This window comes from Microbacterium testaceum, from assembly GCF_029761935.1.
Lineage (GTDB): Bacteria > Actinomycetota > Actinomycetes > Actinomycetales > Microbacteriaceae > Microbacterium > Microbacterium testaceum_A.
This window is the reverse complement of record NZ_CP121699.1, coordinates 399,798-456,097: the sequence shown is the minus strand read 5'-3', so window position 1 is coordinate 456,097 and position 56,300 is coordinate 399,798. Positions and strand designations below refer to the sequence as shown.

At 69.5% G+C, this 56,300-nt stretch carries 57 protein-coding genes, 1 tRNA gene and 1 pseudogene (2 of these 59 cut by a window edge); 21 read left to right on the top strand and 38 right to left on the bottom strand.

What is annotated here, in order from left to right; all coding sequences use genetic code 11:
* The 16 genes from QBE02_RS02185 to lepA form a co-directional block, all read right to left on the bottom strand.
* Positions 1-274: the beginning of an MOSC domain-containing protein gene (locus tag QBE02_RS02185; protein WP_279366954.1), read on the bottom strand. 509 nt of this gene lie to the left of the window's left edge; the window shows 274 of its 783 coding nt (coding positions 1-274); the start codon lies at positions 272-274; its stop codon lies beyond the left edge, outside the window.
* 32 nt (positions 275-306) lie between these two features.
* Complete coding sequence (locus QBE02_RS02180; RefSeq protein ID WP_279366953.1) at positions 307-1,095, bottom strand: methyltransferase domain-containing protein; 789 nt, start codon at positions 1,093-1,095, stop codon at positions 307-309.
* A gap of 23 nt (positions 1,096-1,118) precedes the next feature.
* The gene (gene leuA, locus QBE02_RS02175) at positions 1,119-2,879 is read right to left on the bottom strand and encodes a 2-isopropylmalate synthase (protein ID WP_279366952.1); all 1,761 of its coding nucleotides are present in this window, start codon (positions 2,877-2,879) and stop codon (positions 1,119-1,121) included.
* A 138-nt stretch (positions 2,880-3,017) separates the two neighbouring features.
* Positions 3,018-3,611: a GNAT family N-acetyltransferase gene (locus QBE02_RS02170; RefSeq protein WP_279366951.1), complete on the bottom strand. Its 594-nt coding sequence runs from the start codon at positions 3,609-3,611 to the stop codon at positions 3,018-3,020.
* Positions 3,608-4,555 carry a quinone oxidoreductase family protein gene (locus QBE02_RS02165; RefSeq protein WP_279366950.1) on the bottom strand — a complete coding sequence of 316 codons (948 nt, stop codon included), beginning with the start codon at positions 4,553-4,555 and terminating at the stop codon, positions 3,608-3,610. Before QBE02_RS02165 ends, QBE02_RS02170 begins: the two co-directional genes overlap by 4 nt.
* 71 nt (positions 4,556-4,626) lie before the next feature.
* The gene (gene era / locus QBE02_RS02160; RefSeq protein WP_279366949.1) at positions 4,627-5,520 is read right to left on the bottom strand and encodes a GTPase Era; all 894 of its coding nucleotides are present in this window, start codon (positions 5,518-5,520) and stop codon (positions 4,627-4,629) included.
* Positions 5,517-6,827, bottom strand: coding sequence for a hemolysin family protein (locus tag QBE02_RS02155; RefSeq protein ID WP_279366948.1), 1,311 nt, complete (start codon positions 6,825-6,827; stop codon positions 5,517-5,519). The genes era and QBE02_RS02155 overlap by 4 nt, the downstream gene beginning before the upstream one ends.
* Entirely contained in the window at positions 6,824-7,291 is a 468-nt protein-coding gene (gene ybeY / locus QBE02_RS02150; RefSeq protein ID WP_074695013.1) for an rRNA maturation RNase YbeY, read from the bottom strand. The genes QBE02_RS02155 and ybeY overlap by 4 nt, the downstream gene beginning before the upstream one ends.
* Complete coding sequence (locus QBE02_RS02145) at positions 7,288-8,313, bottom strand: PhoH family protein (RefSeq protein ID WP_235557024.1); 1,026 nt, start codon at positions 8,311-8,313, stop codon at positions 7,288-7,290. Before QBE02_RS02145 ends, ybeY begins: the two co-directional genes overlap by 4 nt.
* Before the next feature lie 49 nt (positions 8,314-8,362).
* Complete coding sequence (locus QBE02_RS02140) at positions 8,363-8,710, bottom strand: HIT domain-containing protein (RefSeq protein ID WP_056232343.1); 348 nt, start codon at positions 8,708-8,710, stop codon at positions 8,363-8,365.
* Between the two features lie 65 nt (positions 8,711-8,775).
* Complete coding sequence (locus QBE02_RS02135; protein WP_279366947.1) at positions 8,776-9,510, bottom strand: 16S rRNA (uracil(1498)-N(3))-methyltransferase; 735 nt, start codon at positions 9,508-9,510, stop codon at positions 8,776-8,778.
* Between the two features lie 2 nt (positions 9,511-9,512).
* A complete protein-coding gene (gene dnaJ, locus QBE02_RS02130) occupies positions 9,513-10,637 on the bottom strand; it encodes a molecular chaperone DnaJ (RefSeq protein ID WP_279366946.1) in 1,125 nt (374 codons plus the stop codon).
* A 62-nt stretch (positions 10,638-10,699) separates the two neighbouring features.
* Entirely contained in the window at positions 10,700-11,740 is a 1,041-nt protein-coding gene (gene hrcA, locus QBE02_RS02125; RefSeq protein WP_279366945.1) for a heat-inducible transcriptional repressor HrcA, read from the bottom strand.
* A 181-nt stretch (positions 11,741-11,921) separates the two neighbouring features.
* Positions 11,922-13,139, bottom strand: coding sequence for a radical SAM family heme chaperone HemW (hemW, locus tag QBE02_RS02120; RefSeq protein ID WP_279366944.1), 1,218 nt, complete (start codon positions 13,137-13,139; stop codon positions 11,922-11,924).
* Positions 13,139-13,783, bottom strand: a complete 645-nt coding sequence (locus tag QBE02_RS02115) for a DUF1990 family protein (RefSeq protein WP_279366943.1) — start codon at positions 13,781-13,783, stop codon at positions 13,139-13,141. Before QBE02_RS02115 ends, hemW begins: the two co-directional genes overlap by 1 nt.
* 25 nt (positions 13,784-13,808) lie before the next feature.
* Complete coding sequence (gene lepA / locus QBE02_RS02110) at positions 13,809-15,653, bottom strand: translation elongation factor 4 (protein ID WP_279366942.1); 1,845 nt, start codon at positions 15,651-15,653, stop codon at positions 13,809-13,811.
* Between the two features lie 86 nt (positions 15,654-15,739).
* On the opposite strand from lepA, the pseudogene QBE02_RS02105 reads away from it, so the two are divergent.
* Both QBE02_RS02105 and rpsT read left to right on the top strand, forming a co-directional pair.
* Positions 15,740-16,126, top strand: a pseudogene (locus tag QBE02_RS02105) (alpha/beta hydrolase); the annotation flags it as partial.
* Between the two features lie 129 nt (positions 16,127-16,255).
* Positions 16,256-16,516 carry a 30S ribosomal protein S20 gene (gene rpsT, locus QBE02_RS02100; protein WP_056231218.1) on the top strand — a complete coding sequence of 87 codons (261 nt, stop codon included), beginning with the start codon at positions 16,256-16,258 and terminating at the stop codon, positions 16,514-16,516.
* A gap of 97 nt (positions 16,517-16,613) precedes the next feature.
* Here rpsT and QBE02_RS02095 read toward each other — a convergent pair whose 3' ends face one another.
* Positions 16,614-17,063 (bottom strand): MarR family winged helix-turn-helix transcriptional regulator, encoded by a 450-nt coding sequence (locus QBE02_RS02095; RefSeq protein WP_279366941.1) that lies wholly within the window; start codon positions 17,061-17,063, stop codon positions 16,614-16,616.
* A gap of 60 nt (positions 17,064-17,123) precedes the next feature.
* Here QBE02_RS02095 and QBE02_RS02090 point away from each other — a divergent pair, with 60 nt between their 5' ends.
* Together QBE02_RS02090 and QBE02_RS02085 are read left to right on the top strand one after the other, a co-directional pair.
* Entirely contained in the window at positions 17,124-17,651 is a 528-nt protein-coding gene (locus QBE02_RS02090; RefSeq protein ID WP_279366940.1) for a phenolic acid decarboxylase, read from the top strand.
* Complete coding sequence (locus QBE02_RS02085) at positions 17,651-18,427, top strand: alpha/beta fold hydrolase (protein WP_279366939.1); 777 nt, start codon at positions 17,651-17,653, stop codon at positions 18,425-18,427. The genes QBE02_RS02090 and QBE02_RS02085 overlap by 1 nt, the downstream gene beginning before the upstream one ends.
* Positions 18,428-18,475: 48 nt before the next feature.
* Here QBE02_RS02085 and holA read toward each other — a convergent pair whose 3' ends face one another.
* Genes holA through QBE02_RS02070 form a run of 3 tightly spaced genes read right to left on the bottom strand, consistent with a single transcriptional unit; the run spans position 18,476 to position 22,605 of the window.
* Positions 18,476-19,513 carry a DNA polymerase III subunit delta gene (holA, locus tag QBE02_RS02080; protein WP_268104052.1) on the bottom strand — a complete coding sequence of 346 codons (1,038 nt, stop codon included), beginning with the start codon at positions 19,511-19,513 and terminating at the stop codon, positions 18,476-18,478.
* A gap of 9 nt (positions 19,514-19,522) precedes the next feature.
* Complete coding sequence (locus QBE02_RS02075; RefSeq protein WP_279366938.1) at positions 19,523-21,874, bottom strand: ComEC/Rec2 family competence protein; 2,352 nt, start codon at positions 21,872-21,874, stop codon at positions 19,523-19,525.
* Positions 21,871-22,605 (bottom strand): ComEA family DNA-binding protein, encoded by a 735-nt coding sequence (locus QBE02_RS02070; RefSeq protein WP_347710271.1) that lies wholly within the window; start codon positions 22,603-22,605, stop codon positions 21,871-21,873. The genes QBE02_RS02075 and QBE02_RS02070 overlap by 4 nt, the downstream gene beginning before the upstream one ends.
* 108 nt (positions 22,606-22,713) lie before the next feature.
* Here QBE02_RS02070 and QBE02_RS02065 point away from each other — a divergent pair, with 108 nt between their 5' ends.
* Complete coding sequence (locus QBE02_RS02065; RefSeq protein WP_279366937.1) at positions 22,714-23,211, top strand: DUF2087 domain-containing protein; 498 nt, start codon at positions 22,714-22,716, stop codon at positions 23,209-23,211.
* A 145-nt stretch (positions 23,212-23,356) separates the two neighbouring features.
* Here the strand turns inward: QBE02_RS02065 and leuS are convergent, their stop codons facing one another.
* Together leuS and QBE02_RS02055 are read right to left on the bottom strand one after the other, a co-directional pair.
* Entirely contained in the window at positions 23,357-25,930 is a 2,574-nt protein-coding gene (leuS, locus tag QBE02_RS02060) for a leucine--tRNA ligase (RefSeq protein ID WP_279366936.1), read from the bottom strand.
* Between the two features lie 66 nt (positions 25,931-25,996).
* Positions 25,997-27,235, bottom strand: a complete 1,239-nt coding sequence (locus tag QBE02_RS02055; RefSeq protein ID WP_279366935.1) for an anthranilate synthase component I family protein — start codon at positions 27,233-27,235, stop codon at positions 25,997-25,999.
* Positions 27,236-27,277: 42 nt separating this feature from the next.
* Between QBE02_RS02055 and QBE02_RS02050 the strand changes: the two genes are divergently transcribed.
* The 5 genes from QBE02_RS02050 (at position 27,278) to QBE02_RS02030 (ending at position 30,865) form a co-directional block, all read left to right on the top strand.
* The gene (locus QBE02_RS02050; RefSeq protein WP_279366934.1) at positions 27,278-27,958 is read left to right on the top strand and encodes a DedA family protein; all 681 of its coding nucleotides are present in this window, start codon (positions 27,278-27,280) and stop codon (positions 27,956-27,958) included.
* A gap of 5 nt (positions 27,959-27,963) precedes the next feature.
* Positions 27,964-28,995 carry an App1 family protein gene (locus QBE02_RS02045; protein WP_279366933.1) on the top strand — a complete coding sequence of 344 codons (1,032 nt, stop codon included), beginning with the start codon at positions 27,964-27,966 and terminating at the stop codon, positions 28,993-28,995.
* A 138-nt stretch (positions 28,996-29,133) separates the two neighbouring features.
* Entirely contained in the window at positions 29,134-29,844 is a 711-nt protein-coding gene (locus QBE02_RS02040) for an SOS response-associated peptidase (RefSeq protein WP_279366932.1), read from the top strand.
* Between the two features lie 2 nt (positions 29,845-29,846).
* A complete protein-coding gene (locus QBE02_RS02035; RefSeq protein ID WP_431844587.1) occupies positions 29,847-30,749 on the top strand; it encodes a 3-methyladenine DNA glycosylase in 903 nt (300 codons plus the stop codon).
* Between the two features lie 40 nt (positions 30,750-30,789).
* Positions 30,790-30,865, top strand: a tRNA-Ala gene (locus tag QBE02_RS02030).
* A gap of 270 nt (positions 30,866-31,135) precedes the next feature.
* On the opposite strand, the gene QBE02_RS02025 is transcribed toward QBE02_RS02030, so the two are convergent.
* Positions 31,136-32,500 carry an MFS transporter gene (locus QBE02_RS02025; protein ID WP_279366931.1) on the bottom strand — a complete coding sequence of 455 codons (1,365 nt, stop codon included), beginning with the start codon at positions 32,498-32,500 and terminating at the stop codon, positions 31,136-31,138.
* 181 nt (positions 32,501-32,681) lie between these two features.
* Between QBE02_RS02025 and QBE02_RS02020 the strand changes: the two genes are divergently transcribed.
* The 6 genes from QBE02_RS02020 (at position 32,682) to QBE02_RS16210 (ending at position 38,005) form a co-directional block, all read left to right on the top strand.
* A complete protein-coding gene (locus QBE02_RS02020; protein WP_279366930.1) occupies positions 32,682-33,338 on the top strand; it encodes a response regulator transcription factor in 657 nt (218 codons plus the stop codon).
* Complete coding sequence (locus QBE02_RS02015; protein ID WP_279366929.1) at positions 33,335-34,720, top strand: sensor histidine kinase; 1,386 nt, start codon at positions 33,335-33,337, stop codon at positions 34,718-34,720. Before QBE02_RS02020 ends, QBE02_RS02015 begins: the two co-directional genes overlap by 4 nt.
* The gene (locus tag QBE02_RS02010; RefSeq protein ID WP_279366928.1) at positions 34,720-35,652 is read left to right on the top strand and encodes a TAXI family TRAP transporter solute-binding subunit; all 933 of its coding nucleotides are present in this window, start codon (positions 34,720-34,722) and stop codon (positions 35,650-35,652) included. Before QBE02_RS02015 ends, QBE02_RS02010 begins: the two co-directional genes overlap by 1 nt.
* 466 nt (positions 35,653-36,118) lie before the next feature.
* On the top strand, positions 36,119-36,490 hold the full coding sequence (locus QBE02_RS16215) for a putative T7SS-secreted protein (RefSeq protein WP_431844579.1): 372 nt from the start codon (positions 36,119-36,121) through the stop codon (positions 36,488-36,490).
* Positions 36,491-36,903: 413 nt separating this feature from the next.
* On the top strand, positions 36,904-37,281 hold the full coding sequence (locus QBE02_RS02005) for a hypothetical protein (protein ID WP_279366927.1): 378 nt from the start codon (positions 36,904-36,906) through the stop codon (positions 37,279-37,281).
* Between the two features lie 442 nt (positions 37,282-37,723).
* A complete protein-coding gene (locus QBE02_RS16210) occupies positions 37,724-38,005 on the top strand; it encodes a WXG100 family type VII secretion target (protein ID WP_431844578.1) in 282 nt (93 codons plus the stop codon).
* Positions 38,006-38,107: 102 nt separating this feature from the next.
* Here the strand turns inward: QBE02_RS16210 and QBE02_RS02000 are convergent, their stop codons facing one another.
* From QBE02_RS02000 to rplU, 10 genes are all read right to left on the bottom strand, one after another.
* The gene (locus tag QBE02_RS02000; RefSeq protein ID WP_279366926.1) at positions 38,108-39,355 is read right to left on the bottom strand and encodes an LCP family protein; all 1,248 of its coding nucleotides are present in this window, start codon (positions 39,353-39,355) and stop codon (positions 38,108-38,110) included.
* Positions 39,356-39,446: 91 nt separating this feature from the next.
* Positions 39,447-39,827: a ribosome silencing factor gene (gene rsfS, locus QBE02_RS01995; RefSeq protein WP_056231168.1), complete on the bottom strand. Its 381-nt coding sequence runs from the start codon at positions 39,825-39,827 to the stop codon at positions 39,447-39,449.
* Positions 39,824-40,921, bottom strand: a complete 1,098-nt coding sequence (locus tag QBE02_RS01990) for a hypothetical protein (RefSeq protein WP_279366925.1) — start codon at positions 40,919-40,921, stop codon at positions 39,824-39,826. Before QBE02_RS01990 ends, rsfS begins: the two co-directional genes overlap by 4 nt.
* Positions 40,918-41,514, bottom strand: a complete 597-nt coding sequence (nadD, locus tag QBE02_RS01985) for a nicotinate-nucleotide adenylyltransferase (RefSeq protein ID WP_056231161.1) — start codon at positions 41,512-41,514, stop codon at positions 40,918-40,920. The genes QBE02_RS01990 and nadD overlap by 4 nt, the downstream gene beginning before the upstream one ends.
* A gap of 10 nt (positions 41,515-41,524) precedes the next feature.
* Complete coding sequence (locus QBE02_RS01980) at positions 41,525-41,749, bottom strand: hypothetical protein (RefSeq protein ID WP_103209158.1); 225 nt, start codon at positions 41,747-41,749, stop codon at positions 41,525-41,527.
* 50 nt (positions 41,750-41,799) lie between these two features.
* The gene (locus QBE02_RS01975) at positions 41,800-43,059 is read right to left on the bottom strand and encodes a glutamate-5-semialdehyde dehydrogenase (protein WP_279366924.1); all 1,260 of its coding nucleotides are present in this window, start codon (positions 43,057-43,059) and stop codon (positions 41,800-41,802) included.
* The gene (proB, locus tag QBE02_RS01970; RefSeq protein WP_279366923.1) at positions 43,056-43,901 is read right to left on the bottom strand and encodes a glutamate 5-kinase; all 846 of its coding nucleotides are present in this window, start codon (positions 43,899-43,901) and stop codon (positions 43,056-43,058) included. Before proB ends, QBE02_RS01975 begins: the two co-directional genes overlap by 4 nt.
* Positions 43,898-45,442 carry a GTPase ObgE gene (gene obgE / locus QBE02_RS01965; protein ID WP_279366922.1) on the bottom strand — a complete coding sequence of 515 codons (1,545 nt, stop codon included), beginning with the start codon at positions 45,440-45,442 and terminating at the stop codon, positions 43,898-43,900. Before obgE ends, proB begins: the two co-directional genes overlap by 4 nt.
* Before the next feature lie 94 nt (positions 45,443-45,536).
* Entirely contained in the window at positions 45,537-45,797 is a 261-nt protein-coding gene (rpmA, locus tag QBE02_RS01960; protein WP_055836932.1) for a 50S ribosomal protein L27, read from the bottom strand.
* Positions 45,798-45,815: 18 nt separating this feature from the next.
* On the bottom strand, positions 45,816-46,124 hold the full coding sequence (gene rplU / locus QBE02_RS01955; protein WP_055836929.1) for a 50S ribosomal protein L21: 309 nt from the start codon (positions 46,122-46,124) through the stop codon (positions 45,816-45,818).
* A 214-nt stretch (positions 46,125-46,338) separates the two neighbouring features.
* Between rplU and QBE02_RS01950 the strand changes: the two genes are divergently transcribed.
* Positions 46,339-46,614: a DUF4031 domain-containing protein gene (locus QBE02_RS01950; RefSeq protein WP_279366921.1), complete on the top strand. Its 276-nt coding sequence runs from the start codon at positions 46,339-46,341 to the stop codon at positions 46,612-46,614.
* 150 nt (positions 46,615-46,764) lie between these two features.
* Here QBE02_RS01950 and QBE02_RS01945 read toward each other — a convergent pair whose 3' ends face one another.
* The gene (locus QBE02_RS01945; RefSeq protein ID WP_279366920.1) at positions 46,765-49,365 is read right to left on the bottom strand and encodes an Rne/Rng family ribonuclease; all 2,601 of its coding nucleotides are present in this window, start codon (positions 49,363-49,365) and stop codon (positions 46,765-46,767) included.
* 431 nt (positions 49,366-49,796) lie between these two features.
* Between QBE02_RS01945 and QBE02_RS01940 the strand changes: the two genes are divergently transcribed.
* The 4 genes from QBE02_RS01940 (at position 49,797) to QBE02_RS01925 (ending at position 51,618) form a co-directional block, all read left to right on the top strand.
* Positions 49,797-50,108, top strand: coding sequence for a hypothetical protein (locus tag QBE02_RS01940; protein ID WP_279366919.1), 312 nt, complete (start codon positions 49,797-49,799; stop codon positions 50,106-50,108).
* A gap of 14 nt (positions 50,109-50,122) precedes the next feature.
* A complete protein-coding gene (locus QBE02_RS01935; protein WP_279366918.1) occupies positions 50,123-50,551 on the top strand; it encodes a hypothetical protein in 429 nt (142 codons plus the stop codon).
* 201 nt (positions 50,552-50,752) lie between these two features.
* The gene (locus tag QBE02_RS01930) at positions 50,753-51,349 is read left to right on the top strand and encodes a vitamin K epoxide reductase family protein (protein WP_279366917.1); all 597 of its coding nucleotides are present in this window, start codon (positions 50,753-50,755) and stop codon (positions 51,347-51,349) included.
* 38 nt (positions 51,350-51,387) lie between these two features.
* A complete protein-coding gene (locus QBE02_RS01925) occupies positions 51,388-51,618 on the top strand; it encodes a PLD nuclease N-terminal domain-containing protein (RefSeq protein ID WP_279366916.1) in 231 nt (76 codons plus the stop codon).
* A 126-nt stretch (positions 51,619-51,744) separates the two neighbouring features.
* On the opposite strand, the gene ndk is transcribed toward QBE02_RS01925, so the two are convergent.
* The 4 genes in view from ndk to ileS are tightly spaced (at most 3 nt apart) and all read right to left on the bottom strand, a layout consistent with a single transcriptional unit that may run on beyond the window.
* The gene (gene ndk, locus QBE02_RS01920; RefSeq protein WP_013586434.1) at positions 51,745-52,161 is read right to left on the bottom strand and encodes a nucleoside-diphosphate kinase; all 417 of its coding nucleotides are present in this window, start codon (positions 52,159-52,161) and stop codon (positions 51,745-51,747) included.
* Positions 52,162-52,164: 3 nt separating this feature from the next.
* Positions 52,165-52,587 (bottom strand): DUF4233 domain-containing protein, encoded by a 423-nt coding sequence (locus QBE02_RS01915; protein WP_431844577.1) that lies wholly within the window; start codon positions 52,585-52,587, stop codon positions 52,165-52,167.
* A complete protein-coding gene (locus QBE02_RS01910; RefSeq protein WP_279366914.1) occupies positions 52,575-53,927 on the bottom strand; it encodes a bifunctional folylpolyglutamate synthase/dihydrofolate synthase in 1,353 nt (450 codons plus the stop codon). The genes QBE02_RS01915 and QBE02_RS01910 overlap by 13 nt, the downstream gene beginning before the upstream one ends.
* Positions 53,924-56,300, bottom strand: partial view of an isoleucine--tRNA ligase gene (ileS, locus tag QBE02_RS01905; RefSeq protein WP_279366913.1) — the 3' portion only. 1,019 nt of this gene lie beyond the right edge of the window; 2,377 of the gene's 3,396 nt are visible here — the last part of the coding sequence; its start codon lies beyond the right edge, outside the window; the stop codon is at positions 53,924-53,926. The genes QBE02_RS01910 and ileS overlap by 4 nt, the downstream gene beginning before the upstream one ends.

Genomic DNA, 56,300 nt, shown 5'->3' with positions numbered 1-56,300 from the left:
CGGCGGTGACGTCGATGTCGTCGACCCGGAGCCGCAGCGTCAGCGCGTCGTCGTCGAGGGTGAGGTCGACGCGCGCCAACGTCGGGAAGGTCATGAGCGCGAGTCCGCGACTCTTGGGGAACGTGGCATCCGCCGGCTCGAGGGCATCGGCGAAGCGGAACACGAGCGAGCGGTCCCCCTGAACGCGGCCGTCGTCCTGGATGACGAGGCTGTCGCGCTTCTCGGGCGTGAAGCCCTTCACGGGGTAGCGGTAGAGGGCGTCGACGCGGATCACGGTCTCATCCTCGCATCGACGCCCACCCGCGATCACCAGCGGGCGAGAACCTCGCCGTGCGGCAGCAGGATCCACCCGTCGGGGTGCTCGGCCCACTCCCGCCACGCGTCCGAGATGCGCTGCAGCTGCGCGTCGTCGGCCAGGCCGAGGCGCTGCGCGTGTCCGGCGAACGCCGAGGCGAGCACGCGGTCGGCCCACATGTCGCCCCACCACGCGCGCCTGTCGGGCGTGTCGAACACCCACACGCTCGCGCTGGCCTCGATGCGGGTGAACCCCGCCTCGCGCGCCCACGCCTTCAGCCGCCGACCCGCGTCGGGCTCGCCCGACGATCCGCGGTGCACGCCGTGGTAGATCTCGAGCCAGTCGTCGAGAGCGGGGATGAGCGGATGCCAGATCACGCCGCCGTAATCGACGTCGCGCGCCGCGACCAGGCCGTCGGGCCCCGCGACGCGGTGGAACTCCCGCAGGGCGTCGATGGGACGCTCGAGGTGTTGCAGCACCTGGTGGGCGTGGACGATGTCGAACGAGGCGTCGGGCACGTCGAGGGCGTAGGCGTCGCCGGTGCGGAAGGTCACATTCGTGCGCTCCCCCGCGGCGGCTCGAGCCACCTCGACGACGTCCGACGAGGCATCCACCCCGACGACCTCTCCCGGGCAGACCCGGTCGGCGAGGTCGATGGTGATGGAGCCGGGGCCGGCGCCCACATCGAGGATGCGGGTGCCGGCCGACAGCGAAGACACCAGATAGGCCGCCGAGTCGGCGACAGTGCGCACGGCGTGGGAACGCAGCACGCTCTCGTGGTGTCCGTGGACGTAGGCCACGGTCTTCGTCTCTTTCGCGCGGGTCAGACGCCGGCCAGGGCGCCGGAGTCCTGACGGGTGCGGATCGCGCGGTTCACGCCCGACACGATCGCCTTGAGCGACGCGGTCGAGATGTCGCCGTCGATGCCCACGCCCCACAGGCGCTGGTCGTCGACCTGCAGCTCGACGTAGGCCGCGGCCTGCGCGTCGCCGCCCGAGCTGAGGGCGTGCTCGACGTAGTCGTACAGCGTCACATCGAACCCCTGTGCGCGCACGATCTCGAGGAAGGCTGCGACGGGACCGTTGCCCACGGCCGAGGCCGGGTGCGTGGTGTCGCCGTCGCGCAGCGAGACGTCGAGGTGCACGTCGCCCGACATGTCGCTCGACGAGCGCGTCGACAGCAGCTCGAAGCGGCCCCAGCGCTGGTCGTCGACGGTCGAGGGCAGGTACTCGTCGTTGAAGATGTCCCAGATCTGTGCGCTCGAGACCTCGCCGCCCTCGGCGTCGGTGCGCGCCTGCACGACGCCCGAGAACTCGATTTGGAGCTTGCGGGGCAGGTCGATCGCGTGGTCGGCCTTCAGCAGGTACGCGACGCCGCCCTTGCCCGACTGCGAGTTGACGCGGATGACCGCCTCGTACGACCGGCCCAAATCCTTCGGATCGATGGGCAGGTAGGGAACGGCCCACTCGATCTCGTCGACCGTCTTCCCCTCGGCGTCCGCGCGGGCCGCCATCGCCTCGAAGCCCTTCTTGATGGCGTCCTGGTGCGAGCCGCTGAACGCGGTGAAGACGAGGTCGCCGGCCCAGGGGCTGCGCTCGGGAACGGGCAGCTGGTTGCAGTACTCGACGGTGCGCTTGACCTGGTCGATGTCGCTGAAGTCGATCTGCGGGTCGATGCCCTGCGTCAGCAGGTTGACGCCGAGGGCGACCAGGTCGACGTTGCCGGTGCGCTCACCGTTGCCGAACAGGCAGCCCTCGATGCGGTCGGCACCGGCCATGTAGCCGAGCTCCGCGGCGGCCACGGCGGTGCCGCGGTCGTTGTGCGGGTGCAGCGACAGGATGACGTTCTCGCGGTGGTTCAGGTGGCGCGACATCCACTCGATCGAGTCGGCGTAGACGTTGGGGGTGGCCATCTCGACCGTGGCGGGCAGGTTGAGGATGACCTTGCGCTCGGCGGTCGGCTCGAAGACCTCGAGCACCTCGTTGCAGATGCGCAGGGCGAACTCGAGCTCGGTGCCGGTGTAGCTCTCGGGCGAGTACTCGTAGTAGACCTCGGTCTGGGGAATCGTCGCCTCGTACTTCTTGCACAGGCGCGCGCCCTCGAGCGCGATGTCGACGATGCCCTGCTCGTCGGTGCGGAACACGACCTCGCGCTGCAGCACGCTCGTGGAGTTGTACAGGTGCACGATGGCCTGCTTGGCGCCGGCGATCGCCTCGTAGGTGCGGGCGATCAGGTGCTCGCGCGCCTGGGTGAGCACCTGGATGGTGACGTCGTCGGGGATCAGGTTCTCGTCGATGAGCTGACGGACGAAGTCGAAGTCGGTCTGGCTCGCGCTCGGGAACCCGACCTCGATCTCCTTGTAGCCCATCTTCACGAGCAGGTCGAACATGACGCGCTTGCGCTCGGGGCTCATCGGGTCGATCAGCGCCTGATTGCCGTCGCGCAGGTCGACGGCGCACCAGCGGGGTGCGACCTCGATGCGCTTGGAGGGCCACGTGCGATCGGGCAGGTCGACCCGGATCTGCTCGTGGAACGGACGGTACTTGTGCACCGGAGCGGAGGTGGGCTTCTGGGTGTTCTTCATGATGTGTCGCTTCTTTAGATTCGTTCGGTGGGGCCGACGACGATCTCCGCGACGAGGAAGGCCCTTAGATCGAGGACTCGTCGCGGCAACCAAGAAGAAGCTGGCCACCGAAGCGCATGCAGCGATCGTAGCAGTCCCTCACGAGGCGCTCCGTCGGGCGGCCGCCCACTCGTGGTCGAGCACGGCGTAGACGAGCAGGTCGCTCCAGCGGCCCTTGAACCACTCGTTCTCGACGAAGTGCGCTTCGCGTCGCATACCGAGCCGTTCGGCGAGGGCCGCCGAGCGGACGTTGTCGGCGTCGATCTGTGCCGTCAGCCGACGCAACCCGTACACGTCGAATGCGGTGTCGATCAGGGCGCGCACCGCTTCGGTGGCCAGGCCTCGACCGGATGCCGCGGGGCTCAAGACCCACCCGATCTCGGCCGATCCGGCGTCGGCGTCGAGGTGGAAGAGCACGAGGTCGCCGATGACGGTGCCGTCCCTCTCGATGACGAGGACGACGCCGCCACGCTCGCCCTCGAGGGTCGTGCTGCCGAACAGGTGGCCGATGCGGCCCCGGATGTCGTCCGGCGACTGGGGCTCGAACGGGAGGAAGCGGCACACCTCGGCGTCACCGCGGTACGCGGCCATGGCCTCGAGGTCGCGCTCTTCGAACGGGCGCAAACGTACGCGCTCGCGGGTCACCTCGAGGGCGTCCGGCGCGGGCGGCAGGACGAACGGCGACGCGCTCACGGCAGCAGGGCGACCTTGCCGCCGGGGTGGCCGTCCATGACGAAGCGCACCGCGTCGATCGCCTCGGCGAGCGGGTAGGTGCGCGCGACGGGAACCTTGAGAACTCCGGACGCCGCGAGCTCCAGCACCCGCGCACGCGCGATGTCGCGGAAGCGGGCGCTCTCGGGCCGCGCTCCGGCGATCCAGAGGAACCCGTCGGCCTTCGCACGCTCGGGATCGACGATCGTGACGATGCGGTCGCGCTTCGCCACGAGGGCGAGAGAGACGTCGATGGCCTCGTCGGTGCCCACGGCGTCCCACGCGGCGGCGATCGGGGCGCCCTCGGCCGCCTCTTCGACGCGCTCGCGCAGTCCGTCGCCGTAGGCCACCGGGACACCGCCGTAGCGACGGACGCGTTCCGCCGAGTCCTCGGCATCCGGACCCACCGTGCCGATCACGCGGACGCCGAGCTCGCGCGCCTGCTGGAGCAGGCTCACGCCCACTGCGCCGGACGCCGCGTGCAGCAGCACCGTCTCACCCTCGGTCACGCGGGTGACCTGGATCATCTCGGCCGCGGTGGTGCCGGCCAGCAGCAGGTTCGCCGCCTCGGCGTGCGAGAGGGTCGCGGGCTTGGCGAACACGTCGCGGGCCGGAACCGTGATCTTGGTCGCGTAGGCGCCTTGCACGCGGAACGCGACGACCTCGTCGCCGACCGTCAGCTCGCCCGAGCCGCCGACGGCACCGGGACCGACGGCCGTGACCTCGCCCGAGAGTTCGTAGCCGATCGGCACGGGGAACTCCGCGCCGGGACGCGCCGAGGCGACGTGCTTCGCATCGGCCGGGTTCACACCCGCCGCGTGCACGCGGATCGTCACCTCGCCCGAACCGGGGGGTGCGACCTCGACCTCGTCGAAGCTCCACTGATCGATGGGCCCGGGAGCCGGAGCCGTCCACCTCTTCGCCATGGTCACGCCTTTCGTTTCGCGTCGTCGCCGCTGAGCGTAGCCCCCGGCGTGAGGTGTGCTGCCCGGGTCGGTCAGAAGCCCAGGCGGCCGAGCTGCTTCGGGTCGCGCTGCCACTCCTTGGCCACGCGGACGTGAAGCGAGAGGTAGACGCGTCCGCCCACGAGCGGCTCGATGCCGGCGCGGGCGCGTGCGCCGACGTCGGCCAGGCGCGAGCCCTTCTTGCCGATGATGATCGCCTTCTGGCTGTCGCGCTCGACGACGATGTTGGCCCACACGTCGGTGAGATCGCTGTCTTCGCGCTTGGCGACGTCGTCGACGGTCACGGCGATCGAGTGCGGGAGCTCGTCGCGCACGCCGTGGAGGGCGGCCTCGCGGATGATCTCCGCGATGCGGTCGTCGAGGGCCTCGTCGGTGACCACATCGTCGTCGTACAGAGCGGGCCCGACCGGCATGAGCGCCAGCAACTCGTCGCTCAGCACGTCGAGCTGGTCGTTCGTCACGGCCGAGAGCGGGATCACCGCGGCCCAGTCCTCGCGCAGGGCGTCGACCTCGATGAGGCGCTCGGTGATCTGATCCCGCGTCGCGGCGTCGGTCTTGGTCACCAGAGCGACCTTCTTGGCCCGCGGGTAGCCCGAGAGCGACTCGGCGATGCGGCGGTCTCCGGGGCCGACCTTTTCGGTCGCGGGGGCGCAGAACGCGATCACGTCGACGTCGCCGAGCACCTGCTCGACGAGGTCGTTCAGCCGCTGACCGAGCAGGGTGCGGGGGCGGTGGATGCCGGGGGTGTCGACCACTACGAGCTGGCCGGCCGGACGGTTGACGATGCCTCGGATCGCGCGGCGGGTGGTCTGCGGCTTGTCGCTCGTGATGGCGACCTTCTCGCCCACGAGGGCGTTGGTCAGCGTGGACTTGCCGACGTTCGGCCGGCCCACGAAGGTCACGAAACCGGATCGGGTGTCGGTCATCTGTCGTTCCTCTCACGCGACGAGGCGTCGGCCTCGGCGTCTTCATCGTCCATCGTCTCAGCCCGCTCCACGATCACGGTGGCGATTCCGCGGTTGCGGCCGCGAGAGGCCCCGCCGGTCATCACGAGGCCGGAGTGCTCGGCGGTGGCGCCGGGCTGCGGGATACGGCCGAGCGCCTTGCCCAGAAGCCCGCCGATCGAGTCGACGTCTTCGTCGTCGAGCTCGAGACCGAACAGGTCGCCGACCTCGTCGAGGCCCAGCCGCGCGTTGACGCGGTATCGGCCGTCGGGTAGCTCCACGATCTCGGTCGAGGGGGCGTCGTACTCGTCGGCGATCTCGCCCACGAGCTCCTCGATGAGGTCTTCAAGGGTCACGAGACCCGCGACGCCGCCGTACTCGTCGACGACGAGGCACACATGCACGGCGTCTTTCTTCATCTGCTGCAGCAGGGTCTCGGCCTTCATCGACTCGGGGACGAAGACCGCGGGCCGCGCGATGCGGCGGATCGGAGCATCACGCCACCCGGCCTCGTCGCGGAAGCCGAACTGGACGAGGTCCTTCAGGTACAGCACGCCCACGACATCGTCGGCTTCGTCATCGGCGAGGGGGATGCGCGAGACGCCCTTCTCGAGGAAGAGGGCCAGGGCCTCGCGCGAGGTGGCGGCCGCGTCCACGCTCACCATGTCGGTGCGGGGCACCATGACCTCGCGCACATAGCGGTCGGTGAAGTCGAAGACCGAGTGGATGAGTTCGCGGTCGTCCTCTTCGATGAGTTCGTTCTCAGCCGCTTCGTCGATGATGCTGAGCAACTGCTCTTCCGACGCGAACGACGTCGAGTGCGCGACTCCCGGCGTGACGCGGTTCCCCACGGCCACGAGCCCGTGTGCGAGGGGTCCGAGCAGGATTCGCATCCCCCGGATGACGGGCGCGCCGCCTCGCAGGAGCCCCCGAGCGTGCTGGCGTCCGACTGAGCGCGGGCTCGCCCCGACGGCGACGAACGAGATGCCCGTCATCAGCACCGCCGCGGCCAGAACGGCGAGCAGGATGTTGTCGAAGATCAGCATGAACGCGGCCGCGACGAGCACGGCGGCGGTCGTCTCGGCCAGAACGCGGATGAACGAGACGGCGGTGACGTGGGCATTGGTGTCGTCGCCGATGCGGCGTAGTGCCCGAGCGTTACGGCCGCCCGATCCGAGCTCGATCAGATCGACTCTCGAGGTCACGCCCAGGGCCGCCTCGAACGCCGCCATCAGCCCGCCGAAGGCGACGAGCAGGAACGCGGCGACGAGGAGGAGGGCCTCGGTCATGCGCGGCGCTGGCGCTCGACGGCCTGGAAGCCGGCGATGAGCTCGCGCTGCAGACCGAACATCTCGCGCTCCTCATCGGGCTCGGCGTGGTCGAAGCCGAGGAGGTGCAGCAGGCCGTGCGTCGTGAGCAGGATCAGTTCGTCCTGCGTCGAGTGCTTCGCGGCGACCGCCTGGGTCTCGGCGACGGCCGGGCAGAGCACGATGTCGCCCAGCAGGCCCGCGGGGGTCGGGGCGTCTTCGGAGCCCGGACGCAGCTCGTCCATCGGGAAGCTCAGCACGTCGGTGGGGCCGGGCTCGTCCATCCACTGCACGTGCAGGGACTCCATGGCACCCTCGTCGACGAGCACGATGGCCACGTCGGCGTCGGGACTGACGTGCAGCTCCTGGAGGTTGAACTCCATCAGACGCAGCAGGACCTGCTCGTCGATCTGGTGGTCGGACTCGTTGTTGATCTCGATCGTCATGAGCGGTTTCGTCTCGGGAGGTGATCGCGGGGACCGGCGGCACCGGGGCCGCGTCGCTCCGCACGGGTGGCGAATTCGGAGGCCTCGTCGCGTTCACGTCGAGCGGCCAGGCGCTTCTCGTCGTATTCGCTGTACGCATCGACGATGCGGCCGACGAGGTTGTGTCGAACGACGTCGTCGCTGGTCAGGCGCGAGAAGTGGATGTCGTCGATGTCGTCGAGGACCCGCGTGACGAGGCGCAGTCCCGAGGCGCCCTGCGGAAGGTCGACCTGCGTGATGTCGCCGGTGACGACCATGCGCGTGCCGAAGCCCAGGCGCGTGAGGAACATCTTCATCTGCTCGGGCGTGGTGTTCTGCGCCTCGTCGAGCACGACGAACGAGTCGTTGAGCGTGCGACCACGCATGTAGGCCAGTGGGGCGACCTCGATCGTTCCCGTCGCCATGAGCTTGGGGACGATGTCGGGGTCCATCATCTCGTTGAGCGCGTCGTAGAGCGGCCGCAGGTACGGGTCGATCTTGTCAGTGAGCGTGCCGGGGAGAAACCCGAGCCGCTCCCCCGCCTCGACGGCGGGACGCGTGAGGATGATGCGGTTGACCTCTTTGCGCTGCAGCGCCTGCACGGCCTTCGCCATCGCGAGGTAGGTCTTGCCGGTACCGGCGGGGCCGATGCCGAACACGATCGTGTTTTCGTCGATGGCGTCGACGTACTCCTTCTGACCAGCGGTCTTGGGCCGGATGGTCTTGCCGCGCGACGACAGGATCGCCTCGCCCATGACCTCGGACGGACGGGGGCCGCCGTCGGAGCGCAGCATGCGGTTCGAGCTGGTCACGTCGGCCGGGTCGAGTCCGTGACCCGAGCGGGTCATGCTGAGCAGTTCGTCGACGAGGCCGCGGGCCGCGCGCACCGCGTCGGGCGTGCCCGAGAGGGTGATCTCGTTGCCGCGCACGTGCACGTCGACGTCGGGGTGCTCCTTCTCGACGACGCGCAGCAGGCGATCCTGCGGGCCGAGCAGTTGCACCATGGCCACGCCGTCGACCTCGATGCGGTCGGAAACGGTTTCTTCGGGGGAATCAGCCACCCAGGCTCTTTTCGTTCAGGCCGCCCGCGAGGACGTGGGCGTGCACATGGAAGACGGTCTGACCGGCGCCCTCGCCGGTGTTGAAGATCAGACGGAAGTCGCCGTCGGAGTGCTCGGCGGCGACGGAGTTCGCGAGGCCGATAACCTCGGTGAGCAGGTCGGGGTCGCCCGCGGCCAGCTCGACGACGTTGCGGTATTGCTGCGTCTTGGGGATCACCAGCAGGTGCACCGGCGCCTGGGGCGCGATGTCGCGGATCGCGAAGGCGTTCTCGGTCTCGGCGACGATCTCGGCGGGGATCTCGCCCTGCAGGATGCGCGTGAAGATCGACGGCTCGCTCATGGCATCCAGTCTAGTGAGGGCCTCCGACATCGAGGCGGGGCCGTTGCGCCGAGGCGAGGCCCAGATCACCAGCGCCCGTGCGCCGCCGACAGGACCGAGATGGCCGCGGCCCCCGCGGTGGAGGTGCGCAGGACCGTGTCGCCCAGGCGTACGAGTCGGGCGCCGGCATCGGCCAGGGCCGAGAGCTCCTCCGGCGCGATGCCGCCCTCGGGGCCGACCACGAGCACGACGTCGCGCCCGTTGGAGGCTTCTGTCGCGACGGACGTGAGACGGTCGGATGCCGAGGGCTCCAGCACCAGCACGAGCGAGGTCGCGGCGAGACGCACGAGGTCGGCCGTGCGGGCCACGCCCTCGACCTCGGGGATCCAGGCCCGGTGCGCCTGCTTGGCCGCTTCGCGGACGATCGTTCGCCAGCGGGCGAGGCCCTTGTCGGCCTTGGTATCCCAGCGCGAGACGCTGCGCGAGGCCTGCCAGGGCACGATCGCGTCGACGCCGAGCTCGGTCGCCGCCTGAACGGCGAGTTCGTCGCGGTCGCCCTTGGCCAGAGCCTGGACGAGCACGAAGCGCGGCGAGGGTCCGGGGACCACCTCGCGCCCCGTCACCCGTACCTCGACCTGTTTCGGTGACGCCGCGGTCACGACACCCGTGAGCCAGGCTCCGCGACCGTCGCCCAGTGTCACCCCCTCATCGACGCGCACGCGCCGCACGGCGGCGGCGTGGTGCGCCTCGGTGCCGGTCAGCACGACGGTGTCGCTCGCGTGGGCGTTCCCGGCGTCGTCGGTGACGAAGTGCAGCACCACGGTCAGTGCCGGAAGCGGTCGCGGAACTTGCTGAACATCCCCTGCTGGTGCTCGGCCAGCCGCGGCTTGGGGGCCTTCGTGCGCTTGGCGAACTCCTCGATGAGGGCGCGCTCCCTGTGGTCCAGACGCGTGGGGGTCACCACGTGCACTCCGACGCGCAGGTCGCCGCGCTGACTTCCGCGCAGCGGCGTGATCCCGCGGCCCTTGATGGTCAAGACGTCGCCCGACTGGACGCCCGGGCGCACTTCGAGGTCGACGCTGCCGTCGAGGGACTCGATAGACGTGTTCGTGCCGAGAATGGCATCCGGCATCGACACCTCGAGGGTCGCGACGAGGTCGTCTCCCTCGCGACTGAAGGCCTCGTGCGCTTCGACCGTGATCTCGAGGTACAGGTCGCCGTTGGGGCCGCCGGCGGGACCGACCTCGCCCGACCCGGGCAGCTGCAGACGCAGGCCCGACTCGACGCCGGCGGGGATGTCGACCGAGACCGTGCGGCGCGCACGAACGCGGCCCTGACCCTGGCACGTCCCGCACGGGTAGGGGATGGTCGTCCCGTGACCCTGGCAGACGCTGCAGGGGGCACTGGTGACGACGTTCCCGAGCAGGCTGCGAACCGTGCGCTGCACGTGGCCGGAGCCGTGGCAGATGTCGCACGTGACCTCGCTGGTCCCGGGCTGCGTGCACGCGCCCTGGCACGTCTCGCACAGCACGGCTGTGTCGACCTCGAGGTCGCGGTGGGTACCGAAGACGACATCGCCGAGGTCGAGGGTCACGCGGACCAGGGCGTCTTGTCCCCGCTCGCGACGCGACCGCGGACGCGGACCCCGTCCGCCACCACCCTGGCCGCCCCCGCCGAAGAACGTCTCGAAGATGTCGCTGAACCCGCCGAAGCCGGCCGCTCCCCCGCCGCCGAAGGGGTTCTGGTCGCCGCCCATGTCGTACCGGCGGCGCTGTTCGGGGTCGCTCAGCACGTCGTAGGCGTGGGTGACCAGCTTGAAGCGCTCGGAGGCGTCTTCTCCGGGGTTCACGTCGGGGTGCAGCTGGCGTGCCAGTCGGCGGTACGCCTTTTTGATGTCTTCGGGGCTGGCATCGCGTTCGACGCCCAGGACCTCGTAGTGGTCAGCCACAATCGCCTTCCTGTCCGCTTGCGCGGGGTCGTTCTCGGGTGGGGTGCTCGAAGGAGTCGACGTCAGCGAGACGCGTCGTCGTCTTCGAGCATCCGGGTCAGATAGTGCGCGACGGCACGGACCGCCGCGAGGTTGGACGAGTAGTCCATGCGCGTTGGACCGAGCAGCCCGACGCGGGCCCCGCCGGTGGATCCGTCGTACCGGCTGGCGAGCACCGAGGCCTCGATGAGTCCGAACGGCTCGTTCTCACGACCGATGCTCGCCGACAGCCCCTTCTCGTCGGCCACCATCTCGCTCATGAGACGCAGGAGCGTCACCTGCTCTTCGATCGCCTCCAGCAGCGGGTAGATGCTCCCGCGGAAGTCGGACTCGCGCTTGGCGAGGGTCGCGGCGCCGGCCATGACGAGGCGATCCTGACGGAACTCCTCGAGCTCCTCCCCCACGATGCGCAGCACCGCGTCGGCGAGCACGTCCAGCGTGACACCCGGGCGCGGCCCGTCGGCCAGCACGGCTTGCACCTGCTGCGAACTATCGGCGACGCTGCGCCCGACGAGCAGCGCCCCGACGCGAGCGCGTAGCTGCACGATGTCGGTCTCGCCGGGTTCTGCGGGCACGAGGGCGATGCGCTGCGAGACCCGGCCCGTGTCGGTCACCAGGATCACCAGCACGCGCGGGCCGCCGAGGGCGACCAGTTCGACGTGACTGACGTTGGCGCGGGCGAACGACGGGTACTGCACGATCGCGACCTGTCCGGTCAGCTGCGTGAGCGCGCGGACGGTGCGGGCGAGCAGATCGTCGAGGTCGCCCGCTTCGTCGAGGAACGACGTGATGGCGCTGCGCTGTGCGCCCGAGAGCGGGCGGAGCTCGGCGAGGTGATCGACGAAGACGCGGTATCCCTTGTCGGTGGGGACGCGCCCCGACGAGGTGTGCGGGGCGACGATGAGCTCTTCGTCCTCGAGCAGGGCCATGTCGTTGCGGATGGTCGCTGCCGACACCCCGAAGGCGTGCCGATCGACGATCGCCTTGCTGCCGACGGGTTCGCGCGTGTCGACGTAGTCCTGCACGATCGCGCGGAGCACCTGAAGGCCACGTTCCGACACCATGAGCTGCTCCTCCCGTCTGGCACTCGCATCTGCGGAGTGCCAATTCTACGGGATCGCCTCGGCACGGTGCCGAGGCGGCTCGCGGAGTCGCCCTCCGCCGGTCGTTCAACGCCCGAGAGCCCCCTCGGCGAGGTCGGCACGCGAGCACCGGAACGAGCTCCCCCACCGGCCGCGTCGCCGGTCAGACCGTGAGCGCCCGCACCACGGCATCCGCCAGGAGTCGTCCCCGCAGCGTCAGCACGATGCGCCCGTGAACGGCATCCCGGCCCTCGATGAGACCGTCGGCGATGAGGGATGCCACGGCCTTCCGCCCTTCGCCGACGATCTCGGACACGGCCAGACCCTCGCGGATGCGGCTGCGCAGCAGCACCGACTCCAGCCGTCGCGCGGTCTCGTCGGGCCGCTCGCGCGCGGCCGCGGGCGATTCGACCGAGGCCAGGCGTTGGGCGTACGCGGCGGGGTGCTTCACGTTCCACCAGCGGAGCCCCGCGACGTGGCTGTGCGCGCCCGGGCCGAAGCCCCACCAGTCGGTCCCCCGCCAGTAGGCGAGGTTGTGACGCGAGCGGTGCGCGACGTCGCGCGACCAGTTCGACACCTCGTACCAGTCGTATCCGGCGGCGGCGAGCAGGTCGTCGGCCAGCTCGTACATGTCGGCTTGCAGGTCGTCGGAGGGCTCGGCCACGACCCCGGAGCGGATTTGGCGCGCGAGCTTGGTGCCGTCTTCGACGATCAGCGCGTAGGCCGAGACGTGGTCGGGCTCGAGGGCCGTGGCCGCTTCGAGAGAGGCGCGCCAGTCGTCGAGCGATTCTCCCGGCGCGCCGTAGATGAGGTCGACCGAGACGTCGAGACCGGCACGGCGGGCCGCGGCGACGGCCGTGGCGACGTTCGCGGGATCGTGGGTGCGGTCGAGTGCGGCGAGCACGTGCGGCCGGGCCGACTGCATGCCGATCGACAGGCGGGTGACGCCGGCGTCGGCGAGCGTGCGGGCGACCGTGTCGTCGACGGTGTCGGGGTTGGCCTCGACGGTGACCTCGGCCCCGTCGGCGATTCCGAACTCCGAGCGGACCGCGTCGAGCATGCGCGCCAGGTCGCCCGGCGGCAGCAGGGTGGGCGTTCCTCCGCCGAAGAAGACGGTGGATGCCGCGCGGCGACCACCGGCGGCATCCATCACTCCACCCGCCAGACGCACCTCGGCGTTCAGCGTGTCGGCGAAGTCGTCTTGCCGGGCGCCGCGCAGCTCGCTGGCGGTGTAGGTGTTGAAGTCGCAGTAGCCGCAGCGCACGCGGCAGAACGGCACGTGCAGGTAGACGCCGAAGTCGGCGGTCGGGTCGATCTCGAGGTCGGCGGGCAGGTGTCCGTCGGCGGGGGCCGGGTCTCCGAGCGGGAGCGGACCACCCATCAGGACGAGTACAGCGGCGAGATCGCGCGCAGGTAGCGGGCGAACAGCGCCTTGCGTCGACGGCGCACGCGGCTCGAGAACAGGCGGTACGACGGAGCCGTCGGCCGATCGAAGGCGCGCACGACGAACCACACCTCGTCGTTGTCGCGCCACTCCACGGCGAACAGCTCTTCGCCGCTGACGATCGAGTGGCCGACGGTGCCGAGGATGAAGCCCACGCGGCGGGGCTCCTCGAAGACCGAGATCACGCGCAGCTCGGCGTCGGCGCGGTGGCCGTCGACCTTGCCGTGCAACCGCACGCCGGTGCCGGGGCTCACGAACGGCGTTCCGTCGGCGGCGAAACGCTGCTCGGCCTGCAGGCTCGACGGGGCCACCGGGGCGCCGTCGGCGTCGAAGCCGACGCCGGAGTACCCCGCGTTGGCGGCGGGCCGCACGTCCGTGATGCTCAACTCGCTGGTGCGCAGCGGCGCCCACGACAGCAGCAGTTCGCCCGCGGCCGCGAAGCGCTCCTCACCGCTGCCGATGCGCCACGAATCCTCGGCGGGGATCGAGTGCTCCGGCGGATACTGCATGAGATCGTGCGCCTGGGTGGCGCCGACAGCCGCGTAGTCGACCGTGTCATCGGTGAAGTTCTGCCTGCGCATGGTTCACCCCTCTCGGTGTGGTGCCTTACTTCTTGGTCTCGACGTCTCCCGACAGGGCGGCGATGAACGCCTCCTGCGGAACCTCGACGCGGCCCACCATCTTCATGCGCTTCTTGCCCTCTTTCTGCTTTTCGAGGAGCTTGCGCTTTCGGGTGATGTCACCGCCGTAGCACTTGGCGAGGACGTCCTTGCGGATGGCGCGGATCGTCTCGCGCGCGATGATGCGCGCACCGATCGCGGCCTGGATGGGAACCTCGAACTGCTGGCGCGGGATGAGCTTGCGCAGGCGCTCGGCCATGAGCGTGCCGTAGGCGTAGGCCTTCTCGCGGTGCACGATCGAGCTGAACGCGTCGACCTTGTCGCCCTGCAGCAGGATGTCGACCTTGACCAGATCGGCGGTCTGCTGACCTGCGGGTTCGTAGTCGAGGCTCGCGTAGCCCTGCGTGCGGCTCTTGAGGTGGTCGAAGAAGTCGAACACGATCTCGCCGAGGGGCATGTGGTAGCGCAGCTCGACGCGGTCTTCGCTGAGGTACTCCATACCGAGCAGCGTGCCGCGGCGCGTCTGGCAGAGCTCCATGACCGTGCCGACGTAGTCCTTGGGCAGCAGGATGCCGACCTTGACGATCGGCTCCGACACCGAGGCGACGCGGCCGTCGGGGTACTCGCTCGGGTTGGTGACGGACACCGTCTCGCCGGTGTCGGTCGTGACCTCGTACGTCACAGACGGAGCGGTGGTGATGAGGTCGAGACCGAACTCGCGCGAGAGGCGCTCGGTGATGATCTCGAGGTGCAGAAGGCCGAGGAAGCCGCAGCGGAAGCCGAAGCCGAGGGCGACCGAGGTCTCGGGTTCGTACTGCAGCGACGCGTCGGAGAGCTTGAGCTTGTCGAGTGCCTCGCGCAGCTCGGCGTAGTCGCTGCCGTCGATCGGGTAGATGCCCGAGAAGACCATGGGCTTCGGGTCGGTGTAGCCCGGCAGCGCGTCGGTCGCGGGCTTGCGGTGCGTGGTGATCGTGTCGCCGACCTTCGACTGGCGCACGTCTTTCACGCCCGTGATGAGGTAGCCGACCTCGCCCACGCCGAGACCCTTGGTGGGGACGGGCTCGGGGCTCGAGACGCCGATCTCGAGGGCCTCGTGCGTCGCGCCGGTCGACATCATCTGCAGGCGCTCGCGCGGCTGCAGGGCACCGTCGATCATGCGGACGTAGGTGACGACACCGCGGTAGGCGTCGTAGACCGAGTCGAAGATCATCGCGCGGGCCGGGGCATCGGCCGTGCCGACGGGGGCGGGAATCTTCGCGACGATCAGGTCGAGCAGCTCTTCGACGCCCATGCCGGTCTTGCCGCTGACGCGCAGCACGTCGGCGGGGTCGCCGCCGATGAGACCGGCGAGCTCGGCTGCGTACTTGTCGGGGTCGGCGGCGGGAAGGTCGATCTTGTTCAGCACCGGGATGATCGTCAGATCGTTCTCGAGCGCGAGGTAGAGGTTGGCGAGGGTCTGCGCCTCGATGCCCTGAGCCGCGTCGACGAGCAGGATCGCTCCCTCGCACGCCGCCAGCGATCGGCTGACCTCGTACGTGAAGTCGACGTGACCGGGCGTGTCGATCATGTTCAGGGCGAACGTGCCGTCACTGGTGGCCCACGGCATCCGCACCGCCTGCGACTTGATCGTGATGCCGCGCTCGCGCTCGATGTCCATGCGGTCGAGGTACTGTGCCCGCATATCGCGGTCGCTGACGACGCCGGTGATCTGCAGCATGCGGTCGGCCAACGTCGACTTGCCGTGGTCGATGTGAGCGATGATGCAGAAGTTGCGGATCTGCTCCGGCGGAGTGGCAGACGGCTCGAGGGGCTTCAGGGCGCGCGGTGACATGTTCCGTCGATTCTACGGTGGTGCGCCGACATCGCCGTCCCCGGAGGCTCGGCACCACGGCATCCGGAGCTTTTACAGTGGATGCCATGGCGGTCCAGGTCGTGCTCGTGCACGGCATCCGCACGTCCGCCACCATGTGGCGGGCGCAGGTCGCGCATCTGCGACGGCGTGGCACTCCGGTCACCGCGGTCGACCTGCCGGGCCACGGAACGCGCCGCGACGAGGCGTTCACGCTCGACGGAGCGTTCGCGACGATCGATGCAGCGGTACAGGATGCCGCGACCCGCGGTCCCGTGCTGCTGGTGGGCCACTCCATGGGCGGGCTGTTGTCCATCGAGTACGTCGGTGCCGAGCCTCGTCCCCCGGTCGCCGGTTTCGTCGCGGCGTCGTGCACGTCGCTTCCCCACGGCATCGGGCGATGCGTCCGCGTGTTTTCAACGCACTGCTGGAGGTGGCGCTCACCACGATCGAGGCATCGACCTGATAGACTCGGTCCTTGGCTTGCGTGTGGGGTTCTTCCCGACCTCCACGATCGCCGGTGCAGCGCCCCTCTACCGCTCGCCCGGCACATCCCATACTCACTCAAACGAAAGACCGTCGACGTGGCGAACATCAAGTCGCAGATCAAGCGCAACAAGACAAACGAGAAGGCGCGCGAGCGCAACAAGGCCGTCAAGAGCGAGCTCCGCACGCACGTGCGTCGCACCAAGGAGGCCGTCGTGGCCGGTGACAAGGAAGCGGCCCTCAAGGCGCTCGCCACCGCGACCAAGAAGCTCGACAAGGCCGTGAGCAAGGGTGTCATCCACCAGAACCAGGCCGCGAACCGCAAGTCGGCCATCGCGAAGTCGGTCGCCGCTCTCTGAGCCGCATATCGTTCCAGGCCCGTCCCGTGTTCCACGGGGCGGGCCTTTGCGTTCTCGTCATGACGCCATGCGACCGCGTGCCGCCCTGGCCGGGCGATCAGCCGTCGACGATGCTGTGCTGCAGTCGGTCGAGGGCAGGCAGCGCGGCGGCGATCGCGGCGACGTCGTTCGCGGATAGGTCGCGCAGAGCCACGCTGAGGATGTGTGCGGCCGAATCATCGAAGGCGCGCAGGCGCGTCTCGGCAAGTGGCGTGAGTCCGACGCGTGTACGTCGTCCGTCGCCGGCGACGAGGTGCCGTTCGATGAGATCCGCTTTCTCCATGTGCGAGATCAGGTTGCTGATGGTCGACCGGGCGAGACCGAGCGTGTCGGCGAGGTCGGACGGTGCGCTCTCCCCTGTCGTCGCGAGCGAACGCATGACCTCGATCTGCGCGTCCGGAATGTCCGGCAGGTCGGCTGCCGATCGGGAAGCCCGGAGGACGGCGCGGCGGAGCGGACCGAGCTGATGCGCCAGGAGGCCGGCGGTGTGGAGGATGCCATCGTCCATCGTCGAATTCTAGTGAAATATGTGTTTGACACCGAACTAGTTTGGTCACAAACTCATTTCATGAACGTCACCACCACCGTTGCCCACCCCGAACCGCCCCAGGATCTGTCCGGCATCGTCGGCCACCGCTTCATCTACACCTATGCCAACGGCTGGCGGTACGAGATGTACGTCAAGAACGCCACGACGATCGACTACCGCATCCACAGCGGACACGTCGGCGGCCGTTGGGTGAAGGATCAGACGGTAGACCTCGTCGCTCTCGCGCCGGACGTCTATAAGGTCTCGTGGAACGAGCCGACGGGCACGAGCGTCGTGGTGAACGTGCTCCCCGCCGCGCGCGTGCTACACGGCACCATCTTCTTCCCTCGGTGGATCGAAATCGATGGGCACAAGACCGTGCTGTTCCAAAACGACCACCTCGACGAGATGCAGCGTTACCGCGACGAGGGACCCACCTACCCGATCTACGTCGTTCCGGAGTTCGCCCACATCACGCTGTTCGAGCGCGTCGGCGAGAACGACGAGTCCGTCGTCGACACCGCCCCCGGCGACCTGCCCGCCGGCTGGTCGGAGCGGTCGAACTGATGGCCGCCGACCCGCGACACACCCCCCTGACCCTCTCTCACGGCGGTCGCACCCTGCGCGGCTGGCAGGGGGAGCCCGTCGCCGGCGCCTCGGCCGACGCGCCGCGGGTGCTCCTGGTCCACGGCTTCAGCGCCGACGCGACGGGCGGACACCAGCTGTTCGTGCAGACGGCGCGTCACCTCGCCGATCGTGGTGCCGTTGTTCGCAGCTACAGCCGGCTCGGCCAGGGGATGAGCGACGGCGAATTCGCCGACATCACGATCGGTGACGAGGTCGAGCAGGTGGTGGGCATGATCCGTGCCTTCGCCGTCGACAGGCCCATCCATGTCGTGGCGCACAGTCTCGGCGCCGTGGAGTCCGCTCTCGCCGCGGCTCGCGTGCCCGAGCTTGTGCGCACGCTGACGCTGTGGTCGCCCGCGGGCGTCGTCGTCGACGACATCACGGTGCATGACGCCATCCAGGGTCGGCCCCTCGCGCCGGCCCGTGCGCAGGGCTGGTTCGATTTCGGGGGGATGCCGCTCGGTATGGCGTTCGTCGACGAGGTGGCCGCGGGGCTCGACGTGTACGGACCCGTCTCGAGCTTCACCGGCCCCGCGGACATCGTGCATGGAACGCAGGACGTGATCGTGCCGGTACAGTACGGCGCTCGCTACGCAGAACTGCTTCCCGGGGCGTCACTCACCGTCGTGGACGGAGCGGACCACGGCTGGTCGTCGATTCCGTGGCGTCAGCGCCTGTTCGAGATTCTTGATGCGCGAGTGGGGTTCACGGCCTGAGTCCGAGCTCGCCGTCGCGTCGTGTCGGACGCGACGGCGAGCCACCGGCTAGCCACCGTAGGGTGCCCGAGTCGCGATGATCGTGATCATGCGCTCGAGAGCGAAGACGGGGTCTCGCGATGCGCCCTTCACCTCGGCGTCGGCGCGCGCGGTGGCATGGATCGCCATGCCGAGCGTGTTGCCGGTCCAGCCGACGAGGTCGCGGCGGGCGCGGTCGACCTGCCAGTCCTTCATGCCCAGGCGCTGAGCGAGCATCGACGACGACTCGCGGGTGCCCGCCACGCGCGCCATGGTGCGGAGCTTCATGGCGACCGCGGCGACGAGAGGCACGGGATCGGCCCCGGATGCCAGCGCGTGCCGCAACGCGAGCAGGGCGGGGCCGTACTGCCCGGCGATGGCGGTGTCGGCCACGGTGAAGGCCGAGGTCTCGACGCGGCCCCCGTAGTAGCGCTCGACGATCCGCTCGTCGATGTCGCCGGGGACGTCGGAGATGAGCTGCTGGCATGCCGCGGCCAGCTCGGTGAGGTCGTCGGCGAAGGCCGAGACCAGCGACCTGAGGGCGACGGGGGCGATGCGCTTCTGCGCGGCCTTGAACTCGCCGACCGCGAAATCAAATCGGTCGGAGTCGCGTTTGACCGCGGGGCAGGCGATTTCGATGCCGCTGCCCTGACCCGCGCGGATGCCGTCGAGCAGCTTCTTGCCGCGAACGCTCGCTCCGGTGTGGCGCAGGACGACCGTCGCGCCGTCCTGCGGGTGGGCGAGGTACGACACCGCCTCGGTGAGGAAGGTATCGCTGCATTTCTCGACGCCGCTGACGCGGACGAGTCGGGGCTCGCCGAACAACGATGGCGACGTGACGCTGAGCAAGGTGCCGGCGGCGTAGTCGTCGGCACGGATGTCGGTGACCTCGAGGCTCGGGTCCTCGCTCTTGAGCATCGATCGGATGCCTGCGATCGCGCGCTCGGCGCAGACCTCTTCGGGGCCCGAGACCAGAACGATCGGCGCGGGCTGAGGGGAACGCCACGACACCTGCGGAATGGCCGACTTCGCCTTGGCGGGGGCGGAGCGTCGGGGAGCCGGAGTCACTCCCCCAGCCTACCGACCGGCTCCGACATCGCCGGTCGGGTCGCGAGCCCCTTCCCCCGTCCCCGCGCGCTCGCGCCACAGGGTGAGTCGCCCCCCTTCGTCGAGCCAGACCGCCAGCGCACCGTCCCGATCGGTGCGCGCCGCAGTGCTTCCCAGCGCCGCCAGGATGTCGAGGAGCGTCGCGGTCGGATGCCCGTAGTCGTTGTCGGCACCGACCCCGATGAGCCCGACCGCCGGGTGCAGCGCCCGGTACAACGCGGCATCCTGGTCGGCACTGCCGTGGTGGGAGACCTTCACGACCTGCACACGCGGGACATCGATCCGCCGTCGGAGGGCGGACTGCGCCTGCTCGCCGAGGTCGCCGAGCAGCACCGTGCGAGGAAAGTTCGCGCCGGCGACGTCGAGGGCGACGGAGGCGTCGTTTCCGGCCTCGGTGTTCGGGGCGGGACCGAGAGCCTGCCACCGCGTGCCGCCGAGTGTGCCCGTCATGCCGGTCGTCGCCTCCTGCAGGTGCGCTCCGGCGTCCGAGAACCGGTCCAGGAGTCGTCGGTCGGCCGCCTCGTCGGGCGGCCCGTGCACCACGAGATCGACCCGCCCCATCACCGCCGCGGACCCGCCGACGTGGTCGAGGTCGAAGTGCGTCAGGACGACGAGGGCGAGATGGTCCACCCCGAACGTCTTCAGGCATCGGGTCAGTGCCTCGGGTTCGGGTCCCGTGTCGACCAGCGCCACGGCGTCTCCGGACCGCCAGAGCGTCGCGTCGCCCTGACCGACATCGCACATGGCCACCTGCCACGCCGCGGGCACGGTGAGGGGCCCTGCGACGGTGCGGACCGCCGTCTGCCCCAGGACGAGGCCGACGACCACGGCGACGGCTGCGGATGAGATCGCGGTGATCCGGGGCAACCGGCGCGGTCTGACGACGGCGATGCTGACCGCCGCGCCGACGCCGGCGAGCAACGCCGCCCCGACGAGACCGTCGGGCCACGGCAGGTTCTGGGCCGACACCGCCGTGGTCGTATGCGCGACAGCCGCGATCCACGCGGCCGGCACCCAGGCGAGGGCCGTCAGACCGTCCCTTAGCCAGGGAAACGGGGCGATGCAGGCGAGGGCTCCCGCGACCGTGGCGGGCGCCGCAGCGGGGTCGGCGACGAGGTTGGCCGCGACACCGAGAAGGGGTACGTGCGGGTCGATGAGGACGATCAGCGGGCCGCAGACGAGCTGGGCCGACGTGGGCACCGCAAGGGCGAGGGCGAGGGCGCGCGGCATCCATCGCGCCAATCCGCCGGCCAGGGGGCGCGCGAGATGGAGGAGGGCCCCGGTCGCCGCGGCCGAGAGGGCGAAGCCGAGGGAGCGGGAGAGCCACGGGTCGACCACCAGCAGAACCGTCACCGCGAGGGACAGGACGGCCACGCCGATCGCCGGTCGACCGAGTGCGAGCGCGAGCATCGCCACCGCCGCCATCGCGGCCGCGCGGATGACACTCGGCTCGGGGGTCACCAGCGCGACGAACGCCGCCAGCACCAGCATCGCCCCCACCACCCTCCCGCCGCGGGACGCACCGCACATCGCCAGCAGGGCGAATGCCGCACCCACGACGATCGCGCAGTTCGCCCCCGACACTGCCGTGAGATGTGACAGCGACGAGGCGTTCATCGCGGCCTCGGTGTCGGGGTCGAGGCTCGTCGTGTCACCCACGGCGAGCCCCGGCACCAGACCCGCTCCCGGCTGGGGCAGGCCGCGGGTCGACGCGACGAGGCCGTCGCGCAGTCCCTCGAAGAACGCCCACACGCCCGCCGGGGTCGAAGCCGACTCGATGGAACTCGTCCGGACGACGAGGGCGGCGCGCTCCCCCGGGTCGGAGGGGACGGCCCGCCCCCTCAGCCGCACCTCGCTGCCCATGCTCGCCGCTTCCAGCGCCGACCGTCCCTCGGCATCGACGAGGATCCGCGCGGGGACACTCCCCGTGACGGCGAGAGCGCCCGCGCGCACCCGCGTGGCGACGGCGTCGAACCACGCGCCGCCGTCAGGAGAGCCGTCGATGCGCCCGCTGACGGTGACCTCCAGCTCGAGGTGGCGCCCTCCGTCGGCCTCGAGGGCGGCGATCTGCGCCCGCGTCGATCCCGCCGTCGCCACGGTCCCCGCCGCCGCGGCCGAGCAGGCGAGCGCGACCGCGACGATCGCGAGCACCGCCGACCGCCGCCACGCGACCGCGGTGGTCGCGCACGCAGCGAGGGCGAGGACCACCGCGAGCGGGGTGGCATCCGGAATCATCGTGCTCGCACCCGCGGTCGCCCAGGTCGCCACGGCGACCGAGACCGCCCGGAGGGATCGGCGGCGCGCGCCGGGACGCCCCCTCACACGCGCACCAGGTCTCGGATGCCCGCGAGCATCTTCTCCCCGATCCCCGGCACCGAAAGCAGATCGTCCACGCTCGTGAAACGACCGTTCGCTTCGCGCCACGCGAGGATGCGGTCGGCCATCGCCGGCCCGATGCGCGGGAGCTCGTCGAGCTGCTCGCGCGTCGCGGTGTTCAGGTCGAGCGCGCCACCCGTGCTGCCGCCGCCGCCCGAGGCGGGTGCGGCAGTCTCTGCCCCGACCACCGGGACGACGATCTGTTCACCGTCGGCCACAGGCCTGGCGAGGTTGACCCCGTCGCGTTGCGCGTCGTCGGCGAAGCCTCCCGCCCGGGCGATCGCGTCGGCGACCCTGTCACCGGCATCGAGTCGGTACAGCCCGGGCTCGCGCACCGCTCCCGCGACGTGGGCGTACAGTCCCGCCTCCGCGGGCAAGGCGGCGGAAGACGTCGAGGGGGATGCCGTTTCGTCGACGATCTCGGCACCGGTGGCGCCCCGCAGCATGCCGATGCCGATCGTCACGGCGAAGGCGAGCAGCACCAGGACGATGACCGCGCCGATGCCGAGGCGCGCTCGCGGGGGAAGAGCGCGCGGGAGTGGATTCGCAGCGTCGCGCTCTTCTGATTCCGTGCCACCCGCGTTCGACGGGGAACGGGACTGCTTCATCGACGCTCCCCGCATCACCGTGCGCTGCGACTCCTCGCGAAGGGACGAGGAGGAGGACGGTTCGGTCACGCCACGACGCTAGGCACCGAGGCTGCCGGCGCGCGGCACAAGATCGATCTTTCGTGGACAGCCGGACGGATTCCCGCGCTGTGCAGAACCCGCACCTACGCTGGAGCGATGTCTACGAACACATGGCGCGCCGTGGTCTCAGCCCTCGCCGACGATCGCGCACGCGACGTGTACGCGCGGATCGTGCTCGCCCAGCCGGTTGATGAAGCCCTCGACGCCCTGTCACCCGGAAAGCGTCGACGCCTCCTCGACACGCTGCTCTCGGCAGGGCTCATCTCCCCTGACGGCGCAGGATGGCGAACCGAGCCCGAGGTATTCCGCGACGCCCTGCGCTCCGCACCGGCCGCGCCCCGCGCGACGGGCATCGACCGCTTCTTCGTCGACGGCCGTCTCGCGGTCTCCCCCTCTCGAGCCGCCGACCGCGACGCCGTCCTTCTCCACATCGTCGGGCGAATGACCGAGCCGGGCGAGATCCTCACCGAACGGGCGGTCAACGACCGGTTGGCGGCGATCGTCGACGACGTCGCGGCGATGCGCCGGTATCTGGTCGATGCCGGGCTCCTCGAGCGCTCCCGCGACGGCGGCGCCTACTCTCGCGCCCGCTGACCGCTCCGCGGGCACTCACCTCGCAACGATTCGGCGAGGCGCACGTCTCTTCGAGCGCCGCTCCTCCACACGGTCAGAAGACGCCGGATGCCACGCCCCCGCACTCCGCAGAGCGCCGGTGGGGTGGCATCCGGAATCAGAGAACCTATTTCGTCGAGAAGCTGACCACCTTCGGCGGGCGCACGACCGCGCGCACGATCTGGCGCTCGCCGAGCGCGCGCAGCACCTTCTCGTCGGCGCGGGCCATGGCCTCGAGTTCGTCGGCGCCGATCTTGGCCGAGACCTCGAGCGTGCCGCGCACCTTGCCGTCGATCTGCACGACCGCGGTGACGGTGTCTTCGACGAGCAGCGTGGGGTCGGCCTGGCGCCAGGTCGCGAGCCCGACGAATCCGTCGTACCCGAGCGTCGCCCACATCTCCTCGGCGGTGTGCGGGGCGAACAGGTCGAGGGTCATCGCGATGACCTCGGCGGCCTCGCGCACGGCGGGGTCGCTCGCACCGGGCGTGCCGTCGATGGCCTTGCGGGTGGCGTTCACCAGCTCCATCAGGCGCGCGACGACCACGTTGAACTTCGTCTGCTCGACGAGGTTCGCGGCATCGCCCAGCAGGCGGTGCGTCACTCGGCGCAGCGAGGCGTCTCCCTCGGCCCAGACCACGTCGATCTCGCTGTCGACGTCGTGCGCGATGCGCAGGGCGCGGGCGAGGAACTTCGCCGCACCGGTGGTCGAGACGTCGTTCCAGTCCTTGTCGTCCTCCACCGGACCCGCGAAGGCCAGGGCCACGCGCAGGGCGTCGGCGCCGTGGGCGTCGAGCTCCTCCTGGAACAGCACCAGGTTGCCCTTGCTCTTCGACATCTTCGTGCCGTCGAGGATGACCATGCCCTGGTTGATGAGGCTCGAGAACGGCTCGGTGAAGTCCACCAGACCCATGTCGAACAGCGCCTTGGTGATGAAGCGCGCGTACAGCAGGTGCAGGATCGCGTGCTCGACGCCGCCGATGTAGAAGTCGACGGGGCCCCACTTGTTCGCCTCGCGGGCCGAGAACGCCTCGGTCTCACTGTTCGGCGAGAGGAAGCGGAGGTAGTACCACGAGCTGTCGACGAACGTGTCCATTGTGTCAGGGTCGCGCAGCAGCGTCTGGCCCGTCTCGGGGTCGGTCACCTGCACCCAGTCGGTGGCCGCGCCGAGGGGCGAGGTTCCCTTGGGCTTCAGGTCGAGCCCCTCGACCGAGGGCAGCGTCACCGGCAGCTGGTCGGCGGGAACGGGCGTGATCGAGCCGTCCTCGCCGTGAAGCATCGGAATGGGCGTCCCCCAGTAGCGCTGACGCGAAATGAGCCAGTCGCGCAGGCGGTACGTCTTGGCGGCGCGGCCGACGCCCTTGGCCTCGAGCTCCTCGATCATGCGGGCGATTGCGTGACGCTTCGAGAGCCCGTTGAGCGAGCCCGAGTTCATCATGCGACCGTCTCCGGTGAGCGCCATGCCGGTCTTGACGGGATCCAGGTCGTCGATGTCGCCGAGCGGGTCGATCGGCACGCCCTCGTCGTCGAGCTCGATCACCGGGATCGCGCCGGTGATCGGCGCGGTCGTGTCGACGACGACCTTCACGGGCAGGTCGAACGCGCGCGCGAAGTCGAGGTCGCGCTGGTCGTGCGCGGGCACGGCCATGACCGCGCCGTGTCCGTAGTCGGCGAGCACGTAGTCGGCGGCCCAGATCGGCAGCTTCTCGCCGTTGATCGGGTTGATCGCGTAGTGGCCGAGGAACACGCCGGTCTTCGGGCGGTCGGTGGCCTGACGCTCGATGTCGGTCGCGCGCTGCACCTGGGCGAGGTAGGCCTCGAAGCTCTCGCGCAGACCCTGATCAGCCGATGCCGCGAGCTCGGCGGCCAGGTCGGACTCGGGGGCCACGACGAAGAACGTCGCGCCGTGCAGGGTGTCGGGGCGCGTGGAGAAGACCGTGATCTTCTCGTCGCGACCTTCGATCTCGAACGCGATGTCGGCGCCGACGGAACGGCCGATCCAGTTTCGCTGCATCTGGATGACCTTGCTCGGCCAGAAGCCTTCGAGCTGGTTGAGGTCGTCGAGCAGGCGGTCGGCGTAGTCGGTGATGCGCAGGAACCACTGCGTCAGCTTCTTCTTGACGACGACGGCGCCGCTGCGCTCGCTGGTGCCGTCGGGCAGCACCTGCTCGTTGGCGAGGACGGTCTGGTCCACCGGATCCCAGTTGACCAGGGCGTCCTTGCGGTAGGCGAGGCCCTTCTCGTACAGCTTCTGGAACAGCCACTGGTTCCATCGGTAGTACTCGGGGTCGCTCGTGTGCAGGACGCGGCTCCAGTCGAACGAGACGCCGTAGTCCTTCAGGCTCGCCTTCTGCTGGGCGATGTTCGCGTAGGTCCACTCGACGGGGTCGGCGCCGCGCTTGATGGCGGCGTTCTCGGCGGGCAGGCCGAACGAGTCCCACCCGATGGGGTTGAGCACGTTGTACCCGCGGTGTCGCCAGAAGCGGGCCACGATGTCGGAGTAGAGGTAGTTCTCGGCGTGACCCATGTGGAGATCGCCCGAGGGGTACGGGAACATCGCGAGCACGTACTTGCGGGGGCGCGTGTCGTCGTCGCCACCGGCGCGGAACGGGTCTTTCTCGGCCCAAGCCTGCTGCCACTTCGCCTGGATGGCGTGGGTGTCGAAGCCCCCCTCGCGGGGGTCTGGTGCGGAGTTCTGAGACACGGATGAAGCCAATCGTGAAGGTCGGGAGGCCGCGGGGGCCAACCTCCAGGCTATCGGACGCGCAGGTCACCACCCAGGCGGGACCTCGGCTCCCAGGGCCGCCAGCGGAGCCCGGGCCTTGATCCCCACTTCGGCGACTTCGGATGCCGCGACCGAGCGCCACGTGATGCCCCCTCCTGCCCCGACCCAGGCGGCATCCTGCTCCACGACGACGCTCCGGATGACCATCGCGAGGTCCGCGGTCCCGTCGTCGCCGATCCACCCGAAGGCTCCCGAGTAGATCCCCCGTTCCTCGCCTTCGAGCCCGGCGAGGATCTGCATCGCGGACTGCTTGGGCGCGCCCGTCATGCTCCCGGCGGGGAACGCGGCATCGAGCAGCCCGCCGATCGTGGTGCCCGGCATGAGCCGCCCCGACACCTCGCTCACCAGTTGGTGCACGGTGGGGTACGTCTCGACGTCGAGCAGCCGGTCGACCCCGACCGTCGAGGGGTCGCACACCCGGGAGAGGTCGTTGCGCATGAGGTCGACGATCATGACGTTCTCGGCCTGTTCCTTGGGGTCCGCTCGCAGGTGCTCGGCGAGCGCCCGGTCGCGGTCCGGGTCGGTCGAGCGAGGACGCGTGCCCTTGATGGGGTGGGTGTGCACGCGACCGTCGCGCACCTCGAGGAAGCGCTCGGGAGACGAGCTGACCAGGGTGGTGCCGCCGATGCGGATGAGACCCGCGTGGTGCGAGGCCGAGGCCTGCCGCAGCCGGCGGAACACCGCGACCGCGTCGTGCCGCCCGGGCACGGTGAAGCGGGTGGTGAGGCACAGCTGGTACGCGTCGCCCTCGCGGATCCGCTCGCGACAAGCGCTGATGAGCTCGGCGTACCGCTCGGGCTCTACTCGGCCGGATGCCATACCCCGGGGCTCCGCCGCGCCCACGGTCACCGGGTGCGGCGCGCCCGCGACCCGCGCGGCGAGGTCGCCGTCGCCGAAGACGTGGACGCGGCGGAGGGCGTGGTCGAACGCGACGAGGGCGTCGACGCGCAGCCAGGCGTCCCGTCCTTCGTACGAGCGCCAGCCGACCCAGCCGCCACGGAACGGGCCGCTGGCATCCGCCGGTCCGCCGGCGGGGGCGGCATCCCTCCGCAGGGGTGCCGAGGCGTCGTCGAGGCGACCCGCGCCCATCCAGCTCCACCCCGTCGACGACTCGCGTCCGGCGTCCAGCCAGAACACGTCCCCGCCCGCCGCGAAGACGTGCAGGAAAGCCGCCTCGGGGTCGACCCACCGCGACAGGGTGAACGGAGGGGCGGAGTGGGGCACGCTCCCAGGCTAGAGCGGGGATCCGGCCCTAGGCTGACGGAGGTGAACGAGATCCTCACCTGGTTGCTCGACGTCGTCCAGAACGTCGACCCCGTGCTGCGCACGATCATCGCCGGGATCGCGGTCATGCTCGAGACCAGCGTGCTCGTGGGGCTCGTCGTTCCGGGCGACACGATGGTCATCGTTGCGGGCACCGCCGTCGCGTCTCCGGTCGAAGGGGTCGTGCTGGCCGCGGCGATCGTGGTGGGCGCACTGATTGGTGAGAGCCTCGGGTTCTGGCTCGGTCGCTACTTCGGTCCGCGCATTCGCGCCTCGCGCCTCGGCCAGAAGCTCGGCGAACGCAACTGGGAGCGGGCCGACCGGTACCTCCGTCGTCGCGGCGGACCCGCGATCTTCCTGTCGCGCTTTCTCCCCGTGCTGCACTCGCTCGTGCCCCTGACGGTGGGAATGAGCGGCTACAGCTACCGCCGCTTCCTCGCCTGGACCACCCCCGCGTGCGTCGTGTGGGCGAGCCTGTACGTGACGGTCGCCGCGTCCGCTGCGGGAACGTACCGCGAGCTGTCCGACCGCATCCACGGCGCGGGCTATATCTTCGTCGGCATCCTCGTCGCCTTCATCGTTCTCGTCTTCATCGGCAAGAAGATCATCGAGCGGCTCGAACGTCGCCACCTCGCCGACGAAACCGCTCCTCTCGAATCGGTGGACGGTGACGTGAAAGACTGAGGACGATGCCTCGTTCCCCTCGCGCCAAAGTGCTCTGGTTCGCCCGACTCGAGCGCCGTTTCCACCGCTGGCGCGAACGTCGAGCGCGCGCCCGCGGACTGCGTCCCGCCGTCACGGGTTTCCCGGGGTACGGGACCGAGGAATGGGTCCGCGTGCTGGGCCGCGTGCTCATCGCCCCGCCGATCAAGCGCACGTCGACGGGTGAGTTCGCGAGCTTGCGCGGGTGGCGCAGCTTCGCGGCCGTGCCGGTCGGCTTCGGACAGGTCGACGTCACGATCGACGGCGTCACGCACCGCGTCGTCGCCGACCGCGGCGGAGTGATCGACGCCAAGCTCCCCGCAACGCTCAGCCCCGGCTGGCAGAGCATCACGATGTCGGTCGAAGGCAGCGAGCCGGCCCAGACGCGCGTGTTCATCGTGGGGTCCGACGTGCGCTTCGGCGTGGTGAGCGACGTCGATGACACCGTCATGGTGACGCTGCTCCCCCGCCCCCTGCTCGCCGCGTGGAACTCCTTCGTCGTCGACGAGCACGCGCGCCAGCCCGTCCCCGGGATGGCGGTCATGCTCGAGCGACTCACGCGCGAACACCCGGGGACACCCGTCGTCTATCTGTCGACCGGCGCCTGGAACGTGGCGCCCACGCTCACCCGCTTCATGCGCCGCCACCTCTTCCCCGCCGGATCGTTCCTGCTCACCGACTGGGGCCCGACCCACGACCGGTGGTTCCGCAGCGGGCGAGAGCACAAGGAGCAGAACCTCCGACGCCTGGCCGCGGAGTTCCCGGACGTGAAGTGGCTCCTGGTCGGCGACGACGGCCAGCACGACGACGCGATCTACACCAGCTTCGCGATCGAGCACCCCGAGAACGTCGCGGCCGTCGCGATCCGGCGGTTGCTCCCCGCCGAAGCGGTGCTCGCCGGTGGACGGACGGTCGTCGACGACCACTCCGCCGCCGAGGTGCCCTGGGTGACGGCGTCGGACGGCGCGGGCCTCCTCGAGCGGCTGCGTAGCACGGGCGTCATCTCGAACGAGGCCTGATCCCGGATGCCGCGGTGTCGGCGTCACCTTACGTTCGCGAGACGTCCATGGAATCTCACGTCTCCCGGCTGAGCACGCGCGGAGCGCGACCGACCGAGCGCGAGGCCCGATGTCGGAGGTGGCGCGTACGGTGGAGGCATGTGCGGTCGTTTCGTCGTAGCCAATGTAGCCTCCGAGCTCGTGGGGGTGCTGCGCGTCGACGTCGAGGCCGACGAGCTACCCCGGCCCTCGTACAACATCGCTCCGACGTCGCAGGTCGGCATCGTGCTCGACTCGATCAAGAGCGAGCCCCCGGTCCGCCGACTCGAGGTCGCGCGCTGGGGCCTCATCCCGGGGTGGGCGAAAGACGTCAAGATCGGCGCACGGGCCTTCAACGCGCGATCCGAAGAGGTCGAAGACAAGCCCATGTTCCGTAACGCCCTCATCAAGCGGCGCGCCGTGATCCCGGCATCCGGCTACTACGAGTGGAAGACCACCGACGAGGGCAAGACGCCCCACTACATCCACCCCGCCGACGGTTCGCCGCTGTTCTTCGCGGGGCTCTACGAGTGGTGGAAGAACCCCGCCCTCGCCGACGACGACCCCGCCCGCTGGGTGCTGAGCTGCACGATCCTCACGCGCGATGCGATCGGACGACTCGGCTCCATCCACGACCGCATGCCGCTGTTCATGGATCCCGACTTCGCCGACGCCTGGCTCGACCCCACGACCGAGAACGTCGGAGACATCCTCGACGCGGCCATCGACGCCGCGCCCGACATGGCCGAGACGCTCGACGACCACGTGGTGTCGGCGGCGGTGGGCAACGTCCGCAACGACTCCCCCGACCTCATCGAGTCGGTCGAGTGACCCTGGACGCGACCCGTACCGTCCTGACGCACGCGGAGTGGACGGACGCCGCCGAACAGCACGCGCATCGCGCCGACGCGCTCACCGCCGATCACCGTGCCCGCGCGAGCCGCGCGCAGAAGCATCCCGTCGAAGACTTCCTCTTCACGTACTACTCCTACAAGCCCGCCATCCTGCGGCGGTGGCATCCGGGCCCCGGGGTCGTGCTCGAAGGGGCCGACGAACGCGCCGCGTGGAGGTGGTACCGGGCCGAGCCCGGGGGCATGCGCGTGGATGCCAAACGCTTCCGCACCGAGAAAGGGTCGATGTACCGCGGCATCGTCAACCTGCTGCGCGCCACCCTCGATCGACCTGCGCAGTTCGGGTGCTTCGGTCTGCACGAGTGGGCGATGGCCTACCGCGCCGACGAGGTCCGGCACGCCGTTCCGCTGCGCATGGGTCGCGACGGCACCGACGCGGTGGTCGACGCCCACGACCTCAAGTGCACGCACTTCGATGCGTTCCGCTTCTTCACGCCCGAGGCCGTTCCGCTCAACCGGACCCCCCTCCGTCGCGACGACCAGGTGGCGAGGGAACAGCCGGGCTGTCTGCACGCGGGGATGGACGTCTACAAATGGGCGGTGAAGCTCGGGCCGCTGGTCCCCGGGTCGATGCTGCTCGACGCGTTCGAGCTGGCGCGCGACATCCGCACGCTCGACATGCAGGCCTCCCCCTACGACCTGACCGACTGGGGGTACGCGCCGGTGGCGATCGAGACCCCCGAGGGCAAAGCCGAGTACGTCGTGCGCCAGCGCGCGTTGAGCGAGCGCGGGCAGGCTCTTCGGCGGGCGGTCGTTGTCGCCGTAACCGAAGCGGGCGACACGCCCGACGGCGCCGATTTCTTGCGTCCGCGATCTGTGTTGTAAGCTCATGGAGTTGCCTCAAACGGGGCGGAAAACAAAAAACGGGCCTGTGGCGCAGCTGGTAGCGCACCTGCATGGCATGCAGGGGGTCAGGGGTTCGAGTCCCCTCAGGTCCACCACGAGAGAAAGCCTCCGCTTCGGCGGGGGCTTTCGTCGTTTCCGGAGACGGCCTGTCCCGGTGGGCGGAGCTCACGGTATCCCTCCGCTCCGCACAACCTCGGTGATTCGCACGACCTCAGCCCGAAAGCGCGGGATGCCACCGAATCCGCGCGGATCGCTGAGGTCACGCCGTGCGCCGGGCACGCGGCATCCCGCGACAACCGCCTCACCGGCACGCGCACGACGAAGGGCGCCTCCCCTCGACGAAGAAGGCGCCCCTCGTGAGCGTGTCAGCGGGACGACACCGCCTCGCGGGACTTCGCCTCGCGCGTCTCGCGCATGACCAGCTCGTCGTCGAGCCAGTTGGGCGCCTTGTTGCGAAGCGCGAAGATGTAGACCGCGAGCGAGGCGGCGATGATGACCGTGACGTACACGATGAACATCGGCACCTGCGAAGTCGACTGCGCTCCGGCGTACAGCAAGGGCGCCGTGCCGCCGAAGAGCGAGTTGGCCAGCGCATACCCGAGGCCGACGCCCAGGGCTCGCACGTGCGTCGGGAAGAGCTGCGCCTTCACGAGCGCGTTGATCGAGGTGTAACCGGTCAGGATGACGAAGCCCCCGAGCAGGATCGCGAAGGCCGCGAACTCGTTGGTCTGCTGCGGGAGCATCGTGATGAGGAACCACGTGTAGAGCACGCCGCCGACGCCGAAGAAGACGAGCAGCGACTTGCGACCGACCTTGTCGGACAGCCAGCCGCCCAGGGGCTGCATGAGCATGAGGGCCGTCAGCGCGATGAGGTTGATCACGGTACCGGTGACGACATCGCCGCCCGAGAACGCGGTCTTGGCGATGTTCGGCCCCGTGACCGAGTACGTGTAGAACGCGACGGTGCCGCCGGCCGTGACCGCGAAGCACAGCAGGAGCGGGCGCCAGTTGTTGACGAGCAGATCGCGCATCGAGCCCGAGTCCTTCGCGCGGCCCGCCTTGTTGTCGTCGAGCACGTGCTTCTCGAGGGATTCGTCCATCGTGCGGCGCATCCAGAACACGGCCACGGCGGCGACACCGCCGATCGCGAAGGCGACGCGCCAGCCCCACGCGGTGATGGCCTCGTCATCGAGGGTGAGCACCATGATGAGCAGCGTGGTCTGTGCGAGCACGTGACCGCCGACGAGGGTGACGTAGTGGAACGACGAGAGGAAGCCGCGGCGACCGGGCATGGCGGCCTCGGACATGTAGGTCGCGCTCGTGCCGTACTCGCCTCCGGTCGCGAAGCCCTGAACGAGACGGGCAAAGACGAGGATGATGACGGCACCGACGCCGATCATCTCGGCCGTGGGGGCGAACGCGATCACCAGCGAACAGAACGCCATGAGCGACACCGACACCGTCAACGACAGACGGCGACCGTACCGGTCGGCGAAGCGGCCGAAGAACCACGAGCCGATCGGCCGCATGAGGAAGGTGACGGCGAAGATCGCCCACACGTAGATGGTGGAGTTCTTGTCGTCGGAGCTGAAGAACTGCGACTCGAAGTACACCGCGAACACGGAGTAGACGTAGACGTCGTACCACTCCACGAGGTTGCCGGCCGAGCCTTTGAGCGTGTTCGAGATCGAACGCCGCAGACTCGTGGGGATCGTCGTCGTCGTTGACATGAGGAATCCGATCGGTCGAGGGACGTTGGTCGTCTCGTCACCGCCGTCGGAAGAGGCCTCCGGCAGCGGTGACGAGGCGTATCGGCCATCGTGGCCGCCGCCGACGCCGCCGGGCGAGATCCTTACAGTCGCCTTACATTCGTGGGCCGCGAGGCCGCGGAGCCTGTGCCTACGATGGAGCATGCACGTACTCGTCGCTGAGGACGACGGCTCCGTCGCCGCGGCCCTCGTCTCGGCCCTCGGCCGCGCCGGTCACACGTGCACCCGGGTGTCACGGGGCAGCGATGTGCTCCTCCGTCACCGAGACGCGCAGGCGGTGCTCCTCGACCTCGGCCTCGAGGATTGCGACGGCCTCGACGTGCTCCGCGACCTGCGCGAGGTCTCCCAGATCCCGGTGATCGTCGTGACGGCGAGAGGCGACGAACGTTCGACGGTCCGCGCGCTGTCGCTCGGTGCCGACGACTACCTCGTCAAGCCCGTACGCTTGCACGAACTCCTCGCCCGACTCATCGCCGTCACGCGCCGGTACAGTCCGCCCGAAGAGCCGATGCGCGTGGAGACCTCCCAGGTGTCGATCGACGTCGACGCCCGCCGCGTCAGCGTCGCACACCGTGAGGTGTCGCTCACGCCCAACGAATTCGGCATCCTGCTGTCCCTCGCCCGTCGCGCGGGGACCGTCGTGAGTCGCCGAGTCATCCTCGACGAGGTGTGGGGCGACGCGTACGCGGCGTCGTCGCGATCGTTCGACGTGCACATGGGCCAGGTGCGGCAGAAGCTTCCCGAGGTCACGATCACGACGGTCCGCGGGTTCGGATACCGCCTCGAGGATGCCGGGTGAAGCTACGCGTCCTGCTCCCGTTGCTGGTGTTCGGGCTCATCGCCGTGATCGCGGTGCTCATCCCCGTCGCCCAGTCGATCGCCGACTCGCGGACGCAGCAGGTCGCCCTGCAGCGCCAGGCGTCGCTCGATCAGGTCGTCCAGCGCGCCCGAACGGCTCTCGTGCAGGGCGGAACGTCCAGCCTGCAGACCTACGCCGACCGCTTTTACGCGGTGTACGGCGAGGCCGTGCTCGTGCTCGACGAGAGCGGTGACGCGGTGGCATCGGCCGGGGGCCTCTCGCCCGACGTCGATGTGCGCTCCATCGCCGGGGCGGCGTCGCGGGCGATCCCGCAGGTGTCTCTTCCGCGCGTCACCCCGTGGGCGCCGGACACGGCACTGGTCGCCGTCCCCGTCATCGCCGCGGGCGATCTGTCGACCGGTGTGGTGGTGCTGGAGGTCGACCTCGCACGCGCGAAGGCCGATGTCGGTGCGGCGTGGGCGCTCGTGGCGGTCGTCGGCTTCCTCCTCCTCGCCGCACTCATGGGCGCATCGTTGCTGTGGACGCGGTGGATCCTGCGGCCGGTGCGCGCCCTCGATTCCGCAGTCGCGGCGCTCACCGCCCACCGCGAGCCCGTTCCCCTTCGTCCGACCGGGCCGCCCGAGCTCCGCCGGCTCAGCCGGGCGTTCACGACCATGACCGACGAGGTCGAGAACACGCTCGAGCAGCAGCGCGGCTTCGTGGCCGACGCGTCGCACCAGTTGCGTACTCCCCTGGCCGCCATCCGCTTGCGGGTGGACTCACTCCCCCGGGATCCGGATGCCGCTGACGACCTCGCCGCGGTCGACCACGACCTCGATCGGCTGGAGCACACCGTCGAACGCATGCTGACGCTCGCGAACGCCGAGCACCGGGCCTCGGCCTCGCGGCAGGGGTACGACGCCGCGCGCGACGAGGGGGCGGAGCGCGAGTGCCGGGTGTCGGCATCCGAGCTCGGGGATCTGCACCGGTGGCGGCTCGACGAGGCGGGCGTGACGCTGGAGGACGCGGACGACATGGTCGTCGCGGTGCCGTGCGGCCGGGCGGACCTCGAAGAGATGGTGCAGGTGCTGCTCGACAACGCCGCCAACTACGCCGGGCGAGGAGCCCGTGTGCGTCTGACCCTGGACGACGACGGTGAGGGCGTGACACTGCGCGTCGACGATTCGGGCGCGCATCTCGCCGACGCCGACCTCGAGAGCATGGGCACCCGGTTCTGGCGCGCGGGCGCCTCCCGGTCGACCCCGGGAACCGGCCTGGGCCTGGCGATCGTGGCCGAGCTGATGCGGGCGGCCGGCGGCACTCTGCACCTCGAGCGCTCGGCCATGGGCGGCCTCGCCGCGCGACTCGAGTGGAGGCGGTGATGACGGCTCTGACCCGACGCGCGTTCTTCTCGGTCGTCGCGGGTGCCGGTGTCCTCTCGCTCGCCGCCTGCTCCGCGCCCGCATCGACGCCCCTCGTCCTCGGCTGCGGCGAGCCGGGCGGCAGCTACCTCGAGTTCGGTCAACTGCTCGCGGCCGCGACCGCGGCGTCGACCGCGGTCTCGGTCTCGCCGCTGCAGAGCGAGGGCAGCATCGACAACCTCCGCCTTCTGCGGGAGCGCCGCGTGGACCTCGGCCTCTCGCTGGTGGATTCGGCAGCGGATGCCGCCGACGACATCGTCGCGATCGGACGCGTCTACCAGAACTACCTGCAGTGCATCGTGCGCGCGGACGCGGGGATCTCGCGGCTCGCCGACCTGGCGGGGCGCACCGTGTCGCTCGGCGCCCCGGGGTCGGGCGCTGCGGCGACGGCGCGGCGGGTGCTCGACGCCTCCGGACTCGACCCGTCGAGCGGCGCGGGACCCCGGACGGTGGAACGTACGTTCCGCGGAGCCGTCGACGATCTCGCCGCGGGACGGATCGACGCGTTCTTCTGGTCGGGCGGGGTGCCGACCCCGCAGATCGCCACCCTCGCCGAGCAGGTCCCGGTCTCGGTGATCGACACGACCCCCGCTCTCGCGGAGCTCAGCGCGCGGTTCCCGGACGTGTACGCCGCCACGACGATCCCCTCCGGCGTCTACGGCGCCACCAGGGCCGTCCCCACGATCGGTGTCGCGAACCTCCTGCTCGCGCGCGCCGACCTCGCCGATTCGCTCGCTCGCGCCCTCGTCGACGCCCTCATCGACGACGCCCCCGAGCTCGTTGCGCCCGATGCCCTCGGCATCCAATATCTGACACCGGCGAGTCTCATCGACACCTCGCCGATCGCCCTTCACCCGGCGGCCGAGCTTCGGTACCGCGAGCGGTACGGCTGAGGGGCCCGCTTCCTGAGAGATCGCAGGCCCGAGGCGGGAATGAAGACAGGCCGAAGCCCTATGGCGACGTGCGGCGCGACTAGGTAGTGTCCATCGACGAAGGAGGAGGTTGAGGATGCAGTTTTCCGCCGATCCGGAGCAGTTGAGACGAGCAGCGCGAGCGCTCGATGATTTGCACAACAGCCTGAGCCCCATGAGCGAGACGTGCGTCCCGAACTGCGGACACTCTGCGCTAGAGGCACGCCTGTCGCAAGCTGTCGGAGAAGCCACATCACTTTGGTCAGGTGCAACGTCCTTCATCGACGAGGTAGCTGTGAGGCTTCGATCCAGCGCCGATCTTTATGAACGGTCCGACCTGCATGCGTCTACTAGGGACGGGTGAGGAGTTGCCTGAGCTGGGACAGACGCGAGATCCGACGGCGCTTGTGCCCGGATCGTCGGCGAGTGTGTATGAGCTGGCTACATCGTGGCGTATGAGATCGTCGAAGGCGGAATATGTTGCTTCTCAACTCAGGACACTTGCTCCCCCGGATGGTGGGACGGCGAAGCTTCGGTTGGCTTTGCCACTCGACTAGAAGCGGCCGCTTCGACGTGGGATGAAGCTGCCATCCACCTGCTGTTGCTCGCCAATCTGACGGAGAACTACGCAGGTGTGCTCGAGTGGGCGCAGGGTGAGGCGGCGAGGGCGATCGAATTGTGGGAAAAGGGCGAGCTCGACAGCGCTAGAGGGCTGGCTGAGTACCGATCCCTCCTGACTCGAGCGCGACCCACCGAGATACTGCCGTACTACCGCGATAGGGGGGGAGCCGGCTCGCAGCGAGGCAACGGCTGTGCTTGAGGGAGCGCGGGAGGAGTTGAGGACGGCGGGCGACGTAGCTGCGTCGCAGCTAGAGTCGCTTGAGCCGCCCGAACTATCTCCGTGGGCTGTCCCGAGGGTCTTGCTTCCGTCTGGGGCGAGCTGCTGATCGGCTCGACCGTCGATGTAGCAGTCGGTTCCATTAATGGAGTGGCGTCCGCCTTGAATTCGATGATCCGAAATCCGGACGCCCTACTAGCGCTCCTCGGGGGCGTCGGGCTCGTTGCGGGCGGTGGAGCGATGATGGGCACGGGGGTGCCGCGTCATTGACAGGCGTTGGAGCCACGGTGGGCGCACCCGCCATAGCCGGTGGGCTAGCGGTCGCCGGCTCTGGACTGGCGCTCGCAGGGGCTGGCGCCGCTCAGATAACGACCGACGCTATCGGCGATGGACGCGTGCAGATGGTGCAACCGCGCGACCAACGAGGGCGCTTCGCTCAAGGGGACGGTTCGTCACCACCCGGCAAGACCGCCGAGCAGCGCGGACTCGATGAGTATGCGGACCAAAACGATGTAACCGTCGTACGAGACCAGGTTGCCGCCAAAGTGGATGGGGGCAATCCCAACGGGCGCAAGTACGACGGTCTTGTCGACAACGGCGACGGCACGTGGACCGCCATCGAAGTAAAATCAGGAGGAGCATCGAAAACAGCTGACCAGAGAATATTCGACGACATCGTCAATAGTGGCACGCCGGCCACGGCTAGGCTTAACGGTGAGCAGATCAAGATCACCGACGTCGTTGGTGTTCGTATGCCGACGGAGGTACCGTGATCGACAGAATTGGCAAATTTGCTTACTCGACTGACAGTGGCACTGTGACCACTCTGCCGCGTGGCGCTTCCAGTGCCGAGCGAACGATACGGCGCCTGGTAGACAGGCTTGGCCTGCCAAGCGTGGGCAACACTCTTGTGGTTCAGCGGGTTCCGGATGACAAAGAGGTGTCCACCTTCAGGAATGATGATGCCCCATTCCTACAGACCGCTCGCACGCCCGCGGGACTCATCATCGAATGGGGCCGCTGGGAGTCGGACGAGTGGGTTCTGTCACGTCTCTCTCACATCGGCGGAGCCCTTGAAAACGAAGAGACATCGGGCATAGGCGGACCCGACGACTATTTCGGTCCAGAGGAAGCTGCTGAGATCTTCTGTCATTACTTGCAAGCCGAAAGGCCGCCGAATTCGGTAGCGTTCCGACCAGTGACCCTGCCGGAATCGTGATCTCTCTCGACACCGAGCAACACGCTCAATTCGTGGACCGCCTGAGGGGCGCGACACGCGAAATACGAGCCGAGCTGGATGAGCTATCGAAGAGAAGCTCAGAACTACGCAGCCAGTGGACGGGCGAAGCGCGTCAAGAATACGATCGGGCGCAGGCCGAATGGATGAGTGCCGTCCGCGCAATGGAGAAGGTGCTTGATGAGACCACGAAGTCACTCGAAGTGTCGAGGGCGATATTGCAGGCGGCAGAAGTGAGAGTTAGCGCCCTCTGGCAATAGGAAGTCGATCTCTCATTGGTCTTCGTCGGCACGCAGAGGGCATCACCAATGGTCGGGTGGTCCCCTCAATCCGATTGGCCTTGCATCGCCCAATCGCTCGCCTCAGTTCACGCAGGGCACCGACCCCGCGCGCATCGGCTGCTGCGAGTCGGTGTACACCGACGACGTCGGGGAAGGAGACGCCGCCGGAGCGCTCGTCGCGGGCGCATCGGTCAGGTTCGGGGTGACATCCGTCCCGGGGTCCGTCGTCGCCGCTGGAGCCGGGTGGAGCAGGGCACCGACCTGAGCCGCGATGGCCTTCTGGTCGACGATGTTCACGCTCTCGCCGTCGACGGTGCCGAAGCGCTCGACGGGGAGCGTCTGGAACGTCACGTCTCCCCCGGCGAGGCGCTGGGCCGTCGAGGCGAGGCTGAGCAGGTCGAAGCCCTTGTCGACGGCCACGTACTGCTTCGCGGTGTCGAGCAGGTCCTGCAGGCGCCCGAAGTCGGTGAAGGTCTGCGCGTCGCGCAGCTTCAGCGCCAGCGACACCATGAACGCCTGCTGACGGCGCGTGCGGTCGAGGTCGGTGAGGAAGACGTCGTCGTACTTCGTGTCGCGACGCTGGCGGACGAACGCCATCGCCTGTGCGGCGTCGATCTGCTGCTCCCCCGCGACGAAGTCCGCTCCCGAGTAGGTGTCGGCGGTCGCGTGGTTGAGGCACACCGAGATCGGCTGGACGGCCTGTGCGACCCGGTAGAACGCCGCCATCGTCACCTCGACGAAGTGGTCGATCGGGACGCCGCCCAAGAACTGCGACACGGTCTGCATCTCTTCGGTGCGTGCGGCGTCGCGGGCCTGCTGATACGCGTCGTCCTCCGCGACGCCCGCCGCGCGGAGCTCGTCGTTCTTCGCGGCGAAAGCCCGCCCGTACGCCTCTTTGATCTTGCCCTTCTTCGTCCCACCGGGGGCGCCCGCGTAGTCGACGTAGTCGTCGCGCGGGATCGACACGGCGACCGCTTGCCCGCCGCCGGCGGGGATGTGCACGTACATGAGCACGTTGGTGTTGTAGCCGCCCACCGATGCGTCCTCGGCGTGGATCGCGTCGTAGATCTCCTGGGGGTAGGGCTTGCCGTCCTCGTCGACCCGACTGTCCAGGCCCATGATGAGGATGTTCTGCTCGCCCTCGTCTTGGGCGACGCCCGGAGCGGCGGTGGGCAGCTCGGCATCGGAATGATGGATGCCGTTGGCTGCGCCGGCGAGATTGACCGCGACGAAGGCCACGGTGCCCACGACGGCCGTGGTGACGACGGCGGCGACGATGAGCAGGAGTCGACGCCGGTTGCGGCGGACGCGGTGCGAGGTCGGTGACACCGACCCAGCATGCGCTGTCGCGTCTATGAATCCGGCGTACGAACGAGAACGCCCCCTGCCGCGGGGGCAGAGGGCGTCGACGGCAGCATCATCAGTCGGTGGCGTTCGCCGGGGTCGGCAGCTCGATCGGGACGACCGGGCAGTCCTTCCAGAGCCGCTCGAGGCCGTAGTAGACACGCTCTTCCTCGTGGAAGACGTGGACGACCAGGTCGCCGAAGTCGAGCAGGACCCAGCGGGACTCCTGTCGGCCCTCGCGACGCACGCGCTTGTGGCCGTGCTCGAGGAGCTTCTCTTCGACCTCGTCGGCGATCGCGGCGACGTTGCGCTCGTTGCGACCGGTGACGAGGAGGAAGATGTCGACGAGCGGGAGGGGTTCGGACACGTCGAGCGCGACGATGTCGTCGCCGCCCTTCGCGTCGGCGGCGAGGGCGGCGATCTGCGCCATCTCGCGACCGTTGTCGGTGGCTGTCATCGGAAGACTCCTGTCGTGAAGGCGAGGCCGAGGGTGACGGCCACCGCCAGGAAGAGAGCACCGGTCGTGATGATGAGCCCGATGAGGAGCTTGCTCCCCTTTTCGGGCGCCGGCGGGCGGATGATCTCGCCGGGCTGCTTCACGGTGCTGATTGCGGCACTCGCCGCGATCGGGGTGGGGGACGAGGCGGGCGGAAGCTCGCCGTCGAGGAGCACGGCGTCGGCGTCGCGGCCGTCGGTGGTGCCGGGAGCGTGACCGACCGACCCCAGACCCTCGGGCAGCTCGAACGTGCCCGTGATCATGACCTCACCGGTCGCGGTGACGGGCCCGACCAGCGGAACGCCGGCGGGGGTCTGCGACAGGATCAGCGCGTTCGGGGTCGACACGGCGCCGCTCGCTGCGGCGTTGCGTGAGATGAGCTGATCGAACGACGCGGGGAGCGAGACCTCGGGGGTCGCCCCGTCCAGCAGCTCGGAGCCGAGGGCGGGGTTGACGACCGAGGCGCCGGGTCCGTTCTCGTCCGACGAGATCGGGCTCTCGGCGGTGTCGGGGGCGGCGGGGCGGAAGATGGCGGGCGGAGCGGACTCTTCTTCGGCCTGCGGTGCCGGAGCGGTGTTCTGGCGCGACATCGACGACTCGAGGTCGGAGCTGATGACGGGGACCGCGGCCGTGCGGATCTTCTCCTGCGCACGGACCTGTCGACGCGTGAGACCGGTGACACCGAAGTCGCCGTCGCCGAAGGACCCGTCGAACGAGTCGGGGCGCAGAGCGGGTGCGAAGGGCTCGTCGCGCTGCTCGACGGGCGCGGGCTCCTCGGACACGGCGGGCTCGTGCTCCGCCGACGCGGGCTCGGCCTCGGCCTCGGCGCGGTCCGACGCGGCGTGCCCCTCGCCCGCACTCTCGTCGACGCCGCGCTCGGGCACGCGATCGACGATCGGCGCCTCGGCCGACTCGACCGGAGCGGCCGGGGTCTCGGCATCCGGAGTCTCGCCCTCGGGCTGCGGAACGATGATGGGCGTCGCGCCGGTCTGGCGGAGCTCGCGCAGCTGACGGCGGGTCAGCGCGGGAGTCTCGGGGTTCTCGGGAGTGCTCATGCTGTGCTCCGGTAGAGGTGGTGCTTCGCGATGTACTGCACGACGCCGTCGGGCACGAGGTACCACACGGGGTGGCCTCGGCGCACACGGGCGCGGCAGTCTGTGGACGAGATCGACAGGGCGGGGATCTCCAACTGGCTCACGTTCTGGGACGGGAGCCCCTCGGTCGTGAGGACGTGACCCGGCCGGGACACCGCCACGAAGTGCGCCAGATCCCAGAGCTCCTGGTGGTTGCGCCAGCTGAGGATCTGCGCGACCGCGTCGGCGCCGGTGATGAAGAACAGCTCCGCACCGGGACGCTGCTCTTGCAGGTCGCGCAAGGTGTCGATCGTGTATGTGGGCCCCGCACGATCGATGTCGACGCGGCTCACCGTGAACTGGGGATTGGATGCCGTGGCGATCACCGTCATGAGGTAGCGGTGCTCGCTCTCGGTGACGTCGTCCTTCTGCCACGGACGCCCCGTCGGCACGAAGACGACCTCATCGAGATCGAACGATTGGGCGACCTCGCTGGCGGCGACCAGGTGACCGTGATGGATGGGATCGAATGTCCCACCCATGACCCCGATGCGAGGGGCGCGCGTCACCGACATACGGTGGGCCTCAGTGGCCGTGCGCCTCGGGGGTGGGCGTCCCGTGCTTCTGGGTGTACGCCGCCGCCTTGTGCGCGTGACGGTTCGACACGTTGCGGTACGACAGCGTCACGAGGCTCAGGGCCACGAAGGTGAGGAACGCGACGGCGCCGTACCAGAAGGTCTGGGCCTGCACGTTGCCACCGTGGTGGGCGCCTTCTTCTGCGGCGTGGGCCAGAAGTGCGACGAAAGTCATCAGTGCTCCGATCAGAGGTCTGCGCGAGGCGCGCGTCTCATTTTAGGCGGTCAGGCGCGTACCTGGCCGTCGCCGCGCCCGAGCCACTTGGTGCTCGTCAGCTCGGCGAGGCCCATGGGTCCGCGGGCGTGAAGTTTCTGGGTGGAGATGCCGACCTCGGCCCCGAAGCCGAACTCGCCTCCGTCGGTGAAGCGCGTCGAGGCGTTCACCAGGACCACGGCGGAGTCGACCTCGGCGAGGAAACGATCGGCGACCGCGGGATCGTCGGTGATGATCGACTCGGTGTGGTGGGTCGAGTAGCGGCGGATGTGCGCGAGGGCGTCATCGAGGTCGTCCACCACGCGGACGGCCAGGTCGAGGGTGCCGTACTCGAGCGACCAGTCCTCGTCGGTGGCCGGCACGACCCGCGCATCGTGCGCCCGCGTGTCGGCGTCGCCGTGCACCGTGACGCCGGCGTCGACGAGGGATGCCAGGAGCTCGGGCAGCAACCGGTCGGCGGCCTCGCGGTGCACGAGCAAGGTCTCGACGGCGTTGCAGACGCTCGGCCGCTGCGTCTTCGCGTTGAGGACGATGTCGCGGGCCCAGTCGTCACGGGCCGTGGCGTCGAGGTAGACGTGGACCACCCCGGCGCCGGTCTCGATCACCGGCACGGTCGACTCGGTGACGACGGTCTCGATGAGACCGGCGCTCCCCCGCGGCACGAGCACGTCGACGAGCCCGCGCGCGTTCATCAGGGCCTTCGCTCCGTCTCGACCGAAGTCGTCGACGCTCTGGATGGCCTCGGGGCTCACCCCGTGGTTCGAGAGCGCGTCGCGCATGACCCGGACGAGCGTGGCATTGCTGCTCTGCGCCGCCGACCCTCCGCGCAGGACCACGGCGTTGCCGGAACGCAGAGCGAGCGAGGCGATGTCGACGGTCACGTTGGGTCGGGCCTCGTAGATCGACCCGACCACACCGAAGGGCACCGCGACCTTCTCGAGCTGCAAGCCGTTGGGCAGGGTCCGGCGGTCGAGCACACGGCCGACCGGATCGGGAAGCTCCGCGACATCGCGGACCGCCGCGGCGAGGGCGGCCACGCGCGTGTCGTCGAGACGCAGCCGGTCGAGGAGCGCCTCGCCGATGGCATCGTGGCGCCCTCTGTCGAGATCCTCGGCGTTGGCCGCGACGATCTCTGACGACGAGGTCTCGAGCGCGTCGGCGACGGCGTGCAGGAGGGCCGTCTTACGCGCGGAATCGAGCAGACCGATCTCTCGCGCCGCGTCCTTGGCCAGACGCAGGCGCTCGTCGACGGAGGCGGCGATCACGGTCATGCGCTCAGTGTACCGGCGCGGGTCACGGCGCCCACGGAGCCGGTCGCCAGGGTCACGGGGTCGGGGTTGGGGGCGAACCATGTGCCCACATCCTCGCCCGAGAGAGCGGATGCCACCAGGTCGGCGCTCGTGACGAGCACGCCCACCCCCGCGGTCGAGGCGAGCTTGGCCGCGGACGCCTTGGTCGCCGCTCCCCCGGTGCCGACGCCGTTGACCACTCCCGCGCCGAACTCGAACTCCGACAGGTCATCGCCCCACGCGACGTCGGTGATCGGTCGGGCGCCGGGCTCGCTGGGCGGCAACGTGAAGAGCGTCTCGATGTCGCTGAGGAGCACGAGGACGTCGGCACCGATCAACTGGGCGACGAGGGCGGCCAGTCGGTCGTTGTCGCCGAAGCGGATCTCGTGGGTGGCGACGGTGTCGTTCTCGTTCACGATCGGCAGGATGCCGAGACCCAGCAGGCGTTCCATCGCGCGGCGCGCGTTGGATCGGTGCGTGGCGTTCTCGAGGTCGCCCGCCGTCAGCAGCACCTGACCCGCGAGCAGACCGAAGCGGTCGAGCGAGGTCTGGTAGCGCCACATGAGGACGTTCTGACCGACCGCCGCCGCAGCCTGCTGCGTCGCGAGGTCGTTCGGACGACCCTCGAGATCGAGCAGGGGCAACGCGGTGGCGATGGCACCCGACGACACGAGCACGACCTCGGTGCCCGCGCCGTGCGCGCGCGACAAGGCCTCGACGATCGTGTCGATGCGGTGAGCACCGTCTCCGCTGATCGACGACGAACCGACCTTCACCACGACGCGGGCCGCGCCGGGGATGTCGGCGCGCGTCGTCGCTGTCACCGCTCCTCGTCCTCGAACTCGAGCCGGGAGGAGTCGCCGTCGGGGGTGATGCCCGCGGCACGCGCCGCGCGGCGCTCGGCCTCGAGCTCGGCGCGGGCGTCGGCCTTGGCATCCATCCGCTCGTGGTACTGCTCTCGACGCTCCGACGAGGTGCGGCGCGGGTTCTGCACGAGACGCGGGTCGGTGCCGCGCGGTGCGGTCATCAGTTCGGCGGCCGAGGTGAGTGTGGGCTCCCAGTCGAAGACGATGCCGTCACCGGGGCCGATGACAACGGTCGCACCCGCGACCGCCCCGGCGCGGAACAGTCCATCCTCAACGCCGAGACGGGCGAGACGATCGGCGAGGTAGCCGACGGCCTCTTCGTTCTGAAAGTCGGTCTGCTGCACCCACTTGACGGGCTTGTCGCCGAGGATCCGGTAGACCGGCCCGTACGTGCCGCCCTCGACCTTGATGGTGAAGTCCTTCTCGGCACCGCGGGGGCGGATGACGACGCGCTCGGGCGGCGTCTGATCGATCGTGGCGAGACGGTGCTCCTCGACGATCTCACCGAGCGCAAAGGTGAGTTCGCGCAGGCCCGCGCGGCTGACGGTCGAGATCTCGAACACGCGGAAACCGCGGGCCTCGAGATCCGGACGCACGAAGTCGGCGAGCTCGTGCGCCTCGGGGACGTCGACCTTGTTCAGGGCGATGATCTGCGGGCGGTCGAGCAGCGGAACCTGGCCCTCGGGGACCGGGTAAGCCGCCAGCTCGGCGAGGATGATGTCGAGGTCGCTCAGCGGGTCGCGGCCGGGATCGAGAGTGGCGCAGTCGAGGACGTGCACGAGAGCCGTGCACCGCTCGACGTGGCGCAGGAACTCCAGGCCCAGGCCCTTGCCCTCGCTGGCGCCCTCGATGAGTCCGGGCACGTCGGCGATCGTGAAGCGCGCGTCGCCCGCCTGCACGACACCGAGGTTCGGGTGCAGCGTCGTGAACGGATAGTCGGCGATCTTGGGGCGCGCGGCCGAGACCGCGGCGATCAGACTCGACTTGCCGGCGGAGGGGAAACCGACCAGCGCCACGTCGGCGACGGTCTTGAGCTCGAGGACGACGTCGCCCTCGTAGCCCGGGGTTCCGAGCAGGGCGAAACCGGGTGCCTTGCGCTTCGGAGACGACAGTGCCGCGTTGCCCAGCCCGCCCAGGCCGCCCGGGGCGGCGACGAAGCGCATCCCGGGGGTGAGCATGTCGACGAGCACGTTGCCGTCCACGTCCTTGACGACCGTGCCGAGCGGCACCGGAAGCTCCTGGTCCTCACCGAGCGCACCGGAACGGTGGTCGCCCATGCCGAACCCGCCGTTGCCCGCCGAGCGGTGCGGCGAGTGATGGTACGACAGCAGGGTCGTGGTCTGCGGGTCGGCGACGAGCACGACGTCGCCGCCGCTGCCTCCGTTGCCGCCGTCGGGACCGGCCAGCGGCTTGAACTTCTCACGGCGCACCGAGACGCAGCCGTTGCCGCCCTTTCCTGCACGCAGGTGCAGGGTCACGCGGTCGACGAAGGTGACCATGGCGGGTCCTTCCGGGTGTGGCCGGCGATGCCGACTCGAAAAAAGAAGAGGGGGTGGGCAGCCGCCCACCCCCTCGTGCGCCGAAGCGCGGGAATTACTCCGCTGCTGCGGTGACGATGTTGACGACCTTGCGGCCGCCCTTCGCGCCGAACTGGACCGCACCGGGTGCCAGGGCGAACAGCGTGTCGTCGCCACCACGGCCGACGTTGGCGCCGGGGTGGAAGTGCGTGCCGCGCTGGCGGACGATGATCTCGCCGGCGAGGACGACCTGGCCGCCGAAGCGCTTCACGCCGAGGCGCTGTGCGTTGGAATCACGACCGTTACGGGTGGAGCTTGCGCCCTTTTTGTGTGCCATCTCTGCGTCTCCTGGCTCTTACTTGATGCCGGTGATCTTGACGCGCGTGAGGTCCTGACGGTGGCCCTGGCGCTTCTTGTAGCCGGTCTTGTTCTTGAACTTCTGGATCACGATCTTCGGACCGCGCTCCTCGCCGAGCACCTCGGCCGTGACCGAGACCTTCGCGAGCTTGTCGGCGTCGGTCGTGACCGCGTCGCCGTCGACGAACAGGACGGCGGGCAGCTGGATGCTCTCGCCGATCTTCGCCTTCTGGCGGTCGAGCACGACGACCGTGCCGACCTGGACCTTCTCCTGGCGGCCGCCGGCGCGCACAACTGCGTAAACCACTTCACACCTGTTTTCGTTCGGGAGCGCGGAGCTCCGGTTGTCTGATGACGTCGGGAGGGTCTGACGACCCAAGTCTCGGTGCGATCCGGCGAGCAGAGCCCGCGGGGTCACGCTCCTGTCAGGAGTGGACGCGACGCACCAAGGGTCAAGTTTAGCTCACCCGGAGGCATCCGGCAAAAGCATTCGACCCGCGTGTCGACCGTAGGATCGCGGAATGGCAATCCTGATCGATGATCCCCAGTGGCCCGCGCACGGACGTTTGTGGGCTCACCTGGTCAGCGACAGCGATCTCGACGAACTGCACGCATTCGCCGCAGCGGCCGGAATCCCGCGCCGCGCGTTCGACCTCGACCATTATGACGTGCCCGACGAGCGCCACGCCGACCTCGTCCGCGCGGGGGCGGAGCACGTCGGCGGCAAGGAGCTCGTGCGGCGCCTGCGTGCCTCGGGACTGCGGATCACCGCACGCGAGCGGCGCCCTCACCCCTGAGCGTCCGGCTCCACGGGCTGCATCCCTGACGACGGGAGCGAGTCCGCGGCATCCGTCCCCCGTCCGCACACACGTGTGAGGGGCCGATCTCCGTCGCCGGGAGCGATGCTCGGCGACGGAAAACGACCCCTCACGCGGGATGAGCAGGGCTCAGGCCTCCGACGAAGGCTGAGCGTTCACCGGGGTGCCGGTGAGAGCCGCAGTGGTGACGCGACGACGCGAGCGTCCCTGACCGGGGGCCTTGGGCTCGGGCAGAGCCTCGAGGACCGACTCGAGCAGGGCGTCCTTCTCGGTGCGGGGCGCCTTGGGCTCGCGCTTCTTGCGGGGGCGCTTCTCGCGAGCCGGGGCGGGCGCCTCGGACGCCGACTCGGTCTTCGCCTCGAGGACGGCCTCGACGGATGCCACGACCGCCGCCTCGACGAGGGCCGGGTCGTCGATGGTGGGCTTGACGGTCGACGCCGCGATCTGCGCGAGAGCGGACTTGACGCCCTCGGTGATGACGTGGGTGCCGCCGGCCTGCGCCGCCGCTCCCCCGTTGCCGTTCGCCCCGCCGTTGCCCTGCGCGGCGTTACCGCCGTTGCCGCCACCGGTTGACGCGTTGCCGTTCGAGCCGCCGTTGCCACCGCGTCCGCGACGGTTCGACGATCCGCCGTTCGCGTTGCCGCCTCCGTTGCTCGACGAACCCGCGGGGCGGTGCTTGACGACGGGGTCGTGGTGCACGATGACGCCGCGACCTGCGCACACCTCGCACGCCTCGCTGAAGGTTTCGAGCAGACCGAGACCGAGCTTCTTGCGGGTCATCTGCACGAGACCCAGCGAGGTCACCTCGGCGACCTGGTGCTTCGTGCGGTCGCGGCTCAGGCACTCGATGAGGCGGCGCAGCACGAGGTCGCGGTTGGACTCGAGCACCATGTCGATGAAGTCGACGACGATGATGCCACCGATGTCGCGCAGGCGCAGCTGGCGCACGATCTCTTCGGCCGCTTCGAGGTTGTTCTTGGTGACGGTCTCTTCGAGGTTTCCGCCCGAGCCGACGAACTTGCCGGTGTTGACGTCGACGACCGTCATGGCCTCGGTGCGGTCGATCACGAGCGAGCCGCCCGAGGGCAGCCAGACCTTGCGGTCGAGCGCCTTCTCGATCTGCTCGGTCACGCGGAACGCGTCGAACGGGTCCTGCTCGCCCTCGTACTTCTCGACCCGCTCGAGCAGGTCGGGGGCGACGCCCTGCAGGTACGACGAGATCGTCTGCAGCGCCTCGTCGCCCTGGATGAGCATGCGGGTGAAGTCCTCGTTGAAGACGTCGCGCACGATCTTGACCAGAAGGTCGGGCTCGGAGTGCAGCAGGGCGGGCGCCTGGATCGTCTTGACCTGGCTCGAGACGTGCTCCCACTGCGAGGTGAGGCGCTGCACGTCGAGGGTCAGCTGCTCTTCGGTGGCGCCCTCGGCGGCGGTGCGCACGATCACGCCCGACGACTCGGGGAGCACCTCCTTGAGGATCTTCTTCAGACGCGCGCGCTCGGTGTCGGGGAGCTTGCGCGAGATGCCGTTCATCGTTCCGTTGGGCACGTAGACCAGGTAGCGGCCCGGGAGCGAGATCTGGCTCGTCAGACGCGCGCCCTTGTGGCCCACGGGGTCCTTCGTGACCTGCACGAGAACGCGGTCGCCCGACTTGAGGGCGAGCTCGATGCGACGCGGCTGGTTGTTGGTCTCGACGCCGTCCCAGTCGACCTCGCCGGAGTACAGCACGGCGTTGCGGCCGCGACCGATGTCGACGAACGCGGCCTCCATGCTGGGCAGCACGTTCTGCACGCGGCCGAGGTAGACATTGCCGATGAGCGAGGCGTCCTGGTTGCGGGCGACGTAGTGCTCCACGAGCACGTTGTCTTCGAGCACGGCGATCTGGATGCGACCGGCCTTGGAACGCACCACCATGACGCGGTCGACGGCCTCGCGGCGGGCGAGGAACTCGGCCTCGGTGACGACGGGGCGACGGCGCCCGGCCTCGCGACCGTCGCGGCGACGCTGCTTCTTCGCCTCGAGACGCGTGGAACCCTTGATGCGCTGCGGCTCGGTGATGACCTCGACCGCGCGCTGACGCACGGGGGGCGCGGCGGGAGCCTCGGGGGCATCGTCGCGGTTGTCGTTCGGTCCCCCGCGGCGGCGGTTGCGACGGCGGGCGTTCGCCGAGGCACGCTCGCTGGGGCCCTCGTCGTCGCGGTCATCGAAGTCATCGCGGATCACGACGGGCGGAAGCGCGGGCGCGTAGAAGTGAAGGGCCGTCGAGACGGCGGACACGAAGTTCTCGGGGAGCAGGCCGAGCGACACGGCGGTCGGACGGGCGGGCTTCTCGGGCTCGGCGGGGGTCTCGGGCTGAGCCGGAGTCTCGGTCTCGGCGGGGGTCTCGGCCGGGGCGAGAGCGACCTTGGGCTGCTCCGTCGCCGTTGCGGTCGACGCCGACTCATCCGCAACAGAAGCGGATGCCGGCACCTCGGCCTCCGCGATCGGCTCGGCCTTGTCCGCGGCCGGGGCGGACTGCTCCGACGCGTCCACCTCGGACGGGTCGTCCGTGGCGGCGGGGATGTCCTCCACGTCGAGCACCGCGGGCGCCTCGGTGTCGTCGGCGGCCGCGTCTTCGGCATCCTGGACCGCCGCCTCTTCTTCATCGACCGCGGGGGTGACGTCGGAGGTGGCGGTGTCCGGAGAGATCGGCGTCTCGTCGGTGGGGTTCTGTTCGTCTGTCACATCGGCCATGTCGGGGTACTCCCTGGCGGACGACACCGCGCGTCGTCCGACGAAATCTCATGCAGCGCCGCACCCGGCGGGGCCGCGAACTCACTCGGTCTGCAGCCGGCCTGCGGCTCGTGCTGCGAAGGGCGGTCATCGCCCGAAGTCTTCTGGGTGATGTTCCTGCGGCGCGGCCGCGGTCACATCAGCCTTCATTATCGCACGAACCGCGGAGAACGCCCACGACCGCGCGGTCGTGGGCACTTATCCACAGAGGCTTCCCGCACGAAGCGGCGGCTCGGTACGGTCGAAGTTCCGGCGAAGGAGGTCACCATGACCTTGTCCAGCCGTTCGCGATGCGCAGCGGGACGCGGCGGACGCCGCCGTCCGACGGATGTCGGAGAGCCTTGGCGCCGAACCATGGACGAGGCCAGGACGATTTCCGAGGGGGCCGGACGATGACCGCAGCGAATCAACGCATCGAGATCGACGGTGGCGGCCTGAAAATGCAGGCCGCGCTGGCTCGTGATGCATCCCGAGCCTCCAACTCGACGGGGCACGACGTGCGAGCGGATCTATCCGAGGACGCTTTCGGTCTTCTGAACAGAGGCTTAGTCGTGCCCCTTGCGAACATCGTCGCCGCTCGAGCGCGGGAACTGCCGACGTCGGCGCAGGATCCGGCGGATCGAGTTGCGGACGGAGTGGACGACGCCTCGATGGTCTCCTCCACAGTGCAGCAGGACGCGGTGGGTTCGGGGGTGAACGCGTGAGGCGCCGCACGCGCGTGATCGCGCTCGCATCGATGATGTTCGCCGTCGGGGGCGCGGCCGGATGCAGTCAACTCCCGTTTCACGACGAGTCGTACGAAGCACGGATTCCCGAGGCGCTGGAGCAAGCTGAGCTGGGAATCTCTGCAGCGTGGGCTGATGTCGGTCTGTCGGACTTCGTGGAGGCGCTGCACGTGGGAGGAACCCTCGACGCCGCCGAGGATGCGAACGAAGCCGTCTCCCCCCGGCTCGTCAGCGAAGTCATCGACGTCGTGCTCAGCAACACGCCACCCCCTTCCACCTACCTGGAGCTGTCGTTCCGTGACTCGGAGGACACGCTCATCGACCTGGGCTCGACGCTCCAACAATTTGATGTGCCGGTGAGAAGCGATGGCTCCATCTCGATGGAGGACACCGAGAGCATTGCGAAGGACGCACAACGGTGAACGCATAGACCGGCCTCTCGGCGCAGGTCGTAGACCACATCGTTCACCGCACTCACGAGCGAGCGCTCCCGGACCGTTGCTGCGCTCGGACGCGACATCGCCTGCCGACCCCGCGACGGCGCGAGTCCATCGTCAGACGAACCAAGGTGGAGCGACCGCCTTCAAAGCGACCCCATAGGGCGTCGGTGAGAGAATCGCGGCATGAGTGAAACCGTCACCCCCCGCCGTCCGGTCGTGGTCGCGATCTGGCTGATCTTCGCGGGCGTCGTGGGCTGGTGGGCGGCGTTCTCGCTCACCATGGAGCGCTTCCACCAGCTCGAGAACCCGGGCAGTGCGGCATCCTGTGACTTCAGCGTGCTGGTCCAGTGCTCGACGAATCTGCAGTCGTCCCAGGGCAGCGTGTTCGGCTTCCCGAACCCGATCATCGGGCTCGCCGCGTGGATCGCGCCCATCGTCGTCGGAACGGCGCTGCTGGCCGGCGCGCGGTTCGCGCGGTGGTTCTGGGCGCTGTTCTGGGTCGGTTTCGCCTTCGCCCTGACCTTCGTGATCTGGCTCATCACGCAGAGCCTCTTCGTCCTGGCGACGCTGTGCCCCTGGTGCATGGTGACGTGGTCGGTCGTGATCCCGTCGTTCTTCGTCGTGACGCTGCACGTGCTGCGCGAGGGCGTGATTCCTCGAGAGCGGGTCCGCGAGATCGCCGACCGGCTCATGGCATGGGTGCCGCTCATGACGATCGTGGCGTTCGCGGTGGTCGCAGTGATCGCGCAGGTGCGGCTGAACGTTCTCGCCCAGCTCTGACCGGGTGGGCGTGGCCCCTCGTGTCCTCGCGTCGAGGGATGGATGCCGTGAACCCACTGATGACCGCCGCGTACGACCTCGTCTGGTCGGCGGTCGCGCTCGTGGCGTTCGGTCTTGCCGCGTGGGCCATCGTGAGCCTCTCCCGGCGTGCCAGACACCTCCCGTCGACCGGTGTGCTGACGTGGGCGCTGGTGATCGTGATGGTCCCCGTACTCGGACCGGTGTCATGGATGGCGGCGGGACGCCGGGCACGGGTCTCGCGCTCCTGACGGACCTGCCCCGCGGGGGCCCGTTGCTCTGACAGGCTCGGCGACCTCGCGAAGCTCAGCCACCTCGCCCTCGAACGACGAAGGCCGCCACCCCACGCGGGGCGGCGGCCTTCATGGCATCCGGGATCAGGCGAACCAGATTGCGAGCTCGCGCTCGGCGGACTCGACGCTGTCGGATCCGTGGACGAGGTTCTGCTGCACCTTGAGGCCCCAGTCGCGGCCGAAGTCGCCGCGGATCGTGCCGGGGGCGGCGGTGGTGGGATCGGTCGTGCCCGCGAGCGAGCGGAAGCCCTCGATGACGCGGTTGCCGGCGAGGCGGATCGCGACGGAGGGGCCCGACATCATGAACTCGAGCAGCGGCTCGTAGAACGGCTTTCCCTCGTGCTCGGCGTAGTGCTGGGCGAGGGTCTCGCGGTCGGGCTCGACGAGGCGGATGTCGACGAGGGCGTAGCCCTTCGCCTCGATACGGGCCAGGATGGCGCCGGTCAGGCCGCGGGCGACGCCGTCGGGCTTGACCAGGACGAGGGTCTCTTCGGTAGCCATGGGTCATTCTCCGTTCGAGAGGTCGGGGGAAGCGGCGCGTCGTGCGTTCTGACGATCGAGCGCCGCTCCCTTGATCGTCGCATACGCCCACATGCCACCGAAAATGACGGCGACCACGGCGAGGGCCGGAACGAGCAGACCGCCGAGCAGCAGGATCACCTGCAGAGCCCACCCGGCGAACAACGCCCACCGGTGCCGGAGCGATCCCGACACCGCCACCATCGCGATCGCCATGACGACGCCGCCGACGATCCCCCACCACGGCTCGATGCCCGCGGGGACCACCTTGAGGCCGTAGACGACGAGACCGCCGAGGAAGACGATGATCGACTCGAAGCCGAGGACGACGGCACCGAGCGACTCCTGCGCACCGCGCTGACGACGAACGCGGGGAGCACGGGGTTCGCGCGGGCTCACCCCTGCCACCCCGACTTCCAGTCCTCGAGCTCCGACAGGCGCAGGGCCTCACCGGCGAGGACGACGGATCCGGCGATGACCACCGCACGGCGGTCGGACTCCGCGGCCCATGCGCGCGCCGCGTCGGCGGCGTCTTCGAGGGTCGGGTGCACCGTCACGGGAAGGTCGGCGGCCTCGGCCACGTCGGCGATCACGTCGGGGTCGGTCGCGCGGTCACTGTCGGGCGCCGTCGCGAACACCCGGACCACGGCGGGCACGAGCGCCGACATGATGCCGACGGCGTCCTTCCCGTCGAGGATGCCGACCACCGCGCCCCACTCGTCGATGTCGAACGACTCGTCGAGGGCGGCGACCAGGGCCCGCGCGCCGTGCGGGTTGTGCGCCGCATCGACGAACACCGTCGGCGCCGTGCCGACGAGCTGCAGGCGGCCGGGAGAAGTCGCGTTGCCGAGGCCGTCGGCCACGACGTCGGCGGCGAGGGGTTGGGTGCCGCCGCCGATGAGTGACTCGACCGCCGCCACGGCCAGGGCCGCGTTGGAACCCTGGTGCGCGCCGTACATCGGCAGGTAGACCTCGCGGTACGTGCCCGCGACTCCGCGGATGTCGAGCTGCTGTCCGCCGACGGCGAGGGTCTGACCCTCGAGGGCGAAGCCGTCGGGGGCCACCGCGACCGTCGCTCCCTCTTTCTCGGCGCGAGCGCGGATCGCGCGCAGGGCCTCGTCGGGCTGGGCGGCCGAGACGACGGCGGCACCCGGCTTGATGATGCCGGCCTTCACCGTCGCGATCTCGGCGATCGTCGACCCCAGGCGGTCGGTGTGATCGATGTCGATCGGCGCGAAGACCGCGACGTCGCCGTCGGCGGTGTTGGTGGAGTCCCACTCCCCGCCCATGCCGACCTCGAGCACGAGCACGTCGATCGGCGCGTCGGCGGCGACGACGAACGCGAGCACCGTGAGCAGCTCGAAGAACGTCAGCGGGGCGTCCCCGGCGGCCTCGAGCTCGCCGTCGACCATGCCGACGAATGGCTGGATCTCGTCCCACGCGTCGGCGATCGCGGCGTCGGCCACGGGTTCTCCGTCGATGAGGATCCGCTCGGTGAAGCGCTCGAGGTGCGGGCTGGTGAACAGGCCCGTCCGCAGCCCCATCGCGCGCAGCAGGCTCTCGATCATGCGGCTGGTCGAGGTCTTGCCGTTCGTGCCGGTCACGTGGATGACGCGGTACGTGCGCTGCGGGTCGGCGAGCAGCTCGAGCACGCGGCGCGTGCGCTCGACGCGCGGCTGCACCCACTGCTCGCCCTGTCGTTCGAGCAGCGCCGAGTAGACGGCATCCGCCCTGGTGCGATCGCTCATGCGGGGGCTCCGATCCGGGCGACGGCCACCGTGACGGCGCCGACGTTCGCGTAGGTCTTGGCGGTGAGGACGTTCTCGAACTCGGGCTCGCCCACGTTCCCGCGCTCGATGAGCCGTTCGGTACGGCTGGCCAGCACGACGCCTTCGGCGAGGGTCTCGGATGCCACGCCCGCGACATCGAACGCCTGGGCGACGGCGGCCGCGTCCCCGGCGTCGTCGAATGCGAGGGTGAGGGCGATCCGGTCGCTCACGTCGAAGCCGGCGGCCTTGCGGGTGTCCTGGATGCCGCGGATCATGTCGCGCGCCAGGCCCTCGGCCTCGAGCTCGGGGGTGGTGACGGTGTCGAGGAGGAGGAAGCCGTCGGCGGCGTTCAGGAGGGCCACCGCTTCTCCCTCCGCGAGGCGCGAGGCATCGGTCTCGAGGGTGCCCTCGGTGGGGCCGAGGACGACTTCACCGTCCGGCGTCTGGACGACGATGCCGCGGTCGGTCTCCGCCCAGTTCCCGACCTTCGCGGCCTGGATGACCTGCTGCACGCGCTTGCCCAAACGCGGTCCCGCGGCGCGAGCGTTGACCACGAGGCGCTGCGCGAGACCGAACTCATCGAACGACTGCAGGTTCAGCTCCACCAGCTTGACGTCCTTGACGTTGAGTTCCTCGCGCACGAGGTCCTCGAACTGCGCCAGGCCCGCGGCATCCGGAGTCACCACCGTCAGACGCGGCAGCGGCAGGCGCACACGCTTTCCCTCGCGCTTGCGCAGCGCGTTGGCGACGCTCGAGACCTCGCGCACGGTGTCCATCGCGGTGCGGATGTCAACGGCTGCGGGGAACGCCGACGCGTCCGGCCAGTCGGTCAGGTGGACGCTCCGGCCGCCCGTGAGGCCCTGCCACACGCGCTCGGTGACCAGCGGCAGCAACGGGGCGGCGACGCGGGTCAGCGTCTCGAGCACGGTGTAGAGCGTGTCGAAGGCCTCACGGCTACGCGGGTCGTCGGTCACGCCCACCCAGAAGCGGTCGCGCGACCGGCGGATGTACCAGTTGGTCAGCACCTCGGCGAAGTCGCGCAGACGCTCGGCGGCCGTCGTGGAGTCGAGCCCCTCGAGGTCGGCCGCGACGTTCGTGACGAGGTCGCCGGTGAGCGCCAGGATGTAGCGGTCGAGAACGTCGGTGGAGTCGGTGCGCCACTCGGCTTCGTACCCGCCCGCGCCCGAGGCATTCGCGTAGGTCGCGAAGAAGTACCACGCGTTCCACAGCGGCAGCAGGAACTCGCGCACGCCCGAACGGATGCCCTCCTCGGTCACGACGAGGTTGCCCCCGCGCAGCACCGAGCTCGACATGAGGAACCACCGCATGGCATCCGAGCCGTCGCGATCGAACACCTCACGCACGTCGGGGTAGTTGCGCAGCGACTTCGACATCTTCTGTCCGTCGTTGCCGAGCACGATGCCATGGCACGAAACCCCGGTGAAGGCCGGGCGGTCGAAGAGCGCGGTCGAGAGCACGTGCATCACATAGAACCAGCCGCGGGTCTGCCCGATGTACTCGACGATGAAGTCGGCGGGGGCGTGCTCGTCGAACCACTCGTGGTTCTCGAACGGGTAGTGCACCTGCGCGAACGGCATCGATCCCGAGTCGAACCACACGTCGAGCACGTCTTCGATGCGACGCATCGTCGACGTGCCGGTCGGGTCGTCGGGGTTCGGACGCGTGAGGTCGTCGATGTAGGGACGGTGCAGGTCGACCTCGCCGTCGGCGTTCACCGGCAGGCGGCCGAAGTCGGCCTCCATGTCGGCGAGGGAGCCGTACACGTCGACGCGCGGGTAGTCGGGGTTGTCGCTCTTCCACACCGGGATCGGCGAACCCCAGTAGCGGTTGCGGCTGATCGACCAGTCGCGCGCGCCCTCGAGCCACTTGCCGAACTGGCCCTCCTTGACGTTCTCGGGCACCCAGGTGATCTGCTGGTTGTTCGCCAGCAGGTCGTCCTTGATGTCGGTCACGCGCACGAACCAGCTCGACACGGCCTTGTAGATGAGGGGGTTCCGGCAGCGCCAGCAGTGCGGGTACGAGTGCTCGTACGAGGCTTCGCGCAGCAGTCGGCCGTCCTGCTTGAGCAGGCGGATGAGGGGGCGGTTGGCCTCCATCCACAGCTCGCCGGCGACGTCGGTGACCGCGGAGAGGAAGCGGCCGCTATCGTCGAGCGAGATGATCGTCGGCAGGCCCGCGGCATCCGCCAGGCGCTTGTCGTCCTCACCGTAGGCGGGAGCCTGGTGCACGATGCCCGTGCCGTCGCTGACGGTGACGTAGTCGTCGACGAGGACCTTCCACGCGTCCTGCGTGCCCCAGACAGAAGCGTCGGCGTAGTAGTCGAAGAGGCGG

What these genes read in the sequence shown, in the direction of transcription:
- leuA (WP_279366952.1), bottom strand. Translation starts at nt 2,879, where the DNA reads ATGAAGAACACCCAGAAGCCCACCTCCGCTCCGGTGCACAAGTACCGT.
- QBE02_RS02165 (WP_279366950.1), bottom strand. Translation starts at nt 4,555, where the DNA reads ATGGCGAAGAGGTGGACGGCTCCGGCTCCCGGGCCCATCGATCAGTGG.
- era (WP_279366949.1), bottom strand. Translation starts at nt 5,520, where the DNA reads ATGACCGACACCCGATCCGGTTTCGTGACCTTCGTGGGCCGGCCGAAC.
- QBE02_RS02155 (WP_279366948.1), bottom strand. Translation starts at nt 6,827, where the DNA reads ATGACCGAGGCCCTCCTCCTCGTCGCCGCGTTCCTGCTCGTCGCCTTC.
- ybeY (WP_074695013.1), bottom strand. Translation starts at nt 7,291, where the DNA reads ATGACGATCGAGATCAACAACGAGTCCGACCACCAGATCGACGAGCAG.
- QBE02_RS02145 (WP_235557024.1), bottom strand. Translation starts at nt 8,313, where the DNA reads ATGGTGCAACTGCTCGGCCCGCAGGATCGCCTGCTGCGCGTCGTCGAG.
- QBE02_RS02140 (WP_056232343.1), bottom strand. Translation starts at nt 8,710, where the DNA reads ATGAGCGAGCCGTCGATCTTCACGCGCATCCTGCAGGGCGAGATCCCC.
- hrcA (WP_279366945.1), bottom strand. Translation starts at nt 11,740, where the DNA reads ATGGTGTCGGAACGTGGCCTTCAGGTGCTCCGCGCGATCGTGCAGGAC.
- hemW (WP_279366944.1), bottom strand. Translation starts at nt 13,139, where the DNA reads ATGGGTGGTCCGCTCCCGCTCGGAGACCCGGCCCCCGCCGACGGACAC.
- QBE02_RS02115 (WP_279366943.1), bottom strand. Translation starts at nt 13,783, where the DNA reads ATGCGCAGGCAGAACTTCACCGATGACACGGTCGACTACGCGGCTGTC.
- lepA (WP_279366942.1), bottom strand. Translation starts at nt 15,653, where the DNA reads ATGTCACCGCGCGCCCTGAAGCCCCTCGAGCCGTCTGCCACTCCGCCG.
- QBE02_RS02095 (WP_279366941.1), bottom strand. Translation starts at nt 17,063, where the DNA reads ATGGACGATGGCATCCTCCACACCGCCGGCCTCCTGGCGCATCAGCTC.
- QBE02_RS02090 (WP_279366940.1), top strand. Translation starts at nt 17,124, where the DNA reads ATGAACGTCACCACCACCGTTGCCCACCCCGAACCGCCCCAGGATCTG.
- QBE02_RS02085 (WP_279366939.1), top strand. Translation starts at nt 17,651, where the DNA reads ATGGCCGCCGACCCGCGACACACCCCCCTGACCCTCTCTCACGGCGGT.
- QBE02_RS02065 (WP_279366937.1), top strand. Translation starts at nt 22,714, where the DNA reads ATGTCTACGAACACATGGCGCGCCGTGGTCTCAGCCCTCGCCGACGAT.
- QBE02_RS02045 (WP_279366933.1), top strand. Translation starts at nt 27,964, where the DNA reads ATGCCTCGTTCCCCTCGCGCCAAAGTGCTCTGGTTCGCCCGACTCGAG.
- QBE02_RS02040 (WP_279366932.1), top strand. Translation starts at nt 29,134, where the DNA reads ATGTGCGGTCGTTTCGTCGTAGCCAATGTAGCCTCCGAGCTCGTGGGG.
- QBE02_RS02025 (WP_279366931.1), bottom strand. Translation starts at nt 32,500, where the DNA reads ATGTCAACGACGACGACGATCCCCACGAGTCTGCGGCGTTCGATCTCG.
- QBE02_RS02020 (WP_279366930.1), top strand. Translation starts at nt 32,682, where the DNA reads ATGCACGTACTCGTCGCTGAGGACGACGGCTCCGTCGCCGCGGCCCTC.
- QBE02_RS02010 (WP_279366928.1), top strand. Translation starts at nt 34,720, where the DNA reads ATGACGGCTCTGACCCGACGCGCGTTCTTCTCGGTCGTCGCGGGTGCC.
- rsfS (WP_056231168.1), bottom strand. Translation starts at nt 39,827, where the DNA reads ATGACAGCCACCGACAACGGTCGCGAGATGGCGCAGATCGCCGCCCTC.
- QBE02_RS01990 (WP_279366925.1), bottom strand. Translation starts at nt 40,921, where the DNA reads ATGAGCACTCCCGAGAACCCCGAGACTCCCGCGCTGACCCGCCGTCAG.
- nadD (WP_056231161.1), bottom strand. Translation starts at nt 41,514, where the DNA reads ATGTCGGTGACGCGCGCCCCTCGCATCGGGGTCATGGGTGGGACATTC.
- QBE02_RS01980 (WP_103209158.1), bottom strand. Translation starts at nt 41,749, where the DNA reads ATGACTTTCGTCGCACTTCTGGCCCACGCCGCAGAAGAAGGCGCCCAC.
- QBE02_RS01975 (WP_279366924.1), bottom strand. Translation starts at nt 43,059, where the DNA reads ATGACCGTGATCGCCGCCTCCGTCGACGAGCGCCTGCGTCTGGCCAAG.
- obgE (WP_279366922.1), bottom strand. Translation starts at nt 45,442, where the DNA reads ATGGTCACCTTCGTCGACCGCGTGACCCTGCACCTGCGTGCAGGAAAG.
- rpmA (WP_055836932.1), bottom strand. Translation starts at nt 45,797, where the DNA reads ATGGCACACAAAAAGGGCGCAAGCTCCACCCGTAACGGTCGTGATTCC.
- QBE02_RS01950 (WP_279366921.1), top strand. Translation starts at nt 46,339, where the DNA reads ATGGCAATCCTGATCGATGATCCCCAGTGGCCCGCGCACGGACGTTTG.
- QBE02_RS01945 (WP_279366920.1), bottom strand. Translation starts at nt 49,365, where the DNA reads ATGGCCGATGTGACAGACGAACAGAACCCCACCGACGAGACGCCGATC.
- QBE02_RS01940 (WP_279366919.1), top strand. Translation starts at nt 49,797, where the DNA reads ATGACCGCAGCGAATCAACGCATCGAGATCGACGGTGGCGGCCTGAAA.
- QBE02_RS01930 (WP_279366917.1), top strand. Translation starts at nt 50,753, where the DNA reads ATGAGTGAAACCGTCACCCCCCGCCGTCCGGTCGTGGTCGCGATCTGG.
- QBE02_RS01925 (WP_279366916.1), top strand. Translation starts at nt 51,388, where the DNA reads ATGGATGCCGTGAACCCACTGATGACCGCCGCGTACGACCTCGTCTGG.
- ndk (WP_013586434.1), bottom strand. Translation starts at nt 52,161, where the DNA reads ATGGCTACCGAAGAGACCCTCGTCCTGGTCAAGCCCGACGGCGTCGCC.
- QBE02_RS01910 (WP_279366914.1), bottom strand. Translation starts at nt 53,927, where the DNA reads ATGAGCGATCGCACCAGGGCGGATGCCGTCTACTCGGCGCTGCTCGAA.